Annotated in this window: 50 protein-coding genes (1 of these 50 cut by a window edge); 15 read left to right on the plus strand and 35 right to left on the minus strand. The window is 67.8% G+C overall.

The window, feature by feature from the left end; translation table 11 throughout:
* Positions 1–109 precede the first annotated feature (109 nt).
* The 3 genes from L0977_RS19090 to L0977_RS19100 are packed head-to-tail and all read right to left on the minus strand — an operon-like array spanning position 110 to position 1,297.
* Positions 110–760, minus strand: a complete 651-nt coding sequence (locus tag L0977_RS19090) for a nucleotidyltransferase domain-containing protein (protein ID WP_234266451.1) — start codon at positions 758–760, stop codon at positions 110–112.
* A 38-nt stretch (positions 761–798) separates the two neighbouring features.
* Complete coding sequence (locus L0977_RS19095) at positions 799–1,116, minus strand: hypothetical protein (RefSeq protein ID WP_234266452.1); 318 nt, start codon at positions 1,114–1,116, stop codon at positions 799–801.
* Between the two features lie 7 nt (positions 1,117–1,123).
* On the minus strand, positions 1,124–1,297 hold the full coding sequence (locus tag L0977_RS19100) for a hypothetical protein (protein ID WP_234266453.1): 174 nt from the start codon (positions 1,295–1,297) through the stop codon (positions 1,124–1,126).
* A gap of 103 nt (positions 1,298–1,400) precedes the next feature.
* On the opposite strand from L0977_RS19100, the gene L0977_RS19105 reads away from it, so the two are divergent.
* From L0977_RS19105 to L0977_RS19115, 3 genes are all read left to right on the plus strand, one after another.
* Positions 1,401–2,345: a WYL domain-containing protein gene (locus L0977_RS19105; protein ID WP_234266454.1), complete on the plus strand. Its 945-nt coding sequence runs from the start codon at positions 1,401–1,403 to the stop codon at positions 2,343–2,345.
* A 490-nt stretch (positions 2,346–2,835) separates the two neighbouring features.
* Positions 2,836–3,771 (plus strand): VC1465 family Xer recombination activation factor, encoded by a 936-nt coding sequence (locus L0977_RS19110; RefSeq protein ID WP_234266455.1) that lies wholly within the window; start codon positions 2,836–2,838, stop codon positions 3,769–3,771.
* A gap of 154 nt (positions 3,772–3,925) precedes the next feature.
* Positions 3,926–4,234 (plus strand): hypothetical protein, encoded by a 309-nt coding sequence (locus L0977_RS19115; protein WP_234266456.1) that lies wholly within the window; start codon positions 3,926–3,928, stop codon positions 4,232–4,234.
* Between the two features lie 287 nt (positions 4,235–4,521).
* Here the strand turns inward: L0977_RS19115 and L0977_RS19120 are convergent, their stop codons facing one another.
* The 8 genes from L0977_RS19120 to mltG all read right to left on the minus strand — a co-directional run bounded on the left by L0977_RS19120 (position 4,522) and on the right by mltG (position 11,387).
* Positions 4,522–6,033, minus strand: a complete 1,512-nt coding sequence (locus L0977_RS19120) for a tripartite tricarboxylate transporter permease (protein ID WP_234266457.1) — start codon at positions 6,031–6,033, stop codon at positions 4,522–4,524.
* Positions 6,034–6,049: 16 nt separating this feature from the next.
* Entirely contained in the window at positions 6,050–6,538 is a 489-nt protein-coding gene (locus L0977_RS19125) for a tripartite tricarboxylate transporter TctB family protein (RefSeq protein ID WP_234266458.1), read from the minus strand.
* A gap of 113 nt (positions 6,539–6,651) precedes the next feature.
* Complete coding sequence (locus L0977_RS19130) at positions 6,652–7,320, minus strand: ankyrin repeat domain-containing protein (RefSeq protein ID WP_234266459.1); 669 nt, start codon at positions 7,318–7,320, stop codon at positions 6,652–6,654.
* A gap of 13 nt (positions 7,321–7,333) precedes the next feature.
* Positions 7,334–8,164: a TatD family hydrolase gene (locus tag L0977_RS19135; protein ID WP_234266460.1), complete on the minus strand. Its 831-nt coding sequence runs from the start codon at positions 8,162–8,164 to the stop codon at positions 7,334–7,336.
* A 46-nt stretch (positions 8,165–8,210) separates the two neighbouring features.
* Complete coding sequence (locus L0977_RS19140) at positions 8,211–8,579, minus strand: PilZ domain-containing protein (RefSeq protein WP_234266461.1); 369 nt, start codon at positions 8,577–8,579, stop codon at positions 8,211–8,213.
* An 84-nt stretch (positions 8,580–8,663) separates the two neighbouring features.
* Positions 8,664–9,689: a DNA polymerase III subunit delta' gene (locus tag L0977_RS19145; RefSeq protein ID WP_234266462.1), complete on the minus strand. Its 1,026-nt coding sequence runs from the start codon at positions 9,687–9,689 to the stop codon at positions 8,664–8,666.
* Positions 9,686–10,345 (minus strand): dTMP kinase, encoded by a 660-nt coding sequence (gene tmk / locus L0977_RS19150; RefSeq protein ID WP_234266463.1) that lies wholly within the window; start codon positions 10,343–10,345, stop codon positions 9,686–9,688. The genes L0977_RS19145 and tmk overlap by 4 nt, the downstream gene beginning before the upstream one ends.
* A 46-nt stretch (positions 10,346–10,391) precedes the next feature.
* Positions 10,392–11,387 (minus strand): endolytic transglycosylase MltG, encoded by a 996-nt coding sequence (gene mltG, locus L0977_RS19155; protein ID WP_234266464.1) that lies wholly within the window; start codon positions 11,385–11,387, stop codon positions 10,392–10,394.
* Between the two features lie 111 nt (positions 11,388–11,498).
* Between mltG and ygfZ the strand changes: the two genes are divergently transcribed.
* On the plus strand, positions 11,499–12,425 hold the full coding sequence (gene ygfZ / locus L0977_RS19160; protein WP_234266465.1) for a CAF17-like 4Fe-4S cluster assembly/insertion protein YgfZ: 927 nt from the start codon (positions 11,499–11,501) through the stop codon (positions 12,423–12,425).
* A gap of 16 nt (positions 12,426–12,441) precedes the next feature.
* Positions 12,442–13,302: an NRDE family protein gene (locus L0977_RS19165; RefSeq protein WP_234266466.1), complete on the plus strand. Its 861-nt coding sequence runs from the start codon at positions 12,442–12,444 to the stop codon at positions 13,300–13,302.
* 43 nt (positions 13,303–13,345) lie between these two features.
* Here L0977_RS19165 and L0977_RS19170 read toward each other — a convergent pair whose 3' ends face one another.
* Positions 13,346–14,206 carry a YbgC/FadM family acyl-CoA thioesterase gene (locus L0977_RS19170; RefSeq protein ID WP_234266532.1) on the minus strand — a complete coding sequence of 287 codons (861 nt, stop codon included), beginning with the start codon at positions 14,204–14,206 and terminating at the stop codon, positions 13,346–13,348.
* 152 nt (positions 14,207–14,358) lie between these two features.
* On the opposite strand from L0977_RS19170, the gene L0977_RS19175 reads away from it, so the two are divergent.
* Positions 14,359–14,976, plus strand: a complete 618-nt coding sequence (locus L0977_RS19175; RefSeq protein ID WP_234266467.1) for a DUF922 domain-containing protein — start codon at positions 14,359–14,361, stop codon at positions 14,974–14,976.
* A 10-nt stretch (positions 14,977–14,986) separates the two neighbouring features.
* On the opposite strand, the gene L0977_RS19180 is transcribed toward L0977_RS19175, so the two are convergent.
* Complete coding sequence (locus L0977_RS19180; protein WP_442786653.1) at positions 14,987–15,988, minus strand: alpha/beta hydrolase; 1,002 nt, start codon at positions 15,986–15,988, stop codon at positions 14,987–14,989.
* 122 nt (positions 15,989–16,110) lie between these two features.
* Here L0977_RS19180 and L0977_RS19185 point away from each other — a divergent pair, with 122 nt between their 5' ends.
* Entirely contained in the window at positions 16,111–17,268 is a 1,158-nt protein-coding gene (locus L0977_RS19185; RefSeq protein ID WP_234266469.1) for an iron-containing alcohol dehydrogenase, read from the plus strand.
* An 87-nt stretch (positions 17,269–17,355) separates the two neighbouring features.
* On the opposite strand, the gene L0977_RS19190 is transcribed toward L0977_RS19185, so the two are convergent.
* Positions 17,356–17,862, minus strand: coding sequence for a hypothetical protein (locus L0977_RS19190; RefSeq protein WP_234266470.1), 507 nt, complete (start codon positions 17,860–17,862; stop codon positions 17,356–17,358).
* Positions 17,863–17,986: 124 nt separating this feature from the next.
* Positions 17,987–18,997 carry a TerB family tellurite resistance protein gene (locus L0977_RS19195; RefSeq protein WP_234266471.1) on the minus strand — a complete coding sequence of 337 codons (1,011 nt, stop codon included), beginning with the start codon at positions 18,995–18,997 and terminating at the stop codon, positions 17,987–17,989.
* Positions 18,998–19,117: 120 nt separating this feature from the next.
* Here L0977_RS19195 and L0977_RS19200 point away from each other — a divergent pair, with 120 nt between their 5' ends.
* The 4 genes from L0977_RS19200 (at position 19,118) to L0977_RS19215 (ending at position 22,416) form a co-directional block, all read left to right on the plus strand.
* The gene (locus L0977_RS19200) at positions 19,118–19,669 is read left to right on the plus strand and encodes a septation protein A (protein WP_234266472.1); all 552 of its coding nucleotides are present in this window, start codon (positions 19,118–19,120) and stop codon (positions 19,667–19,669) included.
* Positions 19,666–19,965 carry a BolA family protein gene (locus tag L0977_RS19205; RefSeq protein WP_234266473.1) on the plus strand — a complete coding sequence of 100 codons (300 nt, stop codon included), beginning with the start codon at positions 19,666–19,668 and terminating at the stop codon, positions 19,963–19,965. The genes L0977_RS19200 and L0977_RS19205 overlap by 4 nt, the downstream gene beginning before the upstream one ends.
* Before the next feature lie 97 nt (positions 19,966–20,062).
* Positions 20,063–20,842 carry a peptidylprolyl isomerase gene (locus L0977_RS19210; protein WP_234266474.1) on the plus strand — a complete coding sequence of 260 codons (780 nt, stop codon included), beginning with the start codon at positions 20,063–20,065 and terminating at the stop codon, positions 20,840–20,842.
* A gap of 155 nt (positions 20,843–20,997) precedes the next feature.
* Positions 20,998–22,416: an aspartate aminotransferase family protein gene (locus L0977_RS19215; protein WP_267966514.1), complete on the plus strand. Its 1,419-nt coding sequence runs from the start codon at positions 20,998–21,000 to the stop codon at positions 22,414–22,416.
* Positions 22,417–22,481: 65 nt separating this feature from the next.
* On the opposite strand, the gene L0977_RS19220 is transcribed toward L0977_RS19215, so the two are convergent.
* Both L0977_RS19220 and L0977_RS19225 read right to left on the minus strand, forming a co-directional pair.
* The gene (locus L0977_RS19220) at positions 22,482–23,240 is read right to left on the minus strand and encodes a heparan-alpha-glucosaminide N-acetyltransferase (RefSeq protein ID WP_234266475.1); all 759 of its coding nucleotides are present in this window, start codon (positions 23,238–23,240) and stop codon (positions 22,482–22,484) included.
* Positions 23,237–23,995 carry an alpha/beta fold hydrolase gene (locus L0977_RS19225; protein ID WP_234266476.1) on the minus strand — a complete coding sequence of 253 codons (759 nt, stop codon included), beginning with the start codon at positions 23,993–23,995 and terminating at the stop codon, positions 23,237–23,239. Before L0977_RS19225 ends, L0977_RS19220 begins: the two co-directional genes overlap by 4 nt.
* 58 nt (positions 23,996–24,053) lie before the next feature.
* Between L0977_RS19225 and L0977_RS19230 the strand changes: the two genes are divergently transcribed.
* Positions 24,054–26,033 carry a peptidase U32 family protein gene (locus L0977_RS19230; RefSeq protein ID WP_234266534.1) on the plus strand — a complete coding sequence of 660 codons (1,980 nt, stop codon included), beginning with the start codon at positions 24,054–24,056 and terminating at the stop codon, positions 26,031–26,033.
* A 25-nt stretch (positions 26,034–26,058) separates the two neighbouring features.
* Here the strand turns inward: L0977_RS19230 and L0977_RS19235 are convergent, their stop codons facing one another.
* The 11 genes from L0977_RS19235 to purL form a co-directional block, all read right to left on the minus strand.
* Positions 26,059–26,484, minus strand: coding sequence for a GFA family protein (locus tag L0977_RS19235; protein ID WP_234266477.1), 426 nt, complete (start codon positions 26,482–26,484; stop codon positions 26,059–26,061).
* Between the two features lie 62 nt (positions 26,485–26,546).
* Positions 26,547–27,632, minus strand: coding sequence for a ribosome small subunit-dependent GTPase A (gene rsgA / locus L0977_RS19240; RefSeq protein WP_234266478.1), 1,086 nt, complete (start codon positions 27,630–27,632; stop codon positions 26,547–26,549).
* Positions 27,632–28,012: a hypothetical protein gene (locus L0977_RS19245; RefSeq protein WP_234266479.1), complete on the minus strand. Its 381-nt coding sequence runs from the start codon at positions 28,010–28,012 to the stop codon at positions 27,632–27,634. The genes rsgA and L0977_RS19245 overlap by 1 nt, the downstream gene beginning before the upstream one ends.
* A 109-nt stretch (positions 28,013–28,121) precedes the next feature.
* Positions 28,122–29,882 carry an FTR1 family iron permease gene (locus L0977_RS19250; RefSeq protein WP_234266480.1) on the minus strand — a complete coding sequence of 587 codons (1,761 nt, stop codon included), beginning with the start codon at positions 29,880–29,882 and terminating at the stop codon, positions 28,122–28,124.
* A gap of 31 nt (positions 29,883–29,913) precedes the next feature.
* Complete coding sequence (efeB, locus tag L0977_RS19255; RefSeq protein ID WP_234266481.1) at positions 29,914–31,188, minus strand: iron uptake transporter deferrochelatase/peroxidase subunit; 1,275 nt, start codon at positions 31,186–31,188, stop codon at positions 29,914–29,916.
* A 114-nt stretch (positions 31,189–31,302) separates the two neighbouring features.
* Positions 31,303–32,166, minus strand: a complete 864-nt coding sequence (efeO, locus tag L0977_RS19260) for an iron uptake system protein EfeO (protein ID WP_234266482.1) — start codon at positions 32,164–32,166, stop codon at positions 31,303–31,305.
* A 134-nt stretch (positions 32,167–32,300) separates the two neighbouring features.
* Positions 32,301–32,846 carry a hemerythrin domain-containing protein gene (locus tag L0977_RS19265; protein ID WP_234266483.1) on the minus strand — a complete coding sequence of 182 codons (546 nt, stop codon included), beginning with the start codon at positions 32,844–32,846 and terminating at the stop codon, positions 32,301–32,303.
* A gap of 182 nt (positions 32,847–33,028) precedes the next feature.
* Positions 33,029–33,994 carry a DUF808 domain-containing protein gene (locus tag L0977_RS19270; protein ID WP_234266484.1) on the minus strand — a complete coding sequence of 322 codons (966 nt, stop codon included), beginning with the start codon at positions 33,992–33,994 and terminating at the stop codon, positions 33,029–33,031.
* 60 nt (positions 33,995–34,054) lie between these two features.
* Positions 34,055–34,879 carry a phytanoyl-CoA dioxygenase family protein gene (locus L0977_RS19275; protein WP_234266485.1) on the minus strand — a complete coding sequence of 275 codons (825 nt, stop codon included), beginning with the start codon at positions 34,877–34,879 and terminating at the stop codon, positions 34,055–34,057.
* A complete protein-coding gene (locus L0977_RS19280) occupies positions 34,876–35,148 on the minus strand; it encodes a DUF2164 domain-containing protein (protein ID WP_234266486.1) in 273 nt (90 codons plus the stop codon). Before L0977_RS19280 ends, L0977_RS19275 begins: the two co-directional genes overlap by 4 nt.
* A 25-nt stretch (positions 35,149–35,173) precedes the next feature.
* Positions 35,174–39,193, minus strand: coding sequence for a phosphoribosylformylglycinamidine synthase (purL, locus tag L0977_RS19285; RefSeq protein WP_234266487.1), 4,020 nt, complete (start codon positions 39,191–39,193; stop codon positions 35,174–35,176).
* Between the two features lie 133 nt (positions 39,194–39,326).
* On the opposite strand from purL, the gene map reads away from it, so the two are divergent.
* Positions 39,327–40,148, plus strand: coding sequence for a type I methionyl aminopeptidase (map, locus tag L0977_RS19290; RefSeq protein WP_234266488.1), 822 nt, complete (start codon positions 39,327–39,329; stop codon positions 40,146–40,148).
* Positions 40,149–40,173: 25 nt separating this feature from the next.
* Complete coding sequence (locus L0977_RS19295; RefSeq protein ID WP_234266489.1) at positions 40,174–42,864, plus strand: [protein-PII] uridylyltransferase; 2,691 nt, start codon at positions 40,174–40,176, stop codon at positions 42,862–42,864.
* Between the two features lie 46 nt (positions 42,865–42,910).
* Here L0977_RS19295 and L0977_RS19300 read toward each other — a convergent pair whose 3' ends face one another.
* The 4 genes from L0977_RS19300 to def all read right to left on the minus strand — a co-directional run bounded on the left by L0977_RS19300 (position 42,911) and on the right by def (position 49,367).
* Complete coding sequence (locus L0977_RS19300; protein ID WP_234266490.1) at positions 42,911–46,084, minus strand: efflux RND transporter permease subunit; 3,174 nt, start codon at positions 46,082–46,084, stop codon at positions 42,911–42,913.
* A gap of 55 nt (positions 46,085–46,139) precedes the next feature.
* A complete protein-coding gene (locus tag L0977_RS19305; RefSeq protein ID WP_234266491.1) occupies positions 46,140–47,282 on the minus strand; it encodes an efflux RND transporter periplasmic adaptor subunit in 1,143 nt (380 codons plus the stop codon).
* A complete protein-coding gene (locus L0977_RS19310) occupies positions 47,279–48,694 on the minus strand; it encodes an efflux transporter outer membrane subunit (RefSeq protein ID WP_234266492.1) in 1,416 nt (471 codons plus the stop codon). The genes L0977_RS19305 and L0977_RS19310 overlap by 4 nt, the downstream gene beginning before the upstream one ends.
* Before the next feature lie 133 nt (positions 48,695–48,827).
* Positions 48,828–49,367 carry a peptide deformylase gene (gene def / locus L0977_RS19315; protein WP_234266493.1) on the minus strand — a complete coding sequence of 180 codons (540 nt, stop codon included), beginning with the start codon at positions 49,365–49,367 and terminating at the stop codon, positions 48,828–48,830.
* A gap of 119 nt (positions 49,368–49,486) precedes the next feature.
* Here def and L0977_RS19320 point away from each other — a divergent pair, with 119 nt between their 5' ends.
* Positions 49,487–49,867: a hypothetical protein gene (locus tag L0977_RS19320; protein WP_234266494.1), complete on the plus strand. Its 381-nt coding sequence runs from the start codon at positions 49,487–49,489 to the stop codon at positions 49,865–49,867.
* An 89-nt stretch (positions 49,868–49,956) separates the two neighbouring features.
* Here the strand turns inward: L0977_RS19320 and ligA are convergent, their stop codons facing one another.
* The 3 genes in view from ligA to smc are tightly spaced (at most 25 nt apart) and all read right to left on the minus strand, a layout consistent with a single transcriptional unit that may run on beyond the window.
* Entirely contained in the window at positions 49,957–52,173 is a 2,217-nt protein-coding gene (gene ligA, locus L0977_RS19325; protein WP_234266495.1) for an NAD-dependent DNA ligase LigA, read from the minus strand.
* A 5-nt stretch (positions 52,174–52,178) separates the two neighbouring features.
* Positions 52,179–53,405 (minus strand): cell division protein ZipA C-terminal FtsZ-binding domain-containing protein, encoded by a 1,227-nt coding sequence (locus L0977_RS19330; protein ID WP_234266496.1) that lies wholly within the window; start codon positions 53,403–53,405, stop codon positions 52,179–52,181.
* Positions 53,406–53,430: 25 nt separating this feature from the next.
* Positions 53,431–56,596: the 3' portion of a chromosome segregation protein SMC gene (smc, locus tag L0977_RS19335; RefSeq protein WP_234266497.1), read on the minus strand. It continues 374 nt past the right edge of the window; the window shows 3,166 of its 3,540 coding nt (coding positions 375–3,540); the start codon falls outside the window, past its right edge; the stop codon is at positions 53,431–53,433.

Consider the following 56,596-nt stretch of genomic DNA (forward strand, 5'->3'; position numbering starts at 1 on the left):
CGATTTTCGATAGCGTAACTGTACAGTGAAGCGACAATGTTTGCAACACTGTTTTACGACTTCTGGCTGGCGTGACATACATCAGCCCATTGTTGGCGCCCACCCGCTTTTACGAATACCCTGCAAAATCCGCTGTCAGGGCCTCCGTAAGCCGAAAGACTGGAGACACCTCAGCAGCGGCATCGAATCCCAGGCAGTACCCTTTCGGATTGGTCGAGAGGTAGTTTCTGAGCTCTCGATCTGGGATGCGCCCATGATGCTTGCCATACGGAAGCACATGCAGAGGGTCGTCAATGACCGGGGCAAAGTCGGCTCGCATGCCGCCGGAGTAGACAAGCGTCACGCACCGATCCCACCGCTCAATGCCAAGTCCATGACGCTCGGCATAGCGCTTCAACACGACGTACAAATGCTCTAGCAGCAGCGCCGCACCGCCGGGCCCGCCATATCGGACGAGAGCAGCCTTGGATAGTCGTACCACCAGGTCAATGTCGAAGCCCTCGCGGTTCGCATCCATAGGCCGGACGATGGTTCCCATTTGACGGGAACCCTGCGCGTGTACTTGTTCCACCAATCCATTGAATTCAGCGCAATCGATGAGGTACTCACCCGTCGCGTTATACGCTCGCTCAAGCTCCTGGAGTTCCGTGGCTGTGGGCTCGATGGTCCTCCCAATGGCTTCCGCAAGGTATGTGAAGCGAGCCGACGCCGACGCGGTGACTTTGCGAATAGTTCGGGGAAAGTGGTCGAGTCGGTTCATATGAAAGGTGGGCTACAAGCCTGTCGTTCTAAATCTCGTTAGTTACCCAGGTAGCGCTCGTAGACTCGCCCTGTGCGGGCCGAAATCAACCCCGCAATCAACATCAGAATCGCCACGGCATAGCCGAGAGCGCTCTCTGGCATCCAGGCGCTGAGGTAATCGGGCAGCACTTCAGACAGTGCGACCTCGACTTGCGCTCCGCCAGCCAGCCCTTTCACAGTCGAGACCCCTGTAGCTGCCACTCGCCCTACGAGGCCCGCCAAGAGCAGGAACCCACCAGCACGCACCAATGCATCCCCTAGCGCGACGAGACGCCTTGGCTGGGTGAGGAAGTAATCGTTCAGCCGTTCCAGCATGTTTGGCCTACTTCTTTTCGCGCCGGACGCCCTTGAAAGGCGTCTTGTCGGACTTCACATCCATGAAACGCCCCGTCTGCGTGTCTCGCTTGACGTAGTGCCCAGAGGGCATGACGGTCTGGCTGCGCTCGCGCACAGCGCCGATACGGTGCCCATCGCCGGGCGGGTTGTTTTTAGCCATTGCGACCTCATGTTTCTGATGCATGCAGTATACGTGATCAAAATGATCATGCAACAGTTTTACTTTGTAGTCACCAGATCGCGCCATCGACTATGATCAGTAGATGGCAGAAAATCTTGACCGGCGAACGCAGTTCCTCGCAGAGCTAACCAAGACTCAGCGAGAACGGCTGGCGCACATCGACTTCAAGCTTTATTTCCTGGGCGAACTACGAAGGGCCGACGTTGTCGACCGCTTCGGAACCGGCCCCGCTGGGGCTACACGAGACATCGCGCTCTATCGGGAAATCGCACCTGAGAATCTCGAACTTGACAGCTCGGATAAGGTCTACAGACCAACGCTCGACTTCAAACCGCTGTTCGAACACAACGCTCGCCGAATCCTCACAGCCCTGACACAAGGGTTTGGCGAAGGCTTGGGAGAACCTGTTGGCGATGAGGTGCAGCCCATGCTGAGATGCGAGATGCCGAACGCACTTAGCCTCCCGAAGATGTCCGTGCTGGCCCCTATCACGCGCGCTATTAACCGAGGCAAAGCTGTGCGCCTCGGCTACACATCGATCGAGAGCGGTCACACAGAACGTGAGTTGGTCCCATTGGCGCTGATAGACATCGGGATTCGCTGGCACGTCCGGGCCTTCGACCGTAGACACAAGCAATTCCGCGACTTCGTCTTCACGCGAATGGACGAGCCTGTCGTACTAGAAGGCAGCCCAGTTCAGCGTGAAGAAACGGCCGAGTTCGATGTGCAGTGGAGCCGCATCATTGAACTGGAGTTGGTGCCCCACCCTGAGCACCCCCGTCCGGAAATCGTGAAGATGGATTACGAGTTCCCGGAGGAAGGCGTGCTTCGAGTCCGCGTCAGAGCGGCCAATGCAGGCTACATGCTTCGACGCTGGTCTGTGGACTGTTCTTCGGACCACCATCTGCGCGGTCTTGAGTACGCCCTATGGCTGCGCGACCCGCTCGCGCTCTACGGTGCAAGTAACGCGCAGCTGGCTCCCGGGTATCAAGACCCACGCCAAAACCGAGAAATCAAGGCGCTCTGAACGGCTAGACACAGTTCCGATCCGTCGAACTACTACTGAAGGCGGAGGGATGGCGACGGGAGCAACGCAGAGCTTTCTAGCTGGCAGGGGGCAGGTCACTGAAGCACCGCCGTAGGTGGATGGTCACCTGGTTGCCCGAAGGAGAAACGATTTATGCAGGAACCCGGCCCCGGCGAGGTGGTCGGGTTGTAAGCCCTTTCAGATGTCCCCAGCCCACTATGCATGGTGTCAGCGCTGGTACCAGGCCCAACGCCCCAAAAGCAACAGGCGGAACACGGAAGGGGATAGACCTCACCTTTGCCAGTTCCTGCGTTGCTTTTGAAATGCAACGTAGAAGCCAGAGACCTATTTACAACAGGTTGTCGTTTGAATTCTGCAAATTTAAGAGGAATTTACAAAAGCAACAGGCATCCTGTACTACAGAATTTAGGTGATCAAGGTGGTACCCAGACCCCAGCATCGCAAGCCCGCCAGCAGCAGGCAAACCCGCATGGAGCAAGGCCTGCGCTTCCGGGCGCTGTATGCCTCGCTGGGCTTCAACGCCCACGAGGTCGCGCAACTTTTGCAGGTCAGCACCCGATCTGTACATAACTGGGTGTCCGGCGCGGTCCCGGTGCCCTACATGGCCATGAAGCTGCTGCGGCTGATGCTGCGCTACGAACTGCCAGGCAAGGACTGGGACGGCTGGCACCTGTCGGCGGGCAAGCTGTACACGCCTGAAGGCCTGGCGCTGAACCCGCATGACTTCACCTGGTGGGGTCTGCTGGTGCGCCGCGCTGCGATGTTCTCGGTCTGCTATCGCGATCTGAACCACCTGCGGGTGGCCGGGCGGACAGCGGCGGCGGCCGCGGCCATGCGCCTTGGCGCTGGCCAGCGGACGGCGGCGAAGTCCGAGCCGTCCAGCGAAGCTGGGCGGCCGGCGCAGCCGGCCGGCCCTAATTTATTCATAGGACACTTTGGAACACAGCAGAGCGAGAACCCAGCAAACATGCGGCTTCCGGCGGGTTCGTGGTACCTGCCCGGAAGTGTTGATTTTTCACACTACGAAAGGCGGGATCCCATGGGGAAGATCAAGACGGGTAGTCAGCGTGATGGCCGGGCGCTGCCTCGGGCATTCCTGTCGCAGCTCGATGCGGCTGGCCGATCAGCGTACACGCGTGACGCGGACAAGGGGTCCGGCCTTCTGGGGGCGTTGATGGCCAAAGGGGGGCATCAGGCGCCCGATCTGGCCGCAAGGGAGGCTGCCAACAAGGCGGAACTGAAGCGCCGCACTGAGGCTTCCCTGGAGCCGCCAAAGGGCCGCCCTGGCCGTCCCAAGGCGTCGAAAACCGCCATCAAGGCCGCGGCCGTCAAGGCGTGGTCAGAGGTCACGGGGGGGCCGGGGTGTTGTCCTGGTGAACGGCAAGGAAGTGGGCCGTGCGGGTGATTGACCTGGACGCCCTCGCCTGCTTCGGGCTGGCGGCTTACCTGTTGGGGAGGGCGCTGCTCGAAGTCCTCTGGTAGGCGTCCATAAAGCGAAACGCCCGGGGGAAGGGCCTCCGGGCGTCTCTGACCAATCTCAAACTGAACAGGAGTTCGAAATGGCTGATGTCGATGTTATCTGTGCCGCTGGCAACGTGCTGGAAGAAAAGTGTCTTGCCTTGACGTCGTTTGTTGAGGTGTGCGATCAGCTCGATGAGTATTCGCGTCATCGGTGGCTGTTCGTGGTGGGCGGGCTTGCCCATGCGCTCAATGAGGCAGTGCAGGCCTACCTGGTGGCAGTCAATCAGCATGCCCTCCCCCATTTGCGGGATCTGGCTGCTCTAACCAAGCCAAGCGGGGGTATGGGGGCCGTGGCCCCCATGGCGACCAAGGTGCCGGCCAGTGAATTGATCACTTCGCGGAAGTAACTCAGGTACAGCCAATCAAGGCAGTTCGCGCCTTGATTGGCAATTAATTGGCCTTTGGGTGAAATTATTTCGCTATGATTAATTCAATGCAACGATATACATTGTGGAATATCAAAGTGATACCGAAAAGCTAGGGACACAGCCCGACCAGCAGCCTGGCAACCGGCCAGGAACAAGCTTCCGGGCGCTCTGCGCCTCGTTGGGCTTCAAGGTCCAAGATTCACAGGACCATAAAAAAACCCGGCCGCGATGACTCGCGAGCCGGGTTCAGTCGATCTTTGGAGGGATCAGTCTTCGACGAAGGCTTCTTCGCGCTTCTTCTTGACCGACGGCAGCAGCACGATGGTCAGCAGGATGGCCGCAACCACCAGCAGGCCGGCCGAGATCGGGCGCGTGACGAAGACGGACCAGTCACCGCGGGAAATCAGCAGCGCACGGCGGAGGTATTCCTCCATCATGGGCCCCAGGATCAGTCCGAGCAGCAAGGGCGCCGGTTCACAACCCAGCTTGATGAAGCCGTAGCCGATGAGGCCGAACAGCGCCACGACCCAGATGTCGAAGCTGTTGTTGTTGGTGGAGTACACGCCGATGGCGCAGAACAGCACGATGGCCGGGAAGAGCCACTTGTAGGGCACGGTCAGCAGCTTGATCCAGATCCCGATCAGGGGCAGGTTCAGGATGATCAGCATGGCGTTACCAATCCACATCGAGGCGATCAGGCCCCAGAACAGTTCCGGGTTGCTGGTCATGACCTGCGGGCCCGGCTGGATGTTGTGGATCGTCATCGCACCCACCATCAGCGCCATCACGGCGTTGGGCGGAATGCCCAGCGTCAGCAGCGGGATGAAGGAGGTTTGCGCACCGGCGTTGTTGGCCGCCTCGGGCGCGGCCACGCCGCGGATGTTGCCTTGGCCAAAGGGCACTTCACCGGGCTTGAGCTTGGTCTTTTTCTCGATGGTGTAGGCCGCAAAAGCGGACAGCAAGGCACCACCGCCGGGCAGGATGCCAAGTGCGGAACCCAGCGCTGTGCCACGCAGCACGGCGGGGAACATGCGCTTGAGGTCGGTGGCGGTGGGCATGATGCCCTTGACCTTGTCGGTGAAGACCTCGCGGTTTTCGTCCGATTGCGAGAGGTTGCTGATGATTTCGCCGTAGCCGAAGATCCCCATGGCGATGGCGACGAAGCTGATGCCATCGGTCAGTTCGGGGATGTCGAAGCTGTAACGCGCGACGCCGGAGTTCACGTCGGTACCGACCAGACCCAGCAACAGGCCCAGCACGATCATGGCCAGCGCCTTGAGCAGCGAGCCGGAGGCCAGCACGACGGCACCGATCAGGCCCACGATCATGAGCGAGAAGTATTCGGCCGGGCCAAACTCCAGCGCCAGTTCGGTCAGCGGTGCGGCAAAAGCCGCCAGAATCAGCGTGCCGACGCAACCGGCAAAGAACGAGCCCATACCGGCAGCTGCCAGAGCGGGCCCCGCCCTGCCCTTGCGCGCCATCTGGTAGCCGTCGATCACGGTCACGACCGAAGACGACTCACCGGGCAGGTTGACCAGGATGGCGGTGGTCGAGCCACCGTACTGCGCGCCGTAATAGATACCGGCCAGCATGATCAGCGCTGCCACGGGCGGCAGGCCATAGGTGATGGGCAGCAGCATGGCGATGGTCGCCAGCGGGCCCAGACCGGGCAGCACCCCCACCAGCGTGCCGAAGAGGCAGCCGATGAGTGCATACATCAGGTTCTGGAAAGTGAAGGCGACGCCGAAGCCGAGCGCCAGGTTGTTAAGCAGATCCATGGTGGCGTTCTCCGGCTCAGTTCGTCAGGAATGCAGGCCAGACCGGGAACTGCAGATTCAACAGGTACACGAAGCCGACGTAGCTGCCGGCGGCCAGGATGGCGGCCAGGATCATCGACTCTTTGAAGCTGAAACCCTCGCGGGCCATGCTGGAGATGATGACCAGGGCAAACAGCGCCACGATCAGGCCGAAAGCCGGCAGGCCGATGGAGGGCAGGCCCACCAGCAGCGCACCGAACACCAGGTTGGCGCCCAGGATGCACACCAGCGGTCGCCAGGCAAAAGCACCGATCTTGTCGCCGCCCGGAGGGCCGGAGCGCAAAGAGCCCAGCACCACCAGCGCGCCCAGCGCCACGAGCAGAAGGCCGAGCATGAATGGGAAGTAGCCCGGGCCCATGCGGGCGGCCTGACCAATCTCATAGTCCACGGCGCCCCAGGCGAAACCGCCCCCGACGATCATGAACATGAGGCCTGAAAAAAAATCCTTCTGACTGGCCACGGCCACGGCAAATCTCCTCTTGGAATAATGAACGGCGGGATTGTCCCCGCCAGAATCCCTGCCTTACATGTGGGTTACACCTACACCCCTGTTTTTTGAGGCCACACCGGCGTCGGCTTTCACCAGCGTCCGGAGGGCTGGCGCGCGCGCAGCGCCTGCGTGATGCGTTCGATGGCGTCCGGGCGCGACGCCCGCTGGGCGAAATCGAGTGCGGTCAGGCCCTTTTCGTTGCGCAGCGAGGGGTCGGCCCCCTCCTCCAGCAACAAGTCCACCACGGACGAATGACCGTAAAAAGCCGCCATCATCAGCGGCGTGGTCCGGTTGGGGGACTCCGCGTCGATGTAGGCGTGGTGCTCCAGCAGCAGGGCCACCACCTCGCGGGCACCGGCCTCTTTGTAGGTGGCGGCGTAGTGCAGCGGCGTCCAGCCGGGCTTGTTCACCTCGGCCTTGCGCCCGATCATCTGGCGCACCACGGGCAGATTGCCCTTGAGCGCTGCCAGCATCAGGGCGTTTTCGCCCTGGACATTGCGGATCTCCAGATCGACGGCATCGAGGCCGAGCAGGAAGCTGGTGACCTTGGCTGCGCCCTCGCGCAGGGCGATCATCAGCGCGCTGTTGCCCTGGGGGTCGCGGGTGTTGACGTCCAGCCCGCGCAGGACCAGCGTGACCATGGCGGGCTCGTCGTCGCGTTTGGCCGCAGAAAAGAACTGCTCGAACGACCCCGACTGTGCCCAGGCAGTCGAAGAAAAAAAGAAAGCAATAACAAAGAACTTTTTGATGAAGTTCATGTGATTTCTGAGTTCAGGTCGGCGATGCAGGCGCATTCACACGGTCAAACAGGCGGTCGAAATTGTGGCTGGTGGCTTCGGCGACGGCCTCGACCGGGAGGCTTTTGATCTCTGCGAGCAACTGGGCCACATAGGGCACCAGCGCCGGGGTATTGGTCTTGCCGCGAAACGGCACCGGCGCCAGGTAGGGGCTGTCGGTCTCGATCAGGGTCTGCTCCAGCGGCACAAAGCGCGCCACTTCGCGCAGGTCGGCGGCATTGCGGAAGGTCAGGATGCCCGAAAACGAGATCATGAATCCCAGGTCCAGCGCCGCGCGCGCCACCTCGGCCGTTTCGGTGAAGCAGTGGAACACCCCGCGCGCCAGCGGCTGCGTCCCGCCGGCGGTGGCGGCACCGGTCCAGCCGCCCTCCTCGCGCAGGATGGCCAGCGTGTCGTCCGACGCGCTGCGGGTGTGGATGACCAGCGGCAGGTCGGTGCGGCGCGCCGCCCGGATGTGGACGCGAAAGCGCTCACGCTGCCAGGCCATGTCGTCCACGCTGCGGCCGTTGAGGCGGTAGTAATCCAGCCCGGTTTCCCCGATGCCGATCACGCGCGGGCGTGCTGCCAGCGTCAGCAGGGTGTCGAGTGACGGTTCCTGCACGCCTTCGTTGTCGGGGTGCACGCCCACCGTGGCCCAGAGGTTGTCGTGCGTGCGGGCCAGGTGGTGCACCGCCTCGAACTCTTCCAGCGTGGTGCAGATGCACAGCGCGCGGTCGACGCGGGCTTCGCGCATAGCGGCCAGGACCGCGGGCATCTGTGCTTGCAGTTCGGGAAACGTGAGGTGGCAGTGGGAGTCGGTGAACATGGCAATCACGGGCCTGCCAGGCAGGCGTGCTGCCGGACGAACGGCGTCAGATGGTCTGGGTCGGTTTCTCCGAGGCCAGGTGCGACCCCAGGATTTCTTCGATCTTGAGCTTGAGCTGGCGCGACTTTTCGTCCGCCGGGAAGCGGATACCCACGCCTTGCGTGCGTCCACCCTGGGCCTTGGCGGGCGTGACCCATGCCACCTTGCCGGCCACGGGATAGCGCTGCGGGTCGTCCGGGAGGCTCAGGAGCACATAGACGTCATCGCCAAGCCGGTAGTCGCGCGACGAGGGGATGAAGATGCCCCCGTCGGTGAACAGGGGAATGTAGGCCGCATAGAGCGCGGCCTTCTCCTTGATGGAGAGTTGGATCACGCTGGGCCGCGGCGTATTGGGTGCGCTGGGCATGGTGCTCATGAATCGCGAGTGTAGCGGCAATCCGACACTCGCCGTCGCGCGCCCCGCCCCTTTTCGCGGCAATTTGCCCGCGGGTGTGGGATTTCACGCACCGCGTCGCGCGAAGACTTGCCGGGTGCGCGCCGCCCAGGCTTCCTGGGTCAGGCCGGCGTTGAACGGATGCTCCACCGTCCGGGCGGCGGCCCCCAGTTCCTTGGCCCAGGTCGCGAGCACGATCAGGCGCGGCGCTGGCGGCAACGACTCGGCGGCAAAAAAGCGCGGCCGGGCGCCGCCGGCCACGGCCATCAGGTCGTGACACAGCTTGTGCAGCGTGTTGAGCTGTTCGCTGGCCGGCCAGTCGGCCAGCGGCGTCCAGTCGCCCTGGGCCAATGCCTTGGGCAGCTTCTGCCATTGGGCGGCGGTGAGGCCGGCGCGGGCCAGTGCCCAGGCGTCTTCGGGCCGGCCGCCGGCGGCCTGCAGCCAGGTGGTGGCCGTTGCCGCGTCGGTTTTGAGCCCTTCGCGAATCGCCTGTTCGTGCAGCCAGGCCAGCGCTTCGGCCTCCGAGGGCCAGGCCAGGGCATGGGTCTGGCAGCGGCTGCGGATGGTGGGCAGCAGTTGGTGGGCCGCTTCGGTGGCCAGCACGAAGCGCACCTCGCCTGTGGGCTCTTCCAGCGTCTTGAGCAGGGTGTTGGCCGACTCCACGTTCATGCGCTCGGCCGGATAGACCAGCACCACCTTGGTGGCCCCGCGCGAACGGGTCAGTTGGGTGAAGGCCACCGCAGCCCGGGCCGCTTCCACGCGGATCAGCTTGCTGGGCTTGCGTTTCTTGTCGTCGATGTCTTTCTGTGCGCCTTCGTCCAGCGGCCAGTCCAGCGCCAGACTCAGTGTCTCGGGCAACAGCGCGCACAGGTCGGCATGGGTACGCACCGCCACGGCATGGCAGCTCGCGCACTGCCCGCAGGCGCCTTGGGGGCCAGGCTGCTCGCACAGCCACGCGCTGGCCAGCGCCAGTGCCAGCGGGTACTGGCCCAGCCCGGACGGCCCGGCCAGCAGCAGCGCGTGCCCGCGCTGGGCCAGCAGTGCCGTCAGCTGGCGTTGCAGCCAGGGCGCGAGCGGCGCGGACTCGCTCACGCGCCGGCCTCCGGGGCGATCCAGCCGCGGGCTGCGCAGGTGCTGCGCACCGCCTGCCAGACGGCCGGCACGGGCTGGTCGGCCGCGATGCGGGCAAACCGGGCGGGTTCGGCGGCAGCGCGATCGGCATAGCCCTGGGCGACGCGGGCGAAGAATTCGGCAGGTTGCGATTCGAAGCGGTCCGGCACGCGGGCGCCGGCCAGGCGTTCGGCGGCCACGGCGGGCGGCAGGTCGAACCAGATCGTCAGGTGCGGCTGGCGCAGCCCATTCGGCGCGGTCGGGGAGCCCTGCACCCAGGTTTCGAGCTGGCGCAGCACGCCCAGGTCGAAACCGCGGCCACCGCCCTGGTAGGCGAAGGTGGCGTCGGTGAAGCGGTCGCACAGCACCACGGCCCCCCGTGCGAGCGCCGGCTCGATCACGGTCACCAGGTGGTCGCGCCGCGCCGCAAACACCAGCAGCGATTCGGTCAGCGGGTCCATGGCGTCGCCCAGCACCAGGGCGCGCAGCTTCTCCGCCAGGGGTGTGCCACCGGGTTCGCGGGTCAGCACCACTTCGCGGCCGGCGGCGCGGAAGGCGTCGGCCAGACCGGCGATGTGGGTGGACTTGCCGGCACCGTCGATGCCTTCGAACGAGATGAACAGACCTTCGGAACTCATGCGGGGCAAAAAAAAGCGGAAAAAGCGCAGGCGGTGGCGGGGCCGCTCAGCGGTTGAGGATGTAGCGGCGCACCGCCGCATTGTGCTCGTCGAGCGTACTGCTGAAGTGGCTGGAGCCATCGCCACGCGCCACGAAATACAGCGCCCGCGTGTCGGCCGGCTGCACGGCCGCGAGCAGTGCGGCCCAGCCGGGCATGGCAATCGGCGTCGGCGGCAGCCCGGCGCGCGTGTAGCTGTTGTAGGGCGTGTCGGTCTGCAGGTCGATCTTGCGCAGATTGCCGTCGAAACGCTCGCCCAGGCCGTAGATCACGGTGGGGTCGGTCTGCAGCCGCATGCCGATGCGCAGCCGGTTGGAGAACACGCCGGCCACGTGGGCACGGTCCGCTGCGGCGCCGGTTTCTTTTTCGACGATGCTGGCCAGGATCAGCGCTTCTTCGGGGGTCTTAAGCGGCGAGCCCGGGGCCCGTTGCGACCAGGCCTGCGCCAGCCGGGCGTCCATCACCTGCGCGGCCTGCCGCAGCACGGCCGATGCCGGCGCACGGCGCGCCACGCGGTAGGTGTCGGGGAAGAAACGCCCTTCGGGGTGCACCCCCGGCCGGCCGATGCGCTCCATGATCTGGGCCGGGCTCAGGCCGTCGAGATCGGGCGTCAGGTCGGGGACTCCGCGCAGGGCCGCCAGCACATCGCGGAAGGTCCAGCCCTCCACCAGGGTGACGCTGCGCAGGGCCTGCTCGCCCCGCACCAGCTTCTGCAACAGACGTTCGGGCGTGATGCCGGCTTCCAGGTCGTAGCTGCCGGCCTTGAGCGCGCGGCTCTGTCCTGACAGGCGGAACCAGGCATACAGCACCGGCGCCGGCACGCCGACACCGGCATCGGCCAGGCGCTCGGCCACAGCGCGCGACGACGAACCGGCCGCGATGTCCACCGACAACGGCGCCGGCGTTTGCAGCGGCAGCGGGCGCAGCAGCCACCACTGGAAGGCCGCCCAGCCCAGCCCGGCGGCCAGCAGCACAAAGATCAGCAGGTTTCGCAGCGCACGCATGGACAGGAGGAACAGGGAAAGCGTCGGGGTCTTGGGCCGAAGCGGCACGCTCGGAATGGCCCGGCATGATAATCGGTCGCCCCTGTTGCCAACCCCATCCGTGCCGCTGCCATGACCACCGTGTCCGCCCTGTTCCCCGCTTCGTCCGCCACACCCTTGCCCCACTGGGGCGTGATCCGCGCGCAGGGCGAAGAAGCGGCCAAGTTCCTCCACGGTCAGCTGACCCAGGATTTCGCCCTGCTGGGCGACACCCAGGCGCGGCTGGCGGCCTTCTGCTCGGCCAAGGGCCGCATGCAGGCCAGCTTTGTGGCGTTCAAACACGCGGCCGACGATCTGCTGCTGGTGCTGCCGCGCGACGTGCTGCCCGCCGTGCTCAAGCGCCTGCAGATGTTCGTGCTGCGCAGCAAAGTCCGGCTCAGCGATGCCAGTGCCGAATTCGGCGTCTGGGGCCTGACCGCCCCGACCGACGCTGCCCCCTGGGGTGCCGCGCCCTGGGCGCTCAGTGCCACCGACGGTGGCCACGTGGTGAGCCTCTACCCCGCGCAGGGCCAGGCCCGGGCGCTGCGGGTGGCCCCGGCCGATGCCCCGGCGCCGGCCGCCGAGGCCCTGCCGCTGGACACCTGGCAATGGCTGGAGGTGATGGCAGGCATCGCCCCCGTGACGACACCCATCGTGGAAGCGTTCGTGCCCCAGATGCTCAACTACGAATCCGTCGACGGCGTGAACTTCAAAAAGGGCTGCTATCCCGGCCAGGAGGTCGTGGCGCGCAGCCAGTTCCGTGGCACGCTCAAGCGCCGCGCCTACCTGCTGCAGGCCGAGGCCCCCCTGACCGTGGGACAGGACGTGTTCCAGTCCGCCGACGCCGAGCAGCCCTGTGGCACCGTGGCCGCTACCGCCCCGAACCCGGCCGGCGGCTGGAACGCCATCGCCTCGCTGCGCACCGACGTCGCGGCCGCTGGCGACCTGCATGCGGGCGCGGCCGATGGCCAGGCTCTGAGCCTGTTGCCGCTGCCCTACCCGCTGCGCGACGACATCTGAGGGCCCTGCTGCGCCCATGTGCCTGATCGCCTTCGCCATCGGTGCCCACCCGGCCTGCCCGCTGCTGATCGCGGGCAACCGCGACGAATTCTTCGAGCGCCCCACCGCGCCGCTGCACCGCTGGACACCGCCCGGCAGCCCGGTGGCGGTGTGGGCCGGCCGCGATCTGCGCGATGGCGGCACCTGGCTCGGTTTTGGCGAAAACGGCCGCGTGGCCATGCTCACCAACGTGCGCAGCGCCCAGCCAGGCAGCGGAGCGCGCAGCCGGGGCGAACTGCCGCTGCGCTGGCTGGCAAGCCACGACGGCGTCGAGTCCCTGGCTGACGGCATCGACCCGGCAGCCTACGGCGGCTTCAACCTCGTGGTCGGCGATTTCCCTGCCGGCCGCTGGGCTTGGCTGTCCAACCGCGACCCGGCCGATCCGCACACCGAAGGCGCCGCCACCCAGTTGCAGTGGCGGACGCTCTCACCCGGCATCTATGGGGTGTCCAACGCCGCGCTCGACACCCCCTGGCCCAAGACGGAACGGCTCAAGGCGGCCATGCGGCAGGCCCTGGACCAATGGGACAACCCGCCATCCGGTGACATGGCCGGCCAGCACCTCGCGCAGGCCCTGGCCGAAAACGCCGCCGTGCCCGACGCGCACCTGCCCCCGACCGGGGTGCCCCAGGACTGGGAGCGCGCCCTGTCCAGCCCGTTCGTGGACATGGCCGAGCGGGGTTACGGCACGCGCAGCAGCCTGCTGGCGCGGGTGACGGTCTCGCCCGGGACGGCCCAGCCTCTGCTGACCATGACCGAATGGCGCCACGAGCGACCGACGGCCGGGGCGCACCGATGGAGCGCAGCCCCGCCCGCCATCACACAGGTGACGTGGTGAACCGGCCCGCCGGCCGGCGCTGACCGGGGAGCCTGCCGCGGATTCAGAGCCGCTTGGCCATGGCCTGGTGCTCGATACCGGCCTCTTCAAAAGGCGCCCCTTCGCGCAGATATCCCAGGCGGTCGTAGAACGGTACCGCGGTGCGCTGGGCGTGCAGCACGATGCGGCGGTCGCCACGGGCCCGCGCGGCCGCTTCCAGCGCCTGCATGACGGCGCGGCCGACCTGGCCACCGCGCAGCACCCGGTCCACCGCCACGCGCCCCACCTGGGCGTCGCCCTGCGCATCGGCCGGCAGCAGACGGCCGGTGCCCACGGGCATGCCCAGGCGGTTGCGCACCAGCACGTGCACCGCGCCGGCATCGGCCGCGTCGGACTCCAGCTCTTTGGGGATCTGCTGCTCTTCCACGAACACCGCGTGCCGCACGGCGCGGGCGCCTTCGCCCAGGGAGGCCCAGTCGCCCGCCCGGGTTTGCAGCATGCTTTCACCCGCTTCGTACCCCTGCACGATGTCGCGCAGCGCCTGCGGCACCGGGCGCGAGGTCTGGGTGGCCGGGTCGGCGAACACATAGACGATTTCGCCACTGATGAGGTGCTGCTCGTCGCGGAAGATGGCACCCGTGAAGGTCATTGACGAGCTGCCGATGCGGCTGCATTGCATGGCCACGTCCAGCCGGTCGTCCACCCGCGCCGAAGCGTGGTATTCCACGGTGGCCTTGACCACGTACAGATCGCCGTCAAGCCGGTGCATGGACGCCTCGTAGGGCAAGGCCAGCGCGCGCCAGTAGTCGGCAATGGCGGTGTCGAAATACATCAGGTAGTGGCCGTTGAACACGATCTTCTGCATGTCCACTTCGGCCCAGCGCACGCGCAGGCGGTGGAAAAAGCGGAAGTCGGTTCGCTGCATCTGGGGCATTCGTGTCTCCAGGAAAAGTTGTTGTGATCGCGACGCCAAGCGCGCCAGCGTTGGGGTAGATTCTGCCCGTCGCCCCCGCTGGCCGCTGTCGCCTGCGGCGACGGCCCGCCCCTGGCCACGGCCGCCTCCATCCCCCCTCACCCATGCGCCGGAACCGCCTGTTTCTCACGCCCATCACCCGCCTTCGCCCGCTCTGCCTGAGCGCCCTGCTGGCCGTTGGCACCCTGCTGAGCCCGGTCGCTCGCGCCGACGTGCAGGACACGCTGCGCTTCACGCCGTACCGGGTCGAGGTACAGGCCGGCGAGACGCTGGCACAAGCGCTGAACCGCGCCACGCCGGTGCGGCGCTGGTGGGGCAAGCGGTTCCACGGACTGGCGACCTGGAGCCTGCGCTGGGCCTTCCGCTGGCAGGTGCTGGAAGACGGCCGCTGTGGCGTGGCCGAGGTGCTGACCACGCTGGACACCGACATCACCCTGCCCGAACTGCTGACCGACGACCCGATCCTGCGCGCCCGCTTCGACACCTATCTGGCCGCCTTGCGCGAGCACGAACTGGGACACCACGAGATCGCGCGCCAGGCCGCGCAACGGGTGGACCAGGGCCTGCGCGAACTGCCGCCGCAAAACGACTGCCGGCAACTGGAGGTGCGGGGCAATCACTGGGGGCAGGCCCAGCTCGACCGGGCACGCGAGCAGGAGCAGGCCTACGACCGCGACACCCGCTACGGCCGCACCCAGGGCGCCTGGCTGGGCGCGGACTGAGCGCTGGCGCTCACCGGCCCCAGGCCTGGCGCAGCGCGCGGGCCGCGTCGTTGTGGGCCTTGAGCGCTTCGGGAATGGCGCGGCCGAACTGGATGAAGCCGTGCACCACGCCGGCGTAGATCTCCAGATCCACGGGCACCCCGGCCAGCCGCAGGCGGTCGGCGTAAAGCAGGCCTTCGTCGACCAGCGGATCGCATTCGGCCAGGCCCACCCAGGCCGGCGCCACACCGTCCAGGTCGCGCTCGTGCCCGCTGGCGTCGACCCCGTCGAGGGGGGCAAAACGCCAGTCGTCGCGGTCGGCCGGACCGCGCAGGTAGTGGCCGAAGAAGTACTGGATGTGCGGCTCTTCCAGGATGAAGCCGTGCGCAAAACGCTGGTGGCTGGGCGTGTCCTGGTGGCCACAGGTGCCAGGGTAGAACAGCAGTTGCAGCGACAGCGGCCAGCCCGCATCGCGGGCGGCGATGGCGGTGACGGCCGAAAGCGTGCCGCCGGCGCTGTCGCCGCCGACAGCGATGCGCGCCGCGTCCAGACCCAAGGCCGCCGCGTGCTCGCGCAGCCAGGCCAGGGCGTCCCAGGCGTCATTCACCGCGGTCGGGAACACCGACTCGGGCGCCAGCCGGTAGTCGAGCGCGATCACGGCGCCGCGGGACAGGTGCGCCAGGTGCCGGCACAGCGGTTCGTGCGTGGCGATGTTGCCCACGGTGAACCCGCCCCCGTGCAGGTACAGCAGCACGGGCAGGGGTTCGCCCTCGCCCGCCGCCACCGGGGCAAACAGGCGGGCGGGCAAGACGTGGCCGTCGCGGGCGGGGATGCGCAGGTCCTCCACGCGCGGCAGCTTGTGGTTCGGGATGTCGACGACGCCCGCACCCGCCGCGTAGGCGCGCTTGGCCTGTTCCGGCGTCAGGGCGTGCAAAGGGGGATGCCCGGCGCGGGCGACGCGGTCGATGAAGCCCCGCATGGCGTGGGTCAGCAGGCTGCGGGGATGGGTCGGGTGCGAAGACATGGGCGGCATTCTGCCGCGCCGGGCGGTTCGCTGCCGTGCAAGGGTTGACCCTTGCGCGACCGCAGCCGCCCGCAGCCTCCCCGTATAGTGGAACGCGCTGCATCCGCCAGAACCAGAACCCGGAGACCCCCGTGCCCCAGATCCTGTACGTCACCAACATCCTGATCGAAGACGGCGCCCTGGCGCAATTGCCGGCCGAATGCGCGCGCATCGGCATCCGCAAACCGCTGATCGTGACCGACGCGGGCGTCAAGGCTGCCGGCCTGCTGGCCCAGGCACTGGCCGCCTTGCCCGATCTGCCGGCGGCCGTGTTCGACCAGACCCCCAGCAACCCGACCGAAGCGGCCGTGCGCGCCGCCGTCGCGGTGTACCGGGAACAGGGGTGCGATGGCCTGATCGCTCTGGGCGGCGGCAGCTCCATCGACTGCGCCAAGGGCGTGGCGATCGCCGCCACGCACGAAGGCCCGCTCAAGACCTACGCCACCATCGAAGGCGGTTCGCCCCGGATCACGGCCGCCGTGCCGCCACTGATCGCCATTCCCACCACGGCCGGCACCGGCAGCGAAGTGGCGCGCGGCGCCATCGTGATCGTGGACGACGGCCGCAAGCTCGGCTTCCATTCCTGGCACCTGGTGCCAAAAACCGCCCTGCTCGATCCGGCGCTCACGCTGGGCCTGCCGCCGCTGCTGACCGCCGCCACGGGCATGGACGCCATCGCCCACTGCATGGAAACCTTCATGGCCGCGCCCTTCAACCCGCCCGCCGACGGCATCGCGCTGGACGGCCTGCAGCGCGGCTGGGCCCACATCGAACGCGCGACCACCAACGGCCAGGACCGCGAAGCGCGGCTGAACATGATGAGCGCCAGCATGCAGGGCGCGATGGCGTTCCAGAAAGGGCTGGGCTGCGTGCATTCGCTCAGCCACAGCCTGGGCGGCGTGAACCCGCGCCTGCACCACGGCACGCTCAACGCCCTCTTCCTGCCGACCGTGATCGCCTTCAACGCCGGCGCCGAGAACGTGCGCCGTGAACGCCGCCTGCAGCGCATGGCCCAGGCCATGGATCTGCCCAGCGACCGCGACGACGAACTCACGGCGGCCCTGCTGGGCGCATCGATCAAGGCGCTCAACGAGCGCCTGGGCCTGCCCCCAGGCCTGGCGGCGCTGGGCGTGACACCGGCCGTTTTTGATCAGGTGATTGAAGGCGCCCTGGCCGACCACTGCCACAAGACCAATCCGCGCCTGGCCAGCGCGGCCGACTACCGGGCCATGCTCGAAGCGGCGATGTGACACCCAGGCAGGCGGTCAATGCTGGCGGCCGGTGAAGGCCGGGAGATCCCGGCCAAGCAGCCCAGCCGGCCGTTCGCGTGCCCGACCTCAGTTCAGGCGCGTGAGCGTCTCTTCCAGGAACGCGGTCGGGTAGCCCTGGGCATCGTCGGGCGAGTCGGGGTCGCCAATACGCAACTGCCCGTTCTGCAGCGACAGCAGCACCTTGCCTTCGCCCTGCGACGAGCTGCCATTGAACCGGTCGGTCGACAGGCCGTTGAGTGTGCTGGTGCCGACGTGTGTCATCTGCAGGTTCGACAGCACCTTCTTGTCGCGCACGCTCGGGCCGGAGCAGGCGTTGCCGACGTAGGCATAGGCCACCACGTCGCCCGTGAAGCTGTTGGCGCCGGTCTTGTTGAAGTCGGCCCGCAACTGGGCCGAGGCCCCGCTGTCGGCCACGCAGCGGCTGATCCAGGAGCCGATGTAGGGTGCCACCGGATCGCTGGAGCCATCACCGGGCACCGGGTCGTCGCTGCCACCGCAGGCGCTCAGTGCGGTGGCACCGGCCAGCATCAGGGAAGCCAGCGTCAGCCGGCGGGTCGTGATCGTGGTCGTCATGGGTTCTCTCCGGGAAATGCGGAAGCCCTAGGCTAGCGCTTTCCCGCGGCCTGTTCGTTTCCGACCGTCCGGCGCAACGGCAAACAAATGTGAGGAATGCAGCCGGACGCAACGCCCGCCGGCCTCAGACCCCACCCCGGACCATGGCCATGACCTTGCCGGCGTCGAGCCCGCGGGCCGTCTGCTCGATCTGCGGCAGGTAGCGGTTCTGCAACTGTTTGGCCGGCCCCAGCAGGTCCTGGAAGGTCTGTTGCAGCAAGGCCGTGCTCATGACCCGTCCGCCGGCGTAGTACCGCTTGGCCACCTGGCCCAGCGCATAGGTGGTGGCAAAGGAAAACGCCACGCCCGTGGCCGCGCGGCCCAAGCCGCCCACGGTGCGCCCCAGGGCCTTGCCCAGCAGGCCGCCGATGAGCTTGCGGCCGAACTGTTCGATGTACTGCGAGGTGATGCCGACCCCGGCGGCCGCGATGAATTCCTTGATGTGACCTTGGTCCAGTTCCACGCCATGCGCCTTGCCCACGGCATAGACCATCTTGACCTGCAGCGGAATGATGGCCATCGAGGCCCAGGACTGCGGCAACAGCTCCAGCGCCCCGGTCAGCAAGGCGTGGTTGAGGATGGACTGGTCCAGCGCGGCGTCGCGGGCCGGGTCTGCAGGGTTGGCGGTTTCGCTGCCCACCCCGTTGTCGGTGACGAGGGTGGCCGCAGGCACCAGCGCCACCACCTCGGCCGGCACAGCCTGGGCCGGCGCGCTGCGCTCGGCGGCTTCGGCCAGGGCATCGGCGCTCTGCGCTGCGGCAGCCGCCTGCTCGCTCAGACCCAGACGCTGGCGCAGCGTGGCAAGAAACGCCGTTTCGGCCGGGCTCTGGCGCCCGTCGGCATCGCACACGCAAACGGCCATTTCGTACGCCAGCTGGCGCTGGCCTTCGTCGCCAAGGTCGGCCACTGCGTCGTCCATGCCAGTGCGCCGCAACAGAACGTCCTGATACAGGCCCGCCAGGCTGGCGCCCCCTTCGTGGCCCAGGTTCTCGGCCATGCGCCGGATGGCCTCGCGTTCGCTGTCGGCCTTGTGCGCATCGGCAAACGCGGCCAGCAGGGCCAAGGTCAGAAGGGCTTGCTGTTCTTTCGGGGTCATGGTGTCAAACGCTCCAGGAAGGTAGGCCCCGGGTGGACCGCGGCCGGGGCCGGGAGTTCCACGGCCCCGGCCAAAACCCGGCGCGGACCCGGGGCCCGGCAAGCAGGGATAATTCCGCCCATGCGGCTTCTCATCGACTTTTTCCCCATCGGCCTGTTCGTGGCCGCGTACAAGCTGTACGACATCTACGTGGCCACGGCGGTGCTGATGGCCGCCACGGTCGTGCAGACCGGCCTGATCTACGCCGTCGACCGCAAGCTCCAGACCCTGCACAAGGTGACGCTGGTGCTGGTGATCGTGTTCGGCGTGCTGACCCTGGCCCTGCACGATGAACGCTTCATCAAGTGGAAACCCACGGTGCTCTACGCCAGCATGGCCATCGTGCTGGCCGCCGCGCTGTGGATCTGGAAGAAGAACTTCCTGCAGATCCTGCTGGGCAGCCAACTGCGCCTGCCCGACGCCGTCTGGGCCCGGCTGACGCTGATCTGGGTCGCCTACTTCCTGTTCATGGCCGGCATCAACGCCTGGGTGGCGGCGTTCTACAGCACCGAGGCCTGGGTGAATTTCAAGCTCTGGGGTTATGCCTTCCCGGTGATCTTCATCGTCGGCCAGGGCCTGTACATCGCGCCCCACCTCAAGGATCGGGACGGCGAGCCGGGGTCTTCCTCATGAGCACGCCCGCCGTGCATCCGGTGGTGCCGACCACCGACGCCATCGAAGCCACCCTGCGCGCGGCCCTGGCGCCCACGGAGCTGGAAGTGATCGACGAGAGCGCTGCCCACGCCGGCCACGCGGGCGCCAACGGTCTGGGTTATGGCACCCATTTCCGGGTGCGCATCGGCGGGCCCGCCTTCGACGGCCACTCGCGCGTGGCCCAGCACCGCCTTGTGTATGATGCGCTGCGTTCTTTCACCGAGGCCGGGCTGCACGCCTTGGCCATCGAAATCCGGCCGCACACCCGCTCCTGAGACCCACCACGGTTCCGCGCACTCTTCCGACCTGAGCCTGCAACTTGCGCCCGCGTCCGGCATCCAACCCGTTTTCCATTCCCCTTCGAGGATCTTCATGAAAGCAACCCTGTCGGCCCTGACCGCGGCCGCCCTGATCTGCGTCGCTCCCTGGGCCGCTGCGCAGAACGTCGCCATCGTCAATGGCAAACCCGTTCCGTCCGCGCGTGTCGACGCCCTGGTCCAGCAGATCGAGGCCTCGGGCCAGCCGGTGACCGACGAACTGCGCGAGCGCGTCAAGGAAGAAGCCATCCTGCGCGAAATCTTCATGCAGGAAGCGCAGAAACGGGGCGTTGCCGCCACGGCGGAATACAAAACCCAGATGGAACTGGCGCGCCAGACCATCCTGATCCGCACGCTGTTCGCCGACTGGCAGAAGAAGAACCCGGTCACCGACGCCGACATCCAGGCCGAATACGACAAGTTCGCCGCCGCCAACAGCGGCAAGGAATACCGTGCCCGCCACATCCTGGTGGAAAAGGAAGACGAGGCCAAGGCCCTGATCGCGGCCATCAAGGGTGGCGCCAAGTTCGAAGACCTGGCCAAGCAGAAATCCAAGGACCCGGGCTCCGGCGCCAACGGCGGCGATCTCGACTGGGCCAACGCCGCCAGCTACGTGACCGAATTCTCGGAAGCCATGGTCAAGCTCGACAAGGGCCAGATGACCGAGGCCCCGGTCAAGAGCCAGTTCGGCTGGCACGTGATCCGCGTGGACGACGTCCGCCAGGCCCAACTGCCCAAGCTGGAAGAGGTCAAGGCCGAGATCGCCCAGCAGCTGAGCCAGCAAAAGATGGCCGAATTCCAGCGCAACCTGCGCGAAAAGGCCAAGGTGCAATAAGCGCTTCCCGCATCCGCACCGACGCGCCCTCCGGGCGCGTTTTTTTTGCGCTGTGCGACCAGTGGCTCGCCATGTCACGGGGCAGGTGGCTCCATCGGCCCCTGCAAAGCCTCCTAAAGTGGACCCAACTGCCCCAAAACCGGAGGAGATGTCCCATGGATGGCAATGCCAGCACCGAAAGCCCAGGCCCGGCAGCGCCCGACCGGCGCCCCGGGCGCCGCGGCCTGGACTGGAACCGGGCCACCCGCTTCATGGCCGCCGAACGCGAGGACTACGTCCAGCGCAACCCCGCGTCGGCGGTGCTGGCCCGCCAGGCGGCCGAACACCTGCTGTTCGGGGTGCCGCTGCACTGGATGAACGACTGGGGCACGCCCTTTGCCCTGCACGTGGAGCACGCAACCGGCGTCGACGTGGTCGATGTGGACAGCCATACGCTGGTGGACTTCTGCCTGGGTGACACGGGCGCCATGTTCGGCCATGCGCCCCCGCCCGTGGCCGCGGCCGTACAGCACCAGGCCGCCCGCGGGTACACCACCATGCTGGCCACGCAGGACGCGGCCGAAGTCGGCCGGCTGCTGGCCGGCCGTTTCGGCCTGCCCTACTGGCAGTTCGCGCTCAGCGCGACCGACGCCAACCGCTACATCGTGCGCTGGATCCGTGCGGCCACGGGTCGCAAGAAGATCCTGGTGTTCAACGGCTGTTACCACGGCACCATCGAAGACGTGTTCGTCGACCTGGTCGAAGGCCAGCCGGTGCAGCGCGACAGCCTGCTGGGCCAGGTGCACAACCTGCTGGAACACACGGTGGTCGTCGAATTCAACGACCTGCCGGCGCTGGAAGCCGCTCTGGCCAACGGCGACGTGGCCTGCGTGCTGGCCGAACCGGTCATGACCAACATCGGCATGGTGCTGCCCGAACCGGGCTTCTGGCGCGCCGCCCAAGCGCTCATCCACCGCCATGGCAGCTTGCTGGTGATGGACGAAACCCACTGCATCAGCACCGGCCCGGGCGGTCACGCCCGGGCGCACGGCATCGATGCCGACGCCGTGGTGATGGGCAAACCGGTGGCCGGCGGCCTGCCCAGTGCCGTGTACGGCATGAGTGCGGCGCTGGCCGACCGCGCGGTCCAGGCCAAGCGCCAGGCGCCGCCCGGGCACAGCGGCATCGGCACCACGCTCACCGGCAACATGCTGGCCATGGCCGCCATGCGCGCGGCGCTGTCCGAAGTGATGACCGAAGCCGCCTACGCCCACATGCTGGCGCTGGCCGAGCGCCTGGCCGACGGCATCCGTGCCGTGATCGCCCGCCACCAGTTGCCCTGGTGCGTGACCCAGGTGGGCGCGCGCGTGGAGTTCCAGTTCTGCGCCGAGCCACCGAAGAACGGCACCGAGGCCGACCGCGTGATGGACCCCGAACTGGAACACCTGATCCACCTGGGCCTGCTCAACCGGGGCGTGCTGATCACGCCCTTCCACAACATGATGCTGGTCAGCCCGGTGACCACGCCCGAGCATGTGGCGCAGTTGCTGGGGTCGCTCGACGAGGTGCTGGCGGCCATCGTGGCGCGCGCCTGATCTTCCCTACCCGCAGCCGCCCTCGCCTCTCGGCACGAATGGGCCACGGGCCCGCCAGGGTTGTTTCAGCGGAACAGCCAGACCGCGCCGCCCACCAGGCCAATGAGCACCGGCTGGTGCACCAGGTAGTAACTCAGGCTCCAGCGGCCCCAGGTGGCCAGGGCGCGGCGCGGCCCGGTGGCCGGCGCATCGGCTGCGCCCAGCCACTGCGGCCGGTGCCGCAACGCCCAGTGTCCGGCCGCCAGGCCCCACCACATGGCGCCGAGCCACGGCAGCAACGGCACGTAGTCCTGGGTCACCGGCAGGCGGCTGACGAAGCCCAGCGCGTTCCAGCCCGGCTGGTTCAGCCAGGTCAGCGTCGGCCACGCGGTGATCACGGCCGGTGCGGCGAATTTGGCCGCGATGGCCAGCGCGCCCAGCGGCCAGAGCCAGCCGCCCCAGCCCGCGGTCAGGCGCGCCACGATCAGCATGGCGGCCATGCCGTGCAGGATGCCGAAGTAGATGAAGCTGTCAGGGAACATCAGCGCCGAGCCCGCCGTCACCAGCAGCGCCCCCGCCGTCACCTGGGCCCAGCGGCGCCAGAACCGCGGCCAGCCCAGGCCGGCGTGGTGCGCCACCGCCTGCGACAGCCCGGCGGTGAACACGAATAGGCCGACGATGGCGGTCCGCTGCACGTACCAGAACGGATCGCGCGAAAAGCTGGCGTCGATCAGGCCGAAGTGGTCGAGGTCGTAACAGAAGTGGTAGACCGTCATCCACAACATCGCCAGCGACCGCAGGATGTCGATGCGGTCAAGGCGCCCGGCTCCCCGCGCCGCGGTCATGCCCGGGAAGCCTGGTGGTGCACCGTCAGCAGCAACTGCGCCAACTCCCGCGGCGCGCTGACCATCGGGTCGTGCCCCGTGGCCAGTTCATACACCTTCCAGCCCGGTTCGCTGCGCACGCGCCGACGCGCCGCATCGATGGTGGGCAGCGGCGGGTGGGTGCAATCGATGAAGCTGTGCGGTATGGCCCAGACCCGGGCCGGGTCGAAGTCCAGCGGCTCCTGGTAGAGGCGGAACGGCTGCGGTGTCTGGCGGCGATTGACCCAGTCGCGGTCGGCACCGCTGAGGCCAAACACGCTGGCGTCGGGTGGTGGAAAGCTCAGCCCGCCGCTGGCCTGGGCCTCGGCCACGCGTCTGGCCACGGTTTCGGGGCTGTGCGGCGTGCTCCAACTGCTGCCCGGCGTGGGAATGCCGGCGTCCAGATAGACCAGGTGCCGCAACAGGCCGGGGTGCGAGCGCTGCAGGCGATCGGCCACGCAGGTGATCAGGTTGCCGGCGTAGCTGTGCCCCACCAGCACCACGCGCTGCAGCTCTTCGGTCGTGATCAGGCCGATCACGTCCTGGATGTGGGTGTCGATGCCCACGTCGGGGCCGAGCAGGTGGGCGCGCTCGCCCACGCCAGTGAGCGTGACCGCGTGCGTCTCCACGCCGGCGCCACGCAGCAGCGGCAGCACACGCTTCCAGCACCAGGCTCCGTGCCAGGAGCCATGAACCAGGACGATGGCGGTGGCCGAAAGGGTTGGGGATGCAGACATGGGCGATCTCCGGGACAATATCGGGTTCGACGTTCGCCCCCGATTCTGCCCGCTCGCCATGCTGCCCCACCACCTTGAACTGCTCGCCCCTGCCCGCGATGCCGACATCGGCATCGAGGCCGTGAACCATGGGGCCGACGCGGTCTACATCGGGGGGCCGTCTTTCGGCGCCCGCACCAGCGCCGACAACAGCGTGGCCGACATCGCGCGCCTCGCCGCCTACGCCCACCGCTTCAACAGCCGCATCTTCGTCACGCTCAACACCATCCTGCGCGACGACGAACTGGAACCAGCGCGCAAGCTCGCCTGGCAGCTCTATGACGCGGGCGTGGACGCGCTGATCGTCCAGGACATGGGTCTGCTGGAAATCGACTTGCCGCCGATCCAGTTGCACGCCAGCACGCAGACCGACATCCGCACGCCCGAAAAAGCCCGTTTCCTGCAGGACGCTGGCCTGAGCCAGATCGTGCTGGCGCGCGAGCTGACGCTGCAGCAGATCGCCGCCATCGACGCCGCGCTGGGCCCGAAGGACGCGCCCGGCCGCGCCATCCTCGAATTCTTCGTGCACGGCGCGCTGTGCGTGGCCTACAGCGGCCAGTGCTTCATCAGCCACGCCCACACCGGACGCAGCGCCAATCGCGGCGACTGTTCACAGGCCTGCCGCCTGCCCTACGAGGTCAAGGACAGCCAGGGCCGCATCGTGGCGCACGACAAGCACGTGCTCTCGATGAAGGACAACAACCAGAGCAACAACCTGCGCGAGATCATCGACGCCGGCGTGCGCAGCTTCAAGATCGAAGGCCGCTACAAAGACATGGCCTACGTCAAGAACATCACCGCGCATTACCGCGTGTTGCTGGACGAGATCCTGGAGGAGCGACCCGAACTCGCCCGCGCCAGCAGCGGCGAATGCACCTTCCACTTCCAGCCCGATCCGGACCAGAACTTCAATCGCGAGTTCACCGACTACTTCGTGCAGGGGCGCAAAGACGACATCGGCGCCTTCGACACGCCCAAGAACCCGGGTCGCCCCATCGGTTACGTGACCGCCACCGGCCCCAACTTTGTCGAACTCCAGGTGAACGACGCCGACACCGTGCTCCACAACGGTGACGGCCTGTGCTACCTGGACCTGCAGAAAGAGCTGGTCGGCCTGCAGATCAACCGCGCCGAAGCGGTGAACAGGAAAGGCCTGTGGCGCGTGTTCCCGAAGGACCCGATGGAAGGCTTCAAAGACCTGCGCAAGGGCGTGCAGGTCAACCGCAACCGCGACATGGACTGGGTGCGCGGGCTGGAGCGGAAATCCGCCGAGCGCAACATTGGCGCCTGGCTGCGGCTGGACGAAACCGCTGAAGGCCTGACCCTGACGGTCACCGACGAAGACGGCCACAGCGGCAGCGCTCGCCTGCCCGGCACCCCGCAGGACGCCAGGGACCCGAGCCAGGCCGAGGCCAAGCTGCGCGAAAACCTCTCCCGCCTGGGCGACACGCTGTTCCAGCCACTGGACGTGGTGCTGAACCTGGGCGGCCCGCGTTTCGTGCCCGCATCGCAGCTCAACGCTCTGCGCCGCGAGGCGGTGGAACGGCTGGAGACCGCCCGTGCCGCAGCCTGGCACCGCCTGCCACGCGCCAAACCGGTGGAGCCGCCCGTCAACTACCCGGAAGACACCCTCACCTACCTGGCCAACGTGTTCAACCACAAGGCACGCGACTTCTACGCGAAGCACGGTGTCAAGGTCATCGCCGCCGCCTACGAAAGCCACGAGGAAGAAGGCGAAGTCAGCCTGATGATCACCAAGCACTGCGTGCGCTTCAGCCTCAGCCTCTGCCCCAAACAGGCCAAGGGCGTGACCGGCGTGCAGGGCACGGTGCGCGCCGAGCCCATGCAACTGATCAATGGCAAGGAAAAGCTGACTCTGCGCTTCGACTGCAAACCCTGCGAGATGCACGTGGTTGGCAAGATCAAGCGCAGCGTGATGAACGCCGTGCCGGCGAGCCCGGTCACCTTCTACCGGACCCGGCCGACCACCAACGCCTGATCCGGCGCGGGCCTCGCTGCGGACCTCAGCCGGCCTTGGCCGGCGGCGGCCCGGGCTGACGCTCGACGCGCTCCAGCGCCGAGTCCAGACAGGCCCATGCGGGAGCGCTCGAACTCCAGATGTTGGCGCTCGGACGAACCGAGGACGGATCGTCCAGCGTTCCGACCCGCACCACCGTCGCCCCGACACGGCCCGTCGAATCGGCGAACAACTGCGTGCCGCACTGCGGACAGAAGCGCCGGATGACCTGGTTGCCGCTGTCGGCCGTGCGGGTGTATTCGCCGAGGTTGCCGCTGATCTCCATGGCAGCCGTCGGCACGATCAGGTTGACGGTGCCGTTCGAGGCAATCCGCTGACAGTCCTTGCACCAGCAGACGCGCGAGGCGATGGGCTCGGCCGTCAGCCGGAAACGAACCTGGCCGCACAAGCAGCCTCCCGTACGTTCGGTCATCTCTGGTCTCCTGAAAAGGGTCGCCCATTATGGCCAGCTGTGGCAGGAGCGGGCGTCATCACTCAGTCATCGTCGTGCGCGCGCGAGAAACTCTTCTTGGCCGACTTGACGTACTTGCCGAAGGCCTTGTCCTTCTGCCGCCGCCCGGCGGACGACAGCTCGTAGAAGGCATTCTCCTCGCGCAGCTTGAGGTAGTTGGCGAGGTGGCCGGGCTCGATCTCGCCAGCCTGGACCGCGGCGCGCACCGCGCAGCCCGGCTCGCCGCTGTGGCTGCAATCCGCATAGCGGCAGTCGGCGGCGCGACGCGTGATGTCCGAGAAGCTGCCACCGGCCTCCACGTCGGCATCGATCAGGCCGAACGCCCGCATGCCCGGGTTGTCGATCACCAACGCACCGTTGTCCAGCGCCACGAGTTCGCGCCGCACCGTGGTGTGCCGCCCCTCCCCGGTGTGGCTCACCACCGCCGTGAGCTGCGCGCTGCGCCCCAACAAGGCATTGATCAAGGTGCTCTTGCCCACCCCCGATGAGCCCACGAAACAGTAGGTCTGGCCCGACAGCAGGCTAGCACGGAACGCCTCCACCCCATCCTGCGAGAGCTGGCTCAGGGTCATGACCGGCGCATCGACGCCCATGGCATGAATCTGCGCCAGCTGCGCGGCCAGTTCCTCCGGTGTGACCAGGTCGGTCTTGGTCAGCAGCACCCAGGGCTGGGCTCCGCCGTCGCGCACCATGACCAGGTAGCGTTCGAGCCGGTTCGGGTTGAAATCGAAATGGCAGGACTGCACGATGACCACGGTGTCCACGTTGGCCGCGATCAGCTGCACCTCGCCCATGCCTCCGACGCCACGCCGGCGCAGCACCGTGCGCCGCTCCAGCACCGCCTGGATCAGGCCCTCACCGTCATCGCGGCCACCGCGCGCCACCAGCACCCAATCGCCCACACAGGGCCACTGCGCCGGGTCTGGCTGATGGAACACGAAGCTGCCCGACAAGCGGGCCGAGAAGGGAGCGCTGCCGTCCGTCAGCACCAAGCGGTCGCGATCCACAGCCACCACGCGGGCTGGCGCCAGGGCACTGGCGTCGGGCCAGCGCGCCCATTGCGCCGCCAGCGCCGCGCTCCAGCCCAGCTTTTGCCACTCCGTGTTCATCACAGCTCCTCCCTCGCTTCCAGCAGCAACTGGCGAATGGTCACCCCTTTCACCACCGCCTGAGCGCGAATGCGGATGCCCTGCCCGGCTTCGAGCCGAAGCCGCTGGTGATAGTCCAGCCCATCGGTCTGACCGGGGTTGTGCGCCGGGATCCGCCGGCTCCACTGGCGCCGGCTGTCGACCTCGACCGACAGCTCCAGCCAGACGTCCTCGCCCACGGCAGCCGGCACGTCCACCAGCAGGCTGGCGTCCACGTCAAACACGCGGACCCGGTGATTGAGGCCGGGAATGTCGAGCACCGCCACCGGGTCGCGGGTGTCGGTGCGCCAGTGTTCCGGGGCGCTGTGGGCGGTGGACAGGGCAGACGGCGGGGATTTCATCGGGGCCCGACTGTAGCCCACCACCCGACCCCCGCGCACAGTGAGGGCCCAAAACCCGTGCAGGACCGGGGCGCAGGCAACGCCCCGGTCCTGATCCTGGTGACTGGGCTCAGGCGACCGGCTTCTGCTGCGGTCGGGAAGCGGCCCCCGCCGGGTGGTGGGTGTGGCTGCGGCTGATGACGACCTGGATCGCCACGATCACCACGATGTAGACCGCTTGCGCGAGCAGGGTTTCGCGCGTCGGGTACAGGCCCAGCGCCGGGCTTTCCAGCCACGGCGCCTGCAACGAGGTCATGCGCAAATGGCCCGTGAGTTGCAGCGCGTGCAGGCTCACCCCCAGGATCTTGAAGCCCAGGGCGTAGATGACCCAGGTCAGGACCTTGAACATGCGGGCAATCGGCAGCCGGTAGCTGGTCCGGAACAGCACCACCGCGATGAGCGCCAGCAAGGCCACGGCCATCAGGATGCCGCTCAGGAAGTCCTGCGCGCTGATCTTGGGCAGGATGCCGGCGTAGAACAGGATGGTTTCAGCGCCTTCGCGGAACACCGACAGGAAGCTCAGCCCGAACAGCGACACCAGGCTGCCGGTCGTCAAGGCCCGGCCCATGTGGCGCTGGATGTAGCGGTTCCAGGCCTGCAGGCTGGATTTGCTGTGCAGCCAGGCGCCCACCATCAGCATCATCAGCACGGTGAACACACCCACCACGCCTTCGATCATTTCGCGGTTGCTGCCGGCGGTGGCCACCGGGAACAGGCGCTGCAGGGCCACGGCGCCCAGCACGCTGGCCACCAGCCCGGCCAGTACGCCGCCATAGATCCACTTCTTGCCGGCGTCCTGGCGCGCGACGTTGAGGGCACTCACCAGCGCCATGACGATCAGCAGCGCTTCCAGGCCTTCGCGCAGCAGGATCAGCATCGCGTCGATCGCGGTGTAGCGGGCTTGCGGGTCGATCTGCGCCAGCTCGTCGATCAGCGCCTGCAGTTGCTGCTGTTGCGCTGGCTGGGCGGCGTGGGCCAGCACCACCGGCACCTGGCTTTCGACGCGGCGGTACAGATCGGGCGCGCGGGTGCTGACCTCACCCTCGATGACCGGCCAGATCTCGATGAAGCGTGTCAGCTTGTCCTGCCCTTCCGGCAGGCGCCCCGCCTCGAAGTCGCTCAGCCCCTCGCGCAGCAGTCGCACGCCGTCCGCCAGCGTGAACCTCTCCTTGGACACCGCCATGGCCTGGCCGCTGTGGTAGCTGTCGATGGCCTGCTGCAACTGGCCCGCCTGATGCCCCACCTTCTCCAGGTTGAGCGGCTCGGTTTCGATCGCCACCCGCATCAGCGCCAGGGCCGTCTCGATCGCGCCGTAATGCCCCATGCTGGTGTTGCGCACCACCCGTTCCGAGCCGAGCCAGACACCGTTGAAGCGCTGGTAGGCCGCCCGCAGCGTGGGCGCGTCGCCGGCCGCTGCGCCAGCGATCGATTGCGCCAGTTGCTGCAGCGCGGGCGTGATCCTGCGCTTGAACTCTGCCCGCTTGGCCGTGTAGTCGACCGGGTTCTGCTCCTGCTCGAAGGCCAGCAGCGCGCTGGAAAGGGCCGCCAACTGGGGCGGCGCGGGTTGGGCGATCGCCTCTTCAAGCCGCTGGCTCAGCACCTGGCCCTTTTCGGAATTCCGGGCGTCAAGGCGGTTGAAATCCTCGCGCAGGCGCAGCAGCTCGGCAGAGGCGGTGGGCGCATCGCCCTTCTTGGCCGCGCCCATCGCGTCCGAGAGCGTGACGAACAGGTGGTTCACCGGCAAGCGCGACGCGGTGTCCTGTGCCTGGGCCAGCGGCGCCGCCATCAGCATCGCCAGCGCCAGCCAGGCCGCGGCCAGGAGCCGCAGCACACAACTTCCTGAAAAACCGGGTTTCAAGACCTTACGCACGGGGCGACTCCAGCAAGGCCTGACCAAGGTATTCCCCCTCCCGGACACCGCCGAAGCAGGCAAACAGCCCGCTGCCGATGTGGGTGATGTACTCGTTCATGCGGTCGATGCGGCCGAGCGCCGACTGCACGCCGACGAACTGGCCGGGCGACTTCTGGAACGAGACGAAAAGCAGCCCGGCGTCGAACTGGCCCGTCACCGGATCGATGCCGCTCGCGTAGGAAAACGAGCGCCGCAGCAACTGGATGCCCGACCGCTTGGACAGGCCCATGTGCGAATTCTCGGGAATGACGTATTGGCCCTTGGCGTCGCGCGCCTGAACGTCGGGAGCGTCGAACTCGGCCTGCGCGCCCAGGGGAGCACCACTGGGGCGCACGCGCCCGAAGGTGTCTTCCTGCCCTTTGAGGCTGGTGCGGTCCCAGGTTTCCAGGTGCATCTGGATCTTGCGTGCCACCAGGTAGCTGCCGCCCTGAAGCCAGTTCGGCGTGTCGACCCAGATGAATTCGTCGGCCTTTTTCAGCGTTTCCTGGTTGGCCGTGCCGTCGCGGAAGCCGAACAGGTTGCGCGGCGTGTCTTCGCCCCGTTCGAAGGCGTTGAAGCCGGCCTGGCTCCACTTCATGGTCACCGACGAACGCGCCTGGCGCACCAGTTGCCGCACGGCGTGGAAGGCGACCTGCGGATCGTTCGCGCAGCTCTGGATGCAGATGTCACCACCGGACAGCACGGGCCGGATCTGGTCGCGCGGGAACGCCGGCAGGTCTACGAAATCGGCGGGCAACTGGTCCTGCAGACCCAGCTTTTTCAGGAACGACGGCGACACGCCGAAGGTCAGCGTGAGCTGGTAGGCGCCCAGGCTGTCCGCTTCGCCGGTGTCCACCGGCGGCACATGGGGGTTGTCGCCATAGGCCGCGATGTTGTCGCCCCGCGTCAGACGGCGCGCATAGTCCGTCCAGCGCTTGAACACGTCGCGCATTTCCTGAACGTCGCTGGTGTGCAGATCCAGCACCAGAAAGTAGATGTGGCGCTGGGCCGGCGTGACGATGCCCGCCTGGTGCTCGCCGTCAAAAGCGTATGGCGCCGCGGCGGCGGTTTCCGCGGCCGACGGACCGGGCCCGGTGGCGGCCGGGCTGGGTGCCGCTGGCGGGCTCTGATCGGAGCATGCGGCCATCAGGCCGCCAGCGACCGCGAGGCCGACCGAACCCGCTCCGAGCCGGTTCAGGAAATGCCGCCGCGCCGGCACGGGAAAAGATTGATCTTCGGAATTCATGGGGACTTTCTGGCCGAACGCCTGCCGAGAGAGCAGATCACCGGCGTTTTCAATGCAAAAAGGTGGTGATGCACCAGACACCACCACCTCGGACGGACATGCCGGATGGCCGGCTTACTTCAGGATGACGCCCATTTGCGCCAGGGGCTCGCCCAGCTTGTTGACAGCCTCGGCCAGGGCCTTGGTGTCGTCCTTGGTCAGCGCGGTGTAGGACTTGTAGCCCTCGCCTACCTTGTGCTGCGCCAAGAGTTCATTGACGGCCTGGAACTTGGCCGTCAGTTCGGCCACCAGTTCGGGCTGTTTGGCCTGCAGCTTCGGCGTGAACAGTTCAAAGATCTTCTCGGCGCCCTCGATGTTGGCCTTGAAGTCGTACAGGTCGGTGTGCGAGAAGATTTCTTCCTCGCCCGTGATCTTGCTGGTCGATACCTCGTTGAGCAGGTCCACGGCCCCTTGCACCATCAGTTCGCCCGTGACATCGGCGGTCGGGATCTTGGCGCGCAGTTCCTTGATGTCGTTGATGAGCTGGTCGGCCAGCGCTTCGGTTCCCTTGGTGGTGTTCTTGGTCCAGAGGCTCTTTTCGATCGGGTGGAAGCCGGTCCACTTCTCGTCCTTTTCCAGATCGGCCTCGCGGTTGTCGATGCGCGGATCCAGATCACCGAAGCTTTCGGCGATGGGTTCGGAACGTTCATAGGCCATGCGCGTGGGCGCATACAGGCGCTTCGCCTCATCGACCTTGCCGGCCTTGAGCGCGTCCACGAACTTCTGCGTGTCGGCGAGCAGCGTATCGATCTGCCCTTCCACCCAGGTCTTGTAGGCGGTGGTTTCAGCCGACAGATCGACGGCCGCCGGGGCTGCAGCCGGTGCTTCCACCGCAGCAGGTGCGGGGGCGGCAGGCGCTTCGGGAGCCTGCTTGCTGCAGGCGGCGATGGACAGGGCAATGGCAGAAAGCAGAAGAGCGGAAAGCGGAGTGCGGTTCATGTGGCCACCTGATGGCGTTGTCGAGACCCGCAAATCTTAACTCATATTGATAATAATTCGCGTTTAAGAAATGAATCGGTTTGATCTGGCTCAAAGCAGAAACAGAAAATGCGCCGCCGTGCGGCGCGCACCGATCAGATGTAGGCGTTCACGGGCGGGGCATGGCGCATGTGCAGGCTCATGCCCAGCGCGGCCATGTGGTTGGCGTTGCGCCCGAGAATGGTCTCGGACAGGGGCAGAAACTCCGCTTCTTCAAACCGGGCATGGGCCTGGTACTCGGCCACGAGGCGCTGCAAGTCGCCGACATCCAGCTCGCTGCCCTGCCCTTTGGCGACCTGTTTGAGCCCTCTTTCGAGGCTTTTCCACAGCCGTTCGATGGCCCGGTGTTCATCGGTCAGGCGGCGCGTCATGCTGCGGACACGCTCGACCTCTTCGCCGGGCTGGGCGCTGGCGAGCACCGCCGGGAAAAGCTCGCGCTCCTCCTCCAGGTGGTGCTCGAAGATGGCTTCGCGGAAGAATTCCAGCGACTGTTCGGCAATCTGCCGCGCGCGGGCGGCAGGCGCCAGCAAGGCCGGCAACTCGTCCAGAGCCGTCAGGCGCCGGAGAATGCCCTCGTGGCAATTCGAAAAATTGTCCAGAGGCGTGGCGGACGCAACCGGAGCGGCAGCAGCAGCGTTCATGGGAATCCTCGCAAAGGCAGTTGATTTGTCGCCAGTCTAGGCAGCCTGTCGGGCACGGGCTTGATGCATGTCAAGCGCCCACGAAGACCACCGATCCCTGCCTTTTTTCGCCCTCTTCAAGCGCTTTCCCACTCGGCGCAACCGCGTGGCGGCCCGGCACCCGACGCCTGCGCTTCGTGGATTCAGTGCGCTGGCGCCCCACGCAGGCGCTGGAAGGTCTGGACGGCAAACACCACCGCAGCGCCAGCGATCAGGCCGGCCACACCACCGGTCAGGCTGCCGAGCAAGGTGCCCACCCAGCCCAGGCCGTGGGTGAAGGCCTCGACCGCATGCCCCAGCGCGGGCACGCCGTGCAGCAGGATGCCGCCGCCGACCAGGAACATGGCGGCGGTGCCCAGCACCGACAGCGCCTTCATCAGCCACGGAGCAAATGCCAGCAGGCCGCGGCCCAGTGCTCGCTGCCATGCGGCGCGCTGGCGGCTGAAGAACAGGCCGACGTCGTCCAGCTTCACGATGGCGCCGACCAGCCCATAGACGCCAGCGGTCATGAGAAGCGAAATGCCCACCAGCACGGCCACCCGCTCAAGGAAACCGGCGCTGGCCACCGCGCCGAGCGTGATGACGATGATTTCGGCCGACAGAATGAAGTCCGTGCGGATGGCGCCCTGGATCTTGGCCTTTTCGAATGCCACCAGATCCACCGACTCGTCGCCCAAGGCCTGCACGCGTTCGGCCTGCCGTGCCGCCTCGTCTTCGGGCGCATGGAAAAAGCGATGCAGCAGCTTTTCGGCGCCCTCGAAGCACAGGAACAGCCCCCCGAGCATGAGCAGGGGCGTGATCAACCACGGAATGAAAGCACTGATGGCCAGCGCCGCCGGCACCAGAATGGCCTTGTTCAGCAGCGAGCCCTTGGCCACTGCCCAGACCACGGGCAGTTCGCGATCGGCTTTGACGCCCGTGACTTGCTGGGCATTGAGCGCGAGGTCATCCCCGAGCACGCCAGCTGTCTTTTTGGCGGCCATCTGGGTCATGGTGGCCACGTCGTCGGCCATGGCGGCGCTCTTGCGGGCCGCGACCTTGGTCATGAGGGCCACGTCGTCGAGCACGGTGGCGATGTCGTCGAGCAGTACGAGCAGGCTGGTGGCCATGGATCAGCAAGGAAGCGTGGTGATGGACCTGACTCTAGCAGCCCGCCTGCGCACAGGCCGTCAGGCAGATGGCCAGACCGTGGGAAACAGCGCATCCGCCATGGGGGCGCGGTCGGCCAGGCGCTGCGCCAGCCCCGGAAACGGCGGCGAAGTGCGCCAGCGGCGGGGCGCATGGACCGCGTCGTCGCCGAGGTAGCGGGCTGAAAACACGCGGCGCCGTACGCCGGGCCCCGTGCCGCTGCTGGCGTGCAGGCTGAGCATGTGGAAGGCCACACAGTCACCGGGCTCCAGGGCCCAGGCCCGCTGCGGGTAGCGGTCTGGCTCGGTATCGACCGGGGGCAGTTCGGCCAGCGAACCTTCGGGAAACCACTTGGCCTGCTGGTCGCGAAAGGTCCGCGGCATGTACCAGGTGCCAGCGTGCGAGCCAGCGACAAAGCGCAGCGTGCTGGCCAGCGGAACGGGATCGACGGGGATCCAGAAACTCACGTTCTGCCGGCCGTCGACGTTGTAATACGGCTGGTCCTGGTGCCAGGGGGTGGGCTGGCGCGTGCCGGCTTCCTTGACCAGCAGGTGGTCGTGGTACAGCCGCACGGTCCGGCTTTGCATGAGCTGGGCGGCGATGTGCGGCAGCGCCGAGGCGGTGAGGATGCGCCGGTAGGCCGGGTTGTCCTGCCAGGTGCAGAAGTCTTCGACGAAGCGGCCCGGGTCGTCGGGCTCGCTGGCCACCAGGGCGAGTGGACTCAGGTGCGCCAGGTTGTGCTCGATGCCCGCTTCCAGGGTGCGCAGATCGTCGGCATCGAACACACCGCGCAGCACGACCGCGCCGTCACGGGCATAGTCCGCCACCGTGGCCACATCCAGCGGGAATCGCCGAGGGGCTGTCATCGCGAGCGCCCTGGGTTCTGGCGCCGACGCCAGTAGGTGAAGGCCTCTTCGTGCAGCTCGATGTCGAGGTCGGCCACACGCGCCTGCAGGCGCTCCTGCACATCGGCCACCGCCTGGTTGTAGATCACCGGCGCGATCTCTTCGAGAAAGAAGCCCAGCAGGCCGCCGGCCGCGATGTTGCCGATGCGCTCTTCCATGTTTTCATCGAAATAGCGCTGGATCGAGGCAATGGCCTCGGCCCGCGAGTCCTTGGGAATGTCGATGCTCATGGCGGTGTGGGCGGCGTTCGGTGCGTCAACCCACCCAGCGGCGCGCGTTGCGCCAGATGCGCATCCACGGGCTGGGGTCCGACGGGTTGCCGCTGGTCCAGCTCATCTGGAGGTTGCGGAACACGCGCTCGGGGTGCGGCATCATGGCCGTGAAGCGGCCGTCGGCGGTGGTCACTGCCGTCAGGCCACCCGGGCTGCCGTTCGGGTTGAACGGGTATTGCTCGGTGGCAGCGCCACCGTTGTCCACGAAACGCATGACGGCGAGGGCTTGCGCCGGGTTGCCCCGGTGCTTGAAGTTGGCAAACCCTTCGCCGTGCGCCACCGCGATGGGCAGGCGGCTGCCGGCCATGCCTTGCAGGAACAGGCTGGGCGATTCCAGCACCTCCACCATCGACAGGCGCGCCTCGAAACGTTCACTCTGGTTGGTCGTGAAGCGCGGCCAGGCTTCGGCGCCGGGGATGATGTCGGCCAGTTCGGCGAACATCTGGCAGCCGTTGCACACGCCCAGACCAAAGGTGTCGGCGCGGCCGAAGAAGCCCTGGAACTGCTCGGACAGCACCGGGTTGAAGGTGATGCTGCGCGCCCAGCCGATGCCCGCGCCCAGCGTGTCGCCATAGCTGAAGCCGCCGCAGGCCACCACGCCCTTGAAGTCGGCCAGCTTGGCACGGCCCGACTGCAGGTCGGTCATGTGCACGTCGTAGGCCTCGAAGCCGGCCTGCGTGAAAGCGTAGGCCATTTCCACGTGCGAGTTCACGCCCTGCTCGCGCAGGATCGCCACCTTGGGACGGCTCAGGTTCAGGAACGGTGCCGCCACGTTGTCCAGCGGGTCGAAGCTCAGTGCCACGTGCAGGCCCGGGTCGGCGGGCTGGCCGGCGACCGCGTGTTCGCTGTCGGCACAGGCCGGGTTGTCGCGCTGCTGGTTGATCTTCCAGCTCACGCTGTCCCAGACCTGCTGCAGGTCGAACAGGCTGGCACTGAACACGGCCTTGGTGTCGCGCCAGACCTGCAGCTCGCCCTTGCCCACCTCGATGGACGAGGACGCCGGGCGGGTCTTGCCGACAAAGTGGCTGTACTTGGACAGGCCGTGCTCGCGCAGCGTCTGCATGACCGCGTTGCGGTCTTCGGTCTTGACCTGCAGCAGCACGCCCAGCTCTTCGCTGAACAGGGCCTTGAGCGTCAGCTCTTCGCGGCGGGCGCTGACCTGGCCGGCCCAGTTCTTGGCGTCGCCGCTGTCCATGCGGCTGTCGGAAATCCCGTCGCCTTCGGTGACCAGCATGTCCACGTTCAGCGACACGCCCACGTGGCCCGCGAAGGCCATTTCGGCGGCGGCGGCCAGCAGGCCACCGTCGGACCGGTCGTGGTAGGCCAGGATCTGGCCCTGGGCTCGCAGCGCATTCACCGCGTTCACGAGGTTGATCAGGTCCTGCGGGCTGTCCAGATCGGGCACTTCGTCGCCCGGCTGGCCCAGGGTCAGGCCCAGCACGCTGCCACCCAGGCGGTTGCGGCCCTTGCCGAGGTCGATCAGCACCAGGGTGGTGTCTTCAAGGTCACGGTTGAGCTGCGGTGTGAGCGTGCCGCGCACGTCGGCCAGCGTCGCGAAGGCGGTGACGATCAGGCTCACCGGGGAGGTGACCTTCTTCTTCTCGCCGTCGGCGGACCACTGCGTGCGCATGGACAGGCTGTCCTTGCCCACCGGCACCGACACGTCCAGCGCCGGGCACAGCTCCATGCCGATGGCCTTGACGGTGGCGTACAGGTCGGCGTCTTCACCCGGTTCGCCGCAGGCCGCCATCCAGTTGGCCGACAGCTTGACGCGCGGTAGTTCGATGGGTGCGGCCAGCAGGTTGGTGATGGCTTCCGCCACCGCCATGCGGCCGGAAGCCGCGGCGTTGATCGATGCCAGCGGCGTGCGCTCGCCCATGGACATGGCTTCGCCGGCAAAACCGGCGTAGTCGGCCAGGGTCACGGCGCAGTCGGCCACCGGCACCTGCCAGGGGCCGACCATCTGGTCGCGGTGCGACAGGCCGCCCACGGTGCGGTCGCCGATGGTGACCAGGAAGCGCTTGGACGCCACGGTCGGGTGGCTCAGCACGTCGATGACCGCCTTCTCCAGCGACACGCCGGTGAGGTCCATGGGCTGGAATTCCCGCTGGACTGTTTTCACGTCGCGGTGCATCTTGGGCGGCTTGCCCAGCAGCACGTCCATGGGCATGTCGACCGGGCTTTCGTTGCCTTCATCCACCAGCGACAGGTGGCGCTCTTCGGTGGCCACACCGACCACCGAGAACGGGCAGCGCTCGCGCTCACAGAAGGCCTTGAACTGCTCCAGGGACTCCGGCGCAATGGCCAGCACGTAGCGTTCCTGGCTCTCGTTGCACCAGATTTCCTTGGGCGCCAGGCCACTCTCTTCCAGCGGCACGGCGCGCAGGTCGAAGCGCGCGCCACGGCCGGCGTCGTTCACCAGTTCGGGGAAGGCGTTGGACAGACCGCCCGCGCCGACATCGTGGATGAACAGCACCGGGTTCTTCTCACCCTGCGCCCAGCAGTGGTTGATGACCTCTTGGGCGCGACGCTCGATCTCGGGGTTGCCGCGCTGCACGGAGTCGAAGTCCAGCGAGGCGGCGTTGGTTCCGGTGGCCATGGAGCTGGCGGCGCCGCCGCCCATGCCGATCTTCATGCCCGGGCCGCCCAGCTGAATGAGCAGCGTGCCGGCGGGAAAATGAATCTTCTTGGTCTGGCCGGCGTCGATCTGGCCCAGGCCGCCCGCGATCATGATGGGCTTGTGGTAGCCGCGGGTCACGCCGCCGACGTCTTGCTCGTATTCGCGGAAGTAGCCCAGCAGGTTCGGACGGCCGAACTCGTTGTTGAACGCGGCGCCGCCCAGCGGGCCCTCGGTCATGATCTGCAGCGGGCTGGCGATGTGCTCGGGTTTGCCACCCGGCTGGTCGCTCAGGCCGCCCCAGAGCTTGGAGACGGTGAAGCCGGTCAGGCCGGCCTTGGGCTTGGAGCCGCGACCGGTGGCACCCTCGTCGCGGATCTCACCGCCCGCGCCCGTGGAGGCGCCGGGGAACGGGGAAATCGCGGTCGGGTGGTTGTGCGTTTCCACCTTCATCAGGATGTGGTGGGTCGCGGCTTCGGCTGCGTAGGCCGGCGAAGCGCTGCCGCCGGCCTTGGCGACAAAGCGCTCCAGTTGGTGGCCTTCCATGATGGACGCGTTGTCCGAGTACGCCACGACGGTGTGCTGCGGGCTGGTCTGGTGCGTGTGGCGGATCATGCCGAACAGGCTCTTGTCCTGCGCCACGCCGTCGATGGTGAACTGCGCGTTGAAGATCTTGTGGCGGCAGTGTTCGCTGTTGGCCTGCGCGAACATCATCAGCTCGACATCGGTCGGGTTGCGCTTCAGACCGTGGAAGGCGTTGACCAGGTAATCGATCTCGTCGTCGGCCAGGGCCAGGCCCCAGTCGGTGTTGGCCTTTTCCAGCGCCTTCCTGCCCATTTCAGGGCCGCCGCTCAGCACATCGACGTGCTCCATGGGCGCGGGGTGCAGTTCGGTGAACAGGGCCTCGGCCTGGTTGCGATCGGTCGTCACGGCCTCGGTCATGCGGTCGTGCAGCGCGTCGGCCACGGCGCGCAGCTGTTCGTCGCTCAGGCTGGCCTTGCCCAGCAGGCCGTTTTTCAAACCGATGCGGAACTCGACCAGGCGCTCGACGCGGTGCAGCGCCAGTCCGCAGTTGCGGGCGATGTCGGTGGCTTTGGAGGCCCAGGGCGAGACGGTGCCCAGGCGGGGCATCACCACCAGGGCCGGGGCAGCGGCCTTCTCGGCGGCCAGGTGCAGGTCGGAGGCGGGTTCGCCGTAGGTGAGCAGTTCGCCCAGGCGCTGTTCGGTGGCCGCATCCGGCGCCGCATCGAAGGCCGCCAGGTGCACGAAACGGGCCGACAGCCCGTTGATCTTGTCGGAAACGCCTTGCAGGCGGGGCAGGAGTTGCTGGAGCTTGAAGTCGCTGACGGCATTGCCGCCGTCGAAGAAGCGAAGATGCAGGGTCACGGTGGGTGGCCTTGGGGGTGGCGGGCGCGGGGCGGCCCGGGGGATGGGAATCCCACGATTTTACCCGCGACACCCGCGCTGGCTTGGCCGGCAAGGGCCCACGCCCGGGGGGCGGATGGGATAATTCCGCCCCATGAGCATCACTTACAAAGACGAGGCCGGTATCGCCGGCATGCGCGAGGCCTGCCGCCTGGCGTCCGAAGTGCTGGATTACCTCTCGCCGCTGATCCAGCCGGGCATGACCACGCTCGAAATCGACCGCCTCTCGGCCGACTACATGAAGAAGCAGGGCACGCGCTCGGCCACCGTGGGCTACCAGCCGCCCGGCTACCCGCCCTACCCCGGCCATGTGTGCACCTCCATCAACCACGTGGTGTGCCACGGCATCCCCAACGACCGGCCGCTCAAGAAAGGCGACATCCTGAACGTGGACGTCACCGTCATCACCCAGGACGGCTGGTACGGCGACAACAGCCGCATGTTCCTGATCGGCGGTGAAGCAGCGGCTTCGGTGCAGGCCCGGCGGCTGAACCAGGTCACGTTCGAAGCCATGTGGAAGGGCATCGTGATGGTCAGGCCGGGCATCCGCCTGGGCGACATCGGCCACGCCATCCAGACCTACGCCGAAGGCAACGGCTTCAGCGTGGTGCGCGAGTTCTGCGGCCACGGCATCGGCCAGAAGTTCCACGAAGAGCCGCAGGTGCTGCACTATGGCCGCCCCGGCACGCTGGAAGAACTGCGCCCGGGCATGACCTTCACCATCGAGCCCATGATCAACGCCGGCAAGCGCGACATCAAGGAACTGGGCGACGGCTGGACCATCGTCACACGCGACCGCTCGCTCTCGGCGCAGTGGGAACACACGGTGCTGGTCACCCCCACCGGCTACGACGTGTTGACCCTGTCGGCCGGCAGCCCGCCGCTGCCGGCGTTCGTGACCACCACGGCCTGCTGACCCCCTTTCTCCCGGAGACCACGCCATGGGCGACCCCAAAGGCGAGATCGGCGCCCTGCGCCTCCAGTACCGCAGCGACAAGGCCGCCCTGCTCGCCCACCTGGGCCTGCAGGGCACATCGACCCGCGGCGTGCACAAGGCGCTCAAGCAACTGGCGCGGCTGACCGACGACACGCTGCGCAAGCTGTGGGAATCCGCCGGGTTCGCGCCCGGCTTTGCGCTCATTGCCGTGGGTGGCTTCGGCCGTGGCGAGCTGTTCCCGAATTCCGACGTGGACGTGCTGGTGCTGCTGCCCGATGACGCCCACCCGGACGACGACGCCACCCTCAAGGCACGGCTGGAAGGCTTCATCGGCGCCTGCTGGGACATCGGGCTGGAGATCGGCTCCAGCGTGCGCTCGGTCGCCGAATGTGTGCAGGAAGCCGCTGGTGACGTGACCGTGCAGACCTCGCTGCTGGAATGCCGGCTCATCACCGGCGCGCGGGCGCAGTTCACCCGCCTGGTGCGCGAACTCGGCGCCACCATGGACCCCAAGGCCTTCTTCGTGGCCAAGACGCTGGAGATGCGCCAGCGCCACCAGAAGTTCGAGAACACGCCCTACGCGCTGGAGCCCAACTGCAAGGAATCGCCCGGCGGCCTGCGCGACCTGCAGATGATTCTCTGGGTGGCCAAGGCCGCCGGCCTGGGCCACAGCTGGGACGAACTGGCCCGCACCGGGCTGGCCACCCCGCTCGAAGTGCGGCAGATCAAGGCCAACGAGGCCCTGCTCAGCCTGATCCGCGCCCGCCTGCACCTGCTGGCCAACCGCCGCGAGGACCGCCTGGTGTTCGACCTGCAGACCGCCGTGGCCGAATCGTTCGGCTACAAGGCGCAGGTGCCGGCGGTCATCACCCCGGGCGGCCAGGGCCATACACCGCCGACCGCGCGCACCGCCCGCCGTGCCAGCGAGCAGCTCATGAAGCGCTACTACTGGGCGGCCAAGGCGGTGACGCAGCTCAACCAGATCCTGCTGCTGAACATCGAGGAGCGGCTCAACGAGGACACCGGCCCGGTGCGCATGCGCCCGATCAACGAGCGCTTCTACGACAAGGCCAACATGCTGGAGGTGGCCAGCGACCACCTCTACATCCAGCAGCCGCACGCCATCCTGGAAACCTTCCTGCTCTACCAGACCACGGTGGGCATCAAGGGCCTGTCGGCACGCACGCTGCGGGCGCTGTACAACGCGCGCCCGATCATGAACGCGAAGTTCCGCAGCGACCCGGTGAACCGCGCCACCTTCCTGCGCATCCTGCAGGAGCCCGAAGGCATCACCCACGCCATGCGGCTGATGAACCAGACCTCGGTGCTCGGGCGCTACCTCTGGGTGTTCCGCCACACGGTGGGGCAGATGCAGCACGACCTGTTCCACGTCTACACCGTGGACCAGCACATCCTGATGGTGCTGCGCAACGTGCGGCGCTTCTTCATCGCCGAGCACTCGCACGAATACCCGTTCTGCTCGCAACTGGCCGCCGGCCTGGACAAGCCCTGGATCCTCTACGTGGCCGCGCTGTTCCACGACATCGCCAAAGGCCGGGGCGGCGACCACTCCGACCTGGGCGCGCGCGACGTGCGCACCTTCTGCCGCCAGCATGGCATCGACAGGGAAGACGCCCGGCTGATCGCCTTCTTGGTGAATGAACACCTGACCATGAGCCGGATCGCCCAGAAGGAAGACCTGAGCGATCCCGACGTCATCGCCGCCTTCGCCCAGCGCGTGGGCAACGAGCGCTACCTCACAGCCCTGTACCTGCTGACGGTGGCCGACATCCGCGGCACCAGCCCCAAGGTGTGGAACGCCTGGAAAGGCAAGCTGCTCGAAGACCTGTACCGCTACACCCTGCGCGCGCTGGGTGGTCGCGCCCCCGATGCCGACGCCCTGGTGGAAGCGCGCAAGCGGGCGGCGTTGTCGGTGCTGGCGCTGCACGCCCTGCCGCACGAGGCGCACAAAAAGCTCTGGGACACGCTGGACCTGAGCTACTTCATGCGCCACCAGGCCGACGAGATCGCCTGGCACACGCGCGTGCTGACCAAGGCCCTGGCCCAGGCGCTGCCCCAGTGCAAACCCAACGCGCAAGGCGAGGTGCCGGCCGGCTGCAGCATCGTGCGCGCACGCCTCTCGCCCGAAGGGGAAGGCCTGCAGGTGCTGGTGTACGCACCCGACCAGCACGACCTGTTCGCCCGCATCTGCGGTTATTTCGACAACGCGGGCTTTTCGATCCTGGACGCGCGCGTGCACACCACCCGCGACGGGCGCGCGCTGGACACCTTCCAGGTGATCACGCCCACGCTGTCGGAGCACTACCGCGAGCTGATCGCCATGGTCGAGAACGACCTGGCGCTGACCATCGACGAACGCGGCCCGCTGCCCTCGCCGAGCAAGGGCCGGCTCTCGCGGCGGGTGCGCAGCTTCCCGGTCACCCCGCGGGTGGACCTGCGGCCCGACGACAAGGCGCAGCGCTGGCTGCTCGCGGTCACCGCCAGCGACCGTGCCGGTCTGCTCTACGGCATCTCGCTGGTGCTGGCGCGGCACGGCATCAGCGTGCAGCTGGCCAAGATTTCCACCCTGGGCGAACGGGTGGAAGACACCTTCCTCATCAGCGGCCCCGAACTGCAGGTCAACCGCCGGCAGATCGAGATCGAAACCGAGCTGCTGGACACGCTCGAAGGCTGAGCGCCTGCGGGGCGGCCGGCGGCCGCCCCGTTTGTCTCTGCCTGTTTCAGTGAGGCGCCGGCACGGCAGACGGATCGCGTTCGTGCGCGCGCTCGTCGACCACACGGCGTCCGAACAGACGGGCGGCGAACTTGCCGAGATCGTCCATCATCGTGAACACCGCCGGCACCACCAGCAGACTCAGCAGGGTCGAGGTGATCAGGCCACCGATGACGGCAATCGCCATCGGTGAGCGGAAGCTCGCATCGGCGGCGCCCGAGCCCAGCGCCACGGGCAGCATGCCCGCGATCATGGCGATGCTGGTCATGATGATGGGGCGCGCGCGCTTGTGGCAGGCGTCGAGGATGGCCTCCAGCCGGGGCAGTCCGCGCTGGCGCCGGGCCTCGATGGCGTACTCCACCAGCAGGATCGAGTTTTTCGAGGCCACGCCCATGAGCATCACCAGCCCGATGAGCGAGGGCATGGAAAAGCTCTTGTTGGTCACCAGCAGCGCCACGAAGGCCCCACCGAAAGACATCAACAGCGCCGGCAGGATCGTCACCGGCATCAGGAACGCCTTGAACAGCAGCACCAGCACGATGTAGATGCACAGCACGCCGGTCAGCATGGCCAGGCCGAAGCTGGCAAACAGCTCGCCCTGCACCTCGGCGTCGCCGATTTCCAGCACCGATACCCCGGCCGGCAGGTTGCGCATGCTGGGCAGCTTTTCGACCGCGGCCTTCATGTCGCCCAGCGGAATGCCGGCCAGTTCGACCTCGAAGTTGATGTTGCGGGCGCGGTCGTAGCGGCTGATCACGGCCGGGCCGCCGCCGAAACTCAGCGTGGCCACCTGCTCCAGCATCACCGGTCCGCGCGCGCCCGGCACCGGCAGACGGCCCAGTTGCGCCAGGTCGTGCCGCGCCGCCGGGTCGAGCTTGACCACGATCGGGATCTGCCGCTGTGGCAGGTTGAGCTTGGGCAGCGCCGCGTCGTAGTCGCCCACGGTGGCCACTCGCAAGGTGTCGGCGATGGCGGCGCTGGTCACGCCCAGATCGGCCGCCCGCGCGAGGTCGGGCGTGACGTAGATTTCGGTGCGCACCAGCGCCGCCGTGGACTGCACGCTGCCCACACCGGGGATGGTGCGCAGATCGCGCTCGATGGCGCGCGCCGCGCCCTGCAGCGCGGTGGCATCGTCGCCGGTGATCGCCAGGATGTACTTTTCGCCCGAACCGCCCAGCCCGACCTTGCTGCGGATGCCGGGAATGTCGGCCATCGTGGTGCGGATCTGGTTTTCGATCACCTGCTTGCGCGGGCGCTGGCCGCGCGGATCGAGCTGGATCGTCAACGCCGCCTTGCGCGGCTCGGCCGTGCCCTGGGGTGCGAACGGGTCGGCACCGGCCGAGCCCGAGCCGATGGTGGTGTAAAACGACTTCACGTGGTCGATGCCCATCACCGCCAGCCGCGCGCGCTCGGCGGTGGCCACGGTCTGCGACAGGGTTGCTCCCGGCGGCAGTTCCAGGTAGACCTGGGTCTGCGAGTTGTCGTCGGGCGGCACGAAGCCCTGCGGCAACAGCGGGATCAGCATGACCGAACCGAGGAAGAAGGCCACCGCGCCGAACAGCGTCAGCCAGCGGTGCCGGATGCACGCGGCGGCCCAGCGCTGGTAGGTGTTGAGCCAGGCCGGTTCGTCCTGGTTGGTCATCCAGGCCCAGACGCGGCCGAGGAAGGTGTTGCGGCGGGCCCAGCCCGGCGCTTCCTTGGCCGTGACCATGGGCTTGAGGATGTAGGCCGCCATCATGGGCGTGAGCATGCGCGCGACCACCAGCGAGGCGAACACCGCCAGCGCCGCCGTCCAGCCGAACTGTTTGAAGAACTTGCCCGGGATGCCGGCCATGAAGGCCGTGGGCAGGAACACCGCGATCAGCGTGAAGGTGGTGGCGATCACGGCCAGGCCGATTTCGTCGGCCGCTTCCATCGCGGCCTGGTAGGGCGACTTGCCCATGCGCATGTGGCGCACGATGTTCTCGACCTCGACGATGGCGTCATCCACCAGGATGCCGATCACCAGCGACATGGCCAGCAGCGACACCACGTTGATGGTGAAGCCCATGTAGTGCATGCCGATGAAGGCCGGAATGGCCGACAGCGGCAGCGCCACGGCCGAGACGATGGTGGCGCGGAAATCGCGTAGGAACAGCCACACCACCAGCACGGCCAGGATGGCGCCTTCGTACAGCAGCGTCATGGAGGCGTCGAACTCTTCCTGCACCGGGGTCACGAAGTCGAACGACTGGGTGATCTTCAGGTCGGGCCGGCGTGCCTGCAGTTCGGCCAGCTTCTCGCGCACGCCCTGCCCCACCTCCACCTCACCGGCGCCCTTGCTCCGCACGACCTCGAAACCGACCACCGGCCGGCCATCGAGGAACGCGGCCGCCGTGGGTTCGGCGATGGTGTCCTGGACCGACGCCACCTGATCGAGGCGGATGCGGCGGCCGTCCGGCAAGGCCAGTTCCATGCGCGCCAGATCGTCGGCAGAACCCAGCGCCGAAAGCGTGCGCATGGGTTGCTGGCTGCTGCCGATGTCGGCCCGCCCGCCCGCGCTTTCGATCTGCACCCGCGTCATCTGGCGCGAAATGTCGGAGGCGGTCACGCCCAGCGATTGCAGCTTGAGCGGGTCCAGCAGCACCTGCACCTCGCGGTCGACACCGCCGACGCGGTTGACCGCGCCGACGCCGCGCACCGACAGCAGCAGTTTGGCGATGTCGTTGTCGACGAACCAGGACACGGCCTCGTCGTCCATGCGGTCGGACGAGACGGTGTAGGCCAGCACCGGCGTGCCGGCCAGGTTGACCTTCTGCACCACGGGCTCGTTCATGTCGGAGGGCAGATCGCCGCGCACCTGGCTGACTGCGGAGCGCACGTCGTCCAGCGCTTCCTGCGTGTCCTTTTCGATGCGGAATTCCGCCGTGATGGAGACCACGCCATCCTGCACCTGGGTGTAGATGTGCTTGAGCCCCTGCAGCGTGGCGATGCTGTTCTCCAGCTTGCGCGCCACGTCGTTTTCCAGCTGGTTGGGGGCGGCACCCGGCAGGCTGGCGATGACGGTGATGTTGGGCAGATCGATGTCGGGGAAGTTCTGCACCTTCATGGCATTGAAGGAGAACAGCCCCGCCAGCGTCAGCATGACGAACAGCATCGCCGCCGGAATCGGGTTGCGGATGGACCAGGCCGAGACGTTCATGCGGACAGGCCCTCCAGCAGTCCCGCCGGGCGGTTCGGGGTGTGGGTCGGGCGTTTCATGGGCTCACCTTCACGAGATCGCCGTCGTTGAGGAAGCCGGCGCCCTGCACCGCCACCGCGTCTTGTGGCTTCAGGCCTTCGAGCACCTCGACCCGGTCGCCGGTGCGGCGGCCGGTGCCGATCTTGCGGGCCTCGGCCTTGTGCTCGGCGCCGATCACGAACACGTAGCTGTGTCCATCGCGCACCACCACCGCAGGGGCTGGCACCGTCAGCGCCTGCGTGCGGCCCAGCGCGAAACTGCCTCGGGCGAAAGTGCCGGCACGCAAGCCCGCCTGGCGTGGCAGATCGACATAGACCAGCACGTTGCGGGTCTGAGGATCGGCCGTCGGGGCGACGGCCCGCACGGTTCCGGTGACCGGTTCGACGCCGTTGACCATCACCTGGGCTTTCTGGCCGGCCTGCACGCGCACCACTTCATCGGCGGTGACCTCGGCCCGCCACTCCAGGCGCCCCTGGCGCACCAGGCGGAAGAGTTCCTGGCCCGATCCCACCACCGCCCCCACCGTCGCCGGGCGGGCCGAGATGACGCCATCGTCGGGCGCCAGCACCCGCGTGTTGGCCAGGCGCACCTCGGTCGCCGCATAGGCCGCCTTGGCCGCGTCCCACTGGGCCTGCGCGACCTTTTCCTGCATCAGGTACTGCGCGATCTGCGACGACGACAGCGCGCCGCTGTCCTGGATGGAGCGGGCCCGGTCGGCATCGGCCTTGGCGGTTTCGCGGGCGGCTTCGGCCTGGGCCAGCGCCGCCTTGGCCTGCAGGCTTTCGGCCTGGGTCGTCTCGCCGGCCAGCACGGCCAGCACCTGCCCCTTGCGCACCACATCGCCCACGTTGGCGTTCACCGTCGCCAGGCGCAGGCCGGAGAGTTCGGTCCCCACGCTGGCTTCCTGCCAGGCCGCGATGCTGCCGTTGGCTTCCAGCCGCTGTTCCAGCGCTTGCGTTTCGGGCTGGGCCACGGTCACGGTCAGCGCCGGATTGGGGGCACCGGTGGCCGTCGGGGTGGTTTCGGCAGCCGGCTTTTCGGCCGGGCCCGCACCAGGGCGCAGCACCACGAACAGGCCACCGAGCACCAGCACACCCAGCAGAATGAGCAGCCAGAGCTTGCTTTTGCCGGCCAGGAAAAAACGGGGAGAGGCGTTCATGCGGGTGCTTTCCATTCAGACTGGGCCTGCGGGTCGAAACCGCCTCCCAATGCCACATACAAAGTGATCCAGGCGCCCAGGCGCTCCTGCAGCAGGGCCACGGCGGCGCTGTCGGCCGCCAGCTTCAGGCGGCGGGCGTCTTCGAGTTCGGTCAGATTGGCCAGGCCCACGCGGTAGCGGGCTTCGGTGGCCTCGAACGAGCGGGTATAGCCTTCGACCGCGGTCTGGGTGGCCGACACGCGCTCGGCCAGCGACGAGAGGGTCACCAGCGAACGTTCCACCTCGGCCACGGCCTGGCGCAAGGTGGCGGCATAGGCCTGGGCCGCGGCTTCGTAGTGGGCCTGGGCCGCCTCGGCACGGCCTTGCAGGCCCTGGCGCCCCAGCAGCGGCAGGCTCAGGGTGAACGGCCCCACCGACCAGGAGTTGACGGAGATGTCCAGATCGCCGCCCCGGAAGCGGTTGCGCAGCACGTTGCCCTGCAGACTGAGCGAGGGCCACAGCGCCGCCTGCGAAACCGACACCGCCTCGCTCGCTGCCACCAGTGCCTGCTGGGCCTGGTAGACGTCGGGCCGCTGACGGATCACCTCGGCCGGCACGGCGTTCACCGCCAGCATCGCCTGCAAGCGGTCGTGCCCCGGCAACGCCGGCGCCGCCGCCACCTGATCGCGCAGCGTGGGCTCGGCCAGCCCGGTCAGGGCCACCAGCGCCTTGAGCTGCCCCTCGCAGGCAGCGCGCTGCTGCTGGTACCGGTTGCTGCCTTCGGCGTGGCTCGCGCGGGCCAGCGCAGCCACCGCCGGGGCGGTCAGCCCTGCTTTTTCGGTCACGGCACTGCTGCGGGCGGTGCGCTCGCGGGAATCGCGGTCGTCGGCGGTCACGGCCAGTTGTGCCAGGCACAGGCGGTAGCCGTAGTAGGCCTGCGCCGTTTCGGCGGCCACCAGCACGCGCGCAGCGTGCCAGCCGGCCCGGGCGCCGGCCTCGTCGGCCTGCGCACCCCGCACGGCCGCCGATTGCCCACCCCAGAGATCCATTTCCCAGGAAGCCTGGAGACCGGCACTGACCGTGGTGCCCAGCGGCAGGGTCGTGTCGGGTGCGCGCACCGCCGTCGCGACCGCGGCCACCTGCGGGCCTCCGGCGGCTTGCGCGCCCGCGAGGCTGGCGCGGGCGGCGAACACCTGGGCCCGAGCCGACCCCACGGAGGGGCTGAGCGCCTGCGCGCGGGCCATCCAGTCGGCCAGCGTGGGGTCGCCGAACTGGCCCCACCAGTCGGTGAGCGCCGCCGTGCTGCCCTGATGGGCCAACGGGGGCGCGTACCAGGTGGCCGGCAACACCGGCGCTGCCGGGTCGGGCGGCCGCACAGCCGCACAACCGCCCAGCAAGGCGGCACCGGCCATCGCCATCAACATGCGCTTCATCGGATCAAAGCCCCTCTCCAATCGTTTTTCGGGGAGCGACTCTAGCCGATCTCTCCCGCTCAATATGTCGTTTCGTTTCAATGGCGCAGCGCTGTGTAACAGCGCCGCGCCGCCCGGCCCAGTGGTGGCGTGCTCAGTCATCCTCGGCGGCATCAAGGCCAGGAAACAGCACCTCGGTGAACCCGAAGCGCGAGAAATCGCGCACCCGCATGGGGTACAGCACCCCTTGCAGGTGGTCGCATTCGTGCTGCACCACCCGGGCGTGAAAGCCCTCGGCCTCGCGCTCGATGGGGCTGCCATCCGGCGCCTGGCCGCTGTAGCGGATGCGCCGCCAGCGCGGCACCACGGCACGCAGGCCGGGCACCGACAGACAACCTTCCCAACCCTCTTCCTCCTCGTCCCCCAGCGGGGTGATCACGGGATTGACCAGCACCGTGCGCGGCACGACGGGCGCATCGGGGTAGCGCGGGTTGGGTGCGCCGGAACCAAAGATCACCACCTGCAGATCCACCCCGATCTGCGGGGCGGCCAGGCCGGCCCCATAGGCAGCGGCCATGGTCTGCTCCATGTCGTCCACCAGCCGGTGCAACTCCGGCGTATCGAAGGCGGTGACGGGCCGGGCAACGCGCAGCAGGCGCGGGTCGCCCATCTTTAGGATGGCGTGAACGGTCATGGCTGGTGAGAACGTTTTCGGGACGCGCCCGGTCCGGAACAACCCGGATGGCGGTGCATTGTCAAGCAAGTAGAGTGGGTGCCATACCCACCCCAGTTACAAATCCCGGGAGACCGTTCATGCCTCACGCCCACCGTCCTGCTCTCGCCCGTTCTCAGGCATCGCGGTTCTGGCCCGCGCTGTGCCGCTCGGTCGCTCTCACGGGTGGGCTGCTCGCAGGCTGCGGTGCCGCACAGGCCCAGGGGGCCGGCATTTTCAAGGACGCAGACCTCGCACTGGGTGAAAAGCTCATCGCCGAACACCAGTGCGTCCAGTGCCACGTCAGCAAGGTCGGGGGCGACGGCAGCGCCATGTACAAGCCCCAGGGCCGCTTCAACACCGCAGGCCTGCTGCGCGGCATGGTCGAGATGTGCAACACCCAGATGAACCTGGGGCTGTTTCCTGAAGAGGTCACCGCGGTGGCCGCGGTGCTCAACCGCGACCACTACAAGTTCAAATAAGGTCTTGGGCCCCACACGCCGCCGCTGACGCGGGTCGCTGCCCCGCGAGGGGGCCCGAATTCGGCCTGGGGCAGCGCTCGGCGCTGAATTCAGCCGTTCAGCAAGGCCAGCATCCCGGCCTCGTCGATCACGGCCACACCCAGCTCGCGCGCCTTGTCGAGTTTGCTGCCGGCCTCTTCGCCCGCCACCACGTAGTCGGTCTTCTTGCTCACCGAGCCGGCCACTTTGGCCCCGGCGGCTTCGAGCAGGTCTTTGGCTTCGTCGCGTTTGAGCGTGGGAAAGGTGCCGGTGAGCACGAAGGTCTTGCCCGCCAGCGGCAGCGCGGCGCGCGGCGCGGGCTCACTTTCGGGCCAGTGCACGCCCACGGCGCGCAACTGTTCGACCACCTCGCGGTTGTGAGGCTGCTGGAAGAAGGTGTGCAGGCTTTGCGCCACCACCGGGCCCACGTCGGGCACCTCCAGCAGCTGCGCTTCGTCCGCGGCCATGATGGCGTCGAGCTGGCCGAAGTGGCGCGCCAGGTCCTTGGCGGTGCTTTCGCCCACGTGCCGGATGCCCAGGGCGAAGAGAAAGCGTGCCAGCGTGGTCTGCTTGCTCTTTTCCAGCGCGCTCACGAGGTTCTGTGCGCTCTTGTCCGCCATGCGCTCAAGAGCCGCCAGCTTGGCCACGCCCAGGGTGTAGAGCTCGGGCAGTGTGCGGATCAGGCCGCCGTCGACCAGCTGATCGACCAGCTTGTCCCCGAGGCCTTCGACGTCCATGGCGCGGCGGCTGGCAAAGTGCAGCAGGGCCTGCTTGCGCTGGGCGGCGCAGAACAGGCCGCCCGAGCAGCGGTGGTTGATTTCACCCTTTTCGCGCACGACGGCGCTGCCGCAGACCGGGCAGGCCCTGGGCATGCGGAAGTTGGGCACATAGGGGTAACGCCCCGCACGCTCCGCCGCAGAACCAGGCCACTGCCCCACCTCCGGCGTGTCGCCGCCCTGGGCCGCTTCTGCGGCGGCATCGGCCCACGGCCCCGGCGCCACGCGGGCCACCACCTCGGGAATCACGTCCCCCGCACGGCGGACGATCACCGTGTCGCCCACGCGCACGCCCTTGCGCCGCATTTCAAACAGGTTGTGCAGCGTGGCGTTGCTGACGGTGGTGCCACCGACGAACACCGGTTCGAGCTTGGCCACGGGCGTGAGCTTGCCGGTGCGCCCGACCTGGATGTCGATGCCGTTCAGGCGCGTCATCTGCTCCTGCGCCGGGTACTTGTGCGCCACCGCCCAGCGCGGCTCGCGCGTCTTGAAGCCCAGTTCGCGCTGCAGCGCCAGGCTGTTGACCTTGTAGACGACACCGTCGATGTCGAAGGGCAAGGTGTCGCGCCGGGTTTCGATGCGCTGGTGAAACGCCACCAGGCCGGCCGCGCCCTGGGCCACGCAGCGGTCTTCGCACACCGGCAGACCGAAGGCGGCCAGGGCGTCGAGCAGGCGGCTGTGGGTGGCCGGCAGCGTCCAGCCGCGCACCTCGCCCAGGCCGTAGGCGAAGAAGGACAGCGGGCGCTGCGCGGTCACCGCCGGGTCGAGCTGGCGCACTGCGCCGGCGGCGGTGTTGCGCGGGTTGATGTAGGTCTTTTCGCCCTTCTCGCGCTGGCGATCGTTCAGGCGCTCGAAATGATCGCGGCGCATGTAGACCTCGCCGCGGACCTCCAACACGTCGGGAAAAGCGCCATGGGTTTCGCCGTCGGGCCGCCCCCAGGCGACACGCGCCCCCTCGGGCGGCAGCGCCCCCCGCGAAGCGGGCAGCGTGGCGGCCAACATCAGCGGGATCTGTCCGATGGTGCGGATGTTTTGCGTCACGTCCTCGCCGGTCTCGCCGTCGCCGCGTGTGGCGGCCTGCACCAGCACGCCCTGCTCGTAGCGCAGGTTGATGGCCAGGCCGTCGAACTTGAGTTCGGCCGCGTATTCAATGGCCGGCGCCTCGGGTGGCAGGCCCAGTTCGCGGCGCACGCGGGCGTCGAAGGCTTCTGCGCCGGCCGCCGTGGTGTCGGTCTCGGTCTGGATCGAGAGCATGGGCACGGCGTGGCGCACCGGCGCCAGGCCGTCGAGCACCTTGCCGATCACGCGCTGGGTCGGGCTGTCGGGCGTGCGCAGTTCGGGGTGTTCGGCCTCAATGGCCTGCAGCGCCTGGAACAGGCGGTCGTATTCGGCGTCGGGAATCTCCGGCGCGTCGAGCACGTAGTAGCGGTGGGCGTGGTGGTGCAGTTGCGCACGCAGCACGGCGGCGCGTTCGGCCGGTGTGGGCTCGGCCGAAAACAGGTCTTCTTGCATGAGGATCAGGAGAACAGGCGCCGGGCCTGGGGCGAACCGGCCGAAAGGTCGCGCCCGTCGAGCGCTTCGTACAGGTTGTCGAGGTCGGCCCCGATGGCGTCGAGCGCTTCGCTCGACAGCGCCCGGCCGGCGTCGTCGGTGACCACGCCGTCCATGGCTTCGGCCAGGGCTGCGGCGGCCTGGCGCAGGCGCACGAAGGGCTGTTCGCTGCACGGCACGTGCGTCACTTCCAGCGACAGCGCCACCTCGCGCAAGGCGCTTTGTTCGGGGTCGTCGGCCATGGCGGCCTGGGTGTCGTAGCTCAGGCTCAGCAGCGGGGCCTGCCCCGGCTGGCTCACCGGCAGCACCATGCGACCGGGCAAGGCACCCGCGACGAAGCCGACCCGCGCGGCCTGCTGGGCCACATACCCCGGGCTCCAGGCGATGCGGCGCGCGCGCAGGGTGAAGCCCAGTTGCGCGTCGTGCCCGCTGGCGAACACGTCCAGCTCGCGCGCGCGGGCCACCTCGGCCAGCATGTCGGGGAAATCGGGCGCGGCCCCCACGGTGTCGGCAAAGGCCTGGGCCTTCATGACGAATTCGGAGAACTCGATCTCGTTGAGCGGCCCCATGCGGTTGGCCAGTTGCACGCCCGCCTGCAGGGCTTTGTAGCGCTGTCCGGGGCGCGGGCTTTCCCACTCGCCGGTGCTGTCGTTCAGGCCTTCGACGGCGAAGGGCTTGCTGCCCACCCGGCGGGTGGCTGGCAGCGCGGCGATGACCGCCTCGCCCGACACCAGACCGTCGAGCGCCAGGGGTGCGATCACGTCGATCAGGGCGTCCAGCCCGGGCCGCTTTTCCAGCGTGGGCACCATGGTGTTCAGGGTGATCGGCACCACCGGCGGGGTGCGCGGGGCGTCACTGGCCTCGGCCGGCACCACCGTCACCGGGGCACCCCCGTCCAGCGAAGGTTCGATCCGCTCGGTCGGTTCGCCCGCGAGCTCAGCGCCGAAGGTGGGTTCGATACGGGCTTCCGGATCGAGTACGGGCCGTGGCATGGCCGCCTCGGCGCGGCGCAAGGACTCGGGCAGCGGTGCCCCGTCGTCGGCCTGGGGCAGCGTGTCTGCGGGTGCCGGATCCGGCTCGGGTTCGCGCGCGGTGCGCGGGGTGTTGCGGCGGGTGACCCAGGCGTTGTAGGCGACCACGCCCGCCAGCACGAGGCCGCCGACGATGGCCAGACTGATCTGCAAGTTGCTCATGGTGTCAGTGGGTGCAATCGGGGATTCAGGCGGTTTCCAGCATGCCGGCGGCGGACTCCATGTCCACGGCAACGATGCGCGAGACGCCCTGCTCCTGCATGGTCACGCCGATCAGTTGTTCGGCCATTTCCATGGCGATCTTGTTGTGGCTGATGAACAGGAACTGCGTGCCTTTGCGGCTCATGCTGCTCACGAGGCGGGCATAACGCTCGGTGTTGGCGTCGTCCAGCGGCGCGTCCACCTCGTCCAGCAGGCAGAACGGCGCCGGGTTGAGCTGGAAGATGGCAAACACCAGCGCGATGGCGGTCAGCGCCTTCTCGCCACCCGAAAGCAGGTGGATGGTCTGGTTCTTCTTGCCCGGCGGTTGCGCCATGACCTGCACCCCGGCGTCGAGGATTTCTTCGCCCGTCATGACCAGCTTGGCGTTGCCGCCGCCAAACAGCTCGGGGAACATGCGGCCGAAGTGCTCGTTGACCGTGTTGAAGGTGTTGCCCAGCAGCTCGCGGGTTTCGCCGTCGATCTTCTTGATCGCGTCTTCCAGCGTGGTGATGGCCTCCAGCAGGTCGGCCGACTGCGCGTCGAGGAAGGTCTTGCGCTCGCGGGCCGCGGTCAGTTCGTCCAGCGCGGCCAGGTTGACCGCCCCGAGAGCCTGGATCTCGCGGTGCAGGCGGTCGATATCGCCCTGCATACCGGCGATCCGCACATTGCCTTCGGTGATGCTCTGCGCCAGCGCGGCCAGGTCGGCCTGCGCCTCGGCCAGTTGCTGGCTGTATTGCTCCACCCCCAGGCGCGCGGCCTGTTCCTTGAGCTGGAAGTCGGTGATGCGCTGGCGCAGCGGGTCCAGTTCGCGCTCCAGCTTGAGGCGGTGCTCGTCGCTGGCGCGCAGTTTGGCCGTGAGGTCGTCGTACTGGCTGCGCAGCGCCGCCAGGGCCTGCTCGCGCTCCAGCTTCATGTCCAGCGCGCTCTGCAGCCCGGCCTGGGCAGAGGCATCGGTCAGGCGCGTGAGTTCATCGGCCGCGCGCTGCTGCTCGTCGGCCAGGGCCTTTTCCTGGCCGTCGGCAGTGTCCAGCGAGCGCCGCAACTCGGCCTGGCGCGCCTGCAGGCTGCGCATGGCGAACGTGGCCTCCTGCCCCTGGCGCTCCAGCGCCCGCTGCTGCTCGCGGGCCATGTGGAGCTTGCGTTCGGCCTCGATCACGTGATCGTCGAGCTGGGCATGGCGCTCCTGGCTGTCGGCCAGCTGCATGTCCAGTTCTTCGAAGCGGGCTTCGGCCGTGACGCGGCGTTCCTGAAGTTCGTCGAGCTGACCGTCCACTTCGGCCAGGTCGGCGCCGATCTGCTCGCTGCGCGCGCGGGTCTGTTCGGCCTGCTGGGTCAGGCGCAGCAGCTCCACCTGCAGTTCGTGGGCGCGGCCGCGGGCCTCGCCCGAGTCGCGCCGGGCCGCCACCAGGCGCTGCGAGGCATCGCTGTAGGCAGCTTCGGCGCGCACCAGGGCCGTGCGCGACTGCTCGGCGATCAGCACCTGCGCCTTGAGCTGTTTGTCCAGGTTCTCGATTTCCTGCGCCCGCGCCAGCAGACCCGCCTGTTCGCTGTCGGGCGCGTAGAAGCTCACGCTGTGGGCCGAGACGGCGTGGCCACTGGGCACGTAGACGGTCTGCCCGGGCTGCAGTTGGGCACGCAGTGCCAGCGCCTCTTCGAGCGTGGGCGCGGTCAGGCAGCCGTGCAGCCAGTCGGCCAGCAGCGCCTGGAGCCCGGTATCGTGCAGGCGCAGCCAGTCGGCGAGCGGCTTGGCACCGCCCACCGCCACCGGCGCGGTGGCCGCCCCGGCGGGCACCGGGCTGTAAAAAGCCAGCTTGGCCGGCGGTGCGCCCGTGCCCTGGTGGCCGAGAAAACCGCGCACCATGTCCAGCCGCGAGACTTCGAGCGCCGACAGCCGTTCTCGCAGCGCGGCTTCGAGCGCGTTTTCCCAGCCGGATTCGATGTGCAGGCGGCTCCACAGGCCCTGCAGGCTGTCCAGCCCGTGCTGGGCCAGCCAGGGCTGGAGCTTGCCGTCGGTGCGCACTTTCTCCTGCAGCGCCTTGAGCGCTTCGAGCCGGGCCGACAAGTCGGCCTGCCGGGCCGATTCGCTGTTGACGGCCTGCTGCGCGGCGCGGCGCTGCTCGTCGAGCTGGGGCACACTGTCCTGCAGCTCGTGCAGCACGGCTTCGGCCAGCTCGGCGGCTTCGTTGGCGGCGTCGAACTGGCCCTGCATGTCCTGCAGGCGGGCCTCATCGGGCGCAGCCAGCGCGTTGCGGTCGGCCAGCAGGCGCTCGCGCCGCTGGTTGAGCTGGCGGCTCTGTTCTTCGATGGAGCGCTGCTCGGCCGCCAGCACCTGGATCTGCTGCTGCACCTGCGCCACGCTGGCGCGCTGCTCATTGGCGCGGTTCTGGGCCTGGCGCAACGCGTCTTCCAGCGCGGGCAGCGTGCCGGTCTGTTCTTCGCCCTGCGCCGCCAGGATGGTGGTCTTTTCTTCCGCGTCGATCAGGGCTTCGGCCAGTTGCTCCAGTTCCACGGCCGCGTCTTCGCGCCGTGTGGCCCAGCCGGTGATCTGCTCCTTGAGCTGCGCCAGCCGCTGTTCGACGCGCTGGCGGCCTTCGACCACGAAACGGATCTCGGCTTCAAGCTTGCCGACTTCGGCGCTGGCCTCGTACAGCTTGCCCTGGGCCTGGTTGACCTGGTCGCCGGCCTCGTAGTGCGCCTGCCGGATGGTTTCGAGTTCGGACTCGACACGCCGCAGGTCGGCCGTGCGCGATTCGAGGTCGTTGACGGCCTGGGCCGCATCGGTCTTGATGCGCGCCTGGTCGGCCTCGGCCTCGGCACGCTTGAGGAACCACAGCTGGTGCTGCTTGAGCGTGGCGGAGGCGGTCAGCTCGTTGTAGCGCGCGGCCACCTCGGCCTGTTTCTCCAGCTTGTCGAGGTTGGCGCCCAGTTCGCGCAGGATGTCTTCCACCCGCGTCAGGTTCTCGCGCGTGTCGGCCAGCCGGTTGCCGGTTTCGCGCCGGCGCTCCTTGTATTTGGAGACGCCGGCGGCTTCTTCGAGGAACAGGCGCAGTTCCTCGGGCTTGGATTCGATGATCCGGCTGATCGTGCCCTGACCGATGATGGCGTAAGCGCGCGGGCCCAGACCGGTGCCCAGGAACACGTCCTGCACGTCG

The sequence above is a fragment of the Hydrogenophaga sp. NFH-34 genome (assembly GCF_021401345.1).
In the GTDB taxonomy this organism is placed as follows: domain Bacteria; phylum Pseudomonadota; class Gammaproteobacteria; order Burkholderiales; family Burkholderiaceae_C; genus Hydrogenophaga; species Hydrogenophaga electricum.

Coding starts and splice junctions, on each gene's coding strand:
- L0977_RS19090 (WP_234266451.1), bottom strand. CDS start 760: ATGAACCGACTCGACCACTTTCCCCGAACTATTCGCAAAGTCACCGCG.
- L0977_RS19095 (WP_234266452.1), bottom strand. CDS start 1,116: ATGCTGGAACGGCTGAACGATTACTTCCTCACCCAGCCAAGGCGTCTC.
- L0977_RS19100 (WP_234266453.1), bottom strand. CDS start 1,297: ATGGCTAAAAACAACCCGCCCGGCGATGGGCACCGTATCGGCGCTGTG.
- L0977_RS19105 (WP_234266454.1), top strand. CDS start 1,401: ATGGCAGAAAATCTTGACCGGCGAACGCAGTTCCTCGCAGAGCTAACC.
- L0977_RS19110 (WP_234266455.1), top strand. CDS start 2,836: ATGGAGCAAGGCCTGCGCTTCCGGGCGCTGTATGCCTCGCTGGGCTTC.
- L0977_RS19115 (WP_234266456.1), top strand. CDS start 3,926: ATGGCTGATGTCGATGTTATCTGTGCCGCTGGCAACGTGCTGGAAGAA.
- L0977_RS19120 (WP_234266457.1), bottom strand. CDS start 6,033: ATGGATCTGCTTAACAACCTGGCGCTCGGCTTCGGCGTCGCCTTCACT.
- L0977_RS19130 (WP_234266459.1), bottom strand. CDS start 7,320: ATGAACTTCATCAAAAAGTTCTTTGTTATTGCTTTCTTTTTTTCTTCG.
- L0977_RS19135 (WP_234266460.1), bottom strand. CDS start 8,164: ATGTTCACCGACTCCCACTGCCACCTCACGTTTCCCGAACTGCAAGCA.
- L0977_RS19140 (WP_234266461.1), bottom strand. CDS start 8,579: ATGAGCACCATGCCCAGCGCACCCAATACGCCGCGGCCCAGCGTGATC.
- tmk (WP_234266463.1), bottom strand. CDS start 10,345: ATGAGTTCCGAAGGTCTGTTCATCTCGTTCGAAGGCATCGACGGTGCC.
- mltG (WP_234266464.1), bottom strand. CDS start 11,387: ATGCGTGCGCTGCGAAACCTGCTGATCTTTGTGCTGCTGGCCGCCGGG.
- ygfZ (WP_234266465.1), top strand. CDS start 11,499: ATGACCACCGTGTCCGCCCTGTTCCCCGCTTCGTCCGCCACACCCTTG.
- L0977_RS19165 (WP_234266466.1), top strand. CDS start 12,442: ATGTGCCTGATCGCCTTCGCCATCGGTGCCCACCCGGCCTGCCCGCTG.
- L0977_RS19170 (WP_234266532.1), bottom strand. CDS start 14,206: ATGCAGCGAACCGACTTCCGCTTTTTCCACCGCCTGCGCGTGCGCTGG.
- L0977_RS19175 (WP_234266467.1), top strand. CDS start 14,359: ATGCGCCGGAACCGCCTGTTTCTCACGCCCATCACCCGCCTTCGCCCG.
- L0977_RS19180 (WP_442786653.1), bottom strand. CDS start 15,988: ATGCCGCCCATGTCTTCGCACCCGACCCATCCCCGCAGCCTGCTGACC.
- L0977_RS19190 (WP_234266470.1), bottom strand. CDS start 17,862: ATGACGACCACGATCACGACCCGCCGGCTGACGCTGGCTTCCCTGATG.
- L0977_RS19195 (WP_234266471.1), bottom strand. CDS start 18,997: ATGACCCCGAAAGAACAGCAAGCCCTTCTGACCTTGGCCCTGCTGGCC.
- L0977_RS19200 (WP_234266472.1), top strand. CDS start 19,118: ATGCGGCTTCTCATCGACTTTTTCCCCATCGGCCTGTTCGTGGCCGCG.
- L0977_RS19205 (WP_234266473.1), top strand. CDS start 19,666: ATGAGCACGCCCGCCGTGCATCCGGTGGTGCCGACCACCGACGCCATC.
- L0977_RS19210 (WP_234266474.1), top strand. CDS start 20,063: ATGAAAGCAACCCTGTCGGCCCTGACCGCGGCCGCCCTGATCTGCGTC.
- L0977_RS19215 (WP_267966514.1), top strand. CDS start 20,998: ATGGATGGCAATGCCAGCACCGAAAGCCCAGGCCCGGCAGCGCCCGAC.
- L0977_RS19220 (WP_234266475.1), bottom strand. CDS start 23,240: ATGACCGCGGCGCGGGGAGCCGGGCGCCTTGACCGCATCGACATCCTG.
- L0977_RS19225 (WP_234266476.1), bottom strand. CDS start 23,995: ATGTCTGCATCCCCAACCCTTTCGGCCACCGCCATCGTCCTGGTTCAT.
- L0977_RS19230 (WP_234266534.1), top strand. CDS start 24,054: ATGCTGCCCCACCACCTTGAACTGCTCGCCCCTGCCCGCGATGCCGAC.
- L0977_RS19235 (WP_234266477.1), bottom strand. CDS start 26,484: ATGACCGAACGTACGGGAGGCTGCTTGTGCGGCCAGGTTCGTTTCCGG.
- rsgA (WP_234266478.1), bottom strand. CDS start 27,632: ATGAACACGGAGTGGCAAAAGCTGGGCTGGAGCGCGGCGCTGGCGGCG.
- L0977_RS19245 (WP_234266479.1), bottom strand. CDS start 28,012: ATGAAATCCCCGCCGTCTGCCCTGTCCACCGCCCACAGCGCCCCGGAA.
- efeB (WP_234266481.1), bottom strand. CDS start 31,188: ATGAATTCCGAAGATCAATCTTTTCCCGTGCCGGCGCGGCGGCATTTC.
- efeO (WP_234266482.1), bottom strand. CDS start 32,166: ATGAACCGCACTCCGCTTTCCGCTCTTCTGCTTTCTGCCATTGCCCTG.
- L0977_RS19265 (WP_234266483.1), bottom strand. CDS start 32,846: ATGAACGCTGCTGCTGCCGCTCCGGTTGCGTCCGCCACGCCTCTGGAC.
- L0977_RS19270 (WP_234266484.1), bottom strand. CDS start 33,994: ATGGCCACCAGCCTGCTCGTACTGCTCGACGACATCGCCACCGTGCTC.
- L0977_RS19275 (WP_234266485.1), bottom strand. CDS start 34,879: ATGACAGCCCCTCGGCGATTCCCGCTGGATGTGGCCACGGTGGCGGAC.
- L0977_RS19280 (WP_234266486.1), bottom strand. CDS start 35,148: ATGAGCATCGACATTCCCAAGGACTCGCGGGCCGAGGCCATTGCCTCG.
- map (WP_234266488.1), top strand. CDS start 39,327: ATGAGCATCACTTACAAAGACGAGGCCGGTATCGCCGGCATGCGCGAG.
- L0977_RS19295 (WP_234266489.1), top strand. CDS start 40,174: ATGGGCGACCCCAAAGGCGAGATCGGCGCCCTGCGCCTCCAGTACCGC.
- L0977_RS19300 (WP_234266490.1), bottom strand. CDS start 46,084: ATGAACGTCTCGGCCTGGTCCATCCGCAACCCGATTCCGGCGGCGATG.
- L0977_RS19305 (WP_234266491.1), bottom strand. CDS start 47,282: ATGAACGCCTCTCCCCGTTTTTTCCTGGCCGGCAAAAGCAAGCTCTGG.
- L0977_RS19310 (WP_234266492.1), bottom strand. CDS start 48,694: ATGAAGCGCATGTTGATGGCGATGGCCGGTGCCGCCTTGCTGGGCGGT.
- def (WP_234266493.1), bottom strand. CDS start 49,367: ATGACCGTTCACGCCATCCTAAAGATGGGCGACCCGCGCCTGCTGCGC.
- L0977_RS19320 (WP_234266494.1), top strand. CDS start 49,487: ATGCCTCACGCCCACCGTCCTGCTCTCGCCCGTTCTCAGGCATCGCGG.
- ligA (WP_234266495.1), bottom strand. CDS start 52,173: ATGCAAGAAGACCTGTTTTCGGCCGAGCCCACACCGGCCGAACGCGCC.
- L0977_RS19330 (WP_234266496.1), bottom strand. CDS start 53,405: ATGAGCAACTTGCAGATCAGTCTGGCCATCGTCGGCGGCCTCGTGCTG.